General features: G+C 47.5%; 55 protein-coding genes, 1 tRNA gene, 1 riboswitch and 1 other annotated feature (1 of these 58 running past the window's edge). Of the genes, 5 read left to right on the top strand and 51 right to left on the bottom strand.

Going from position 1 to position 57,671, the window contains the following annotated elements:
• From BLR06_RS00275 to BLR06_RS00160, 24 genes are all read right to left on the bottom strand, one after another.
• On the bottom strand, nucleotides 1-140 hold the 5' portion of the coding sequence (locus tag BLR06_RS00275; protein ID WP_092067139.1) for a hypothetical protein. Its footprint begins 1,258 nt before the window's first position; 140 of the gene's 1,398 nt are visible here — the first part of the coding sequence; the start codon lies at nucleotides 138-140; the stop codon falls past the left edge of the window.
• 7 nt (nucleotides 141-147) lie between these two features.
• Nucleotides 148-765: a hypothetical protein gene (locus tag BLR06_RS00270; protein WP_092067137.1), complete on the bottom strand. Its 618-nt coding sequence runs from the start codon at nucleotides 763-765 to the stop codon at nucleotides 148-150.
• Nucleotides 766-783: 18 nt separating this feature from the next.
• Nucleotides 784-1,560, bottom strand: a complete 777-nt coding sequence (locus BLR06_RS00265) for a hypothetical protein (RefSeq protein WP_092067135.1) — start codon at nucleotides 1,558-1,560, stop codon at nucleotides 784-786.
• Nucleotides 1,561-1,591: 31 nt separating this feature from the next.
• A complete protein-coding gene (locus tag BLR06_RS19875; RefSeq protein ID WP_092067133.1) occupies nucleotides 1,592-2,302 on the bottom strand; it encodes a hypothetical protein in 711 nt (236 codons plus the stop codon).
• Nucleotides 2,303-2,313: 11 nt separating this feature from the next.
• A complete protein-coding gene (locus BLR06_RS00255; protein ID WP_092067131.1) occupies nucleotides 2,314-3,603 on the bottom strand; it encodes a hypothetical protein in 1,290 nt (429 codons plus the stop codon).
• A 3-nt stretch (nucleotides 3,604-3,606) separates the two neighbouring features.
• A complete protein-coding gene (locus BLR06_RS00250) occupies nucleotides 3,607-4,737 on the bottom strand; it encodes a tetratricopeptide repeat protein (protein ID WP_092067129.1) in 1,131 nt (376 codons plus the stop codon).
• A gap of 27 nt (nucleotides 4,738-4,764) precedes the next feature.
• A complete protein-coding gene (locus BLR06_RS00245) occupies nucleotides 4,765-7,404 on the bottom strand; it encodes an acetate and sugar kinases/Hsc70/actin family protein (RefSeq protein WP_092067127.1) in 2,640 nt (879 codons plus the stop codon).
• Nucleotides 7,405-7,451: 47 nt separating this feature from the next.
• Nucleotides 7,452-9,458 carry a PP2C family protein-serine/threonine phosphatase gene (locus BLR06_RS00240; RefSeq protein ID WP_245697969.1) on the bottom strand — a complete coding sequence of 669 codons (2,007 nt, stop codon included), beginning with the start codon at nucleotides 9,456-9,458 and terminating at the stop codon, nucleotides 7,452-7,454.
• 9 nt (nucleotides 9,459-9,467) lie between these two features.
• Nucleotides 9,468-10,286, bottom strand: coding sequence for a PP2C family protein-serine/threonine phosphatase (locus BLR06_RS00235; RefSeq protein WP_218039620.1), 819 nt, complete (start codon nucleotides 10,284-10,286; stop codon nucleotides 9,468-9,470).
• Nucleotides 10,283-10,822, bottom strand: a complete 540-nt coding sequence (locus BLR06_RS00230) for an FHA domain-containing protein (RefSeq protein ID WP_092067123.1) — start codon at nucleotides 10,820-10,822, stop codon at nucleotides 10,283-10,285. The genes BLR06_RS00235 and BLR06_RS00230 overlap by 4 nt, the downstream gene beginning before the upstream one ends.
• Nucleotides 10,823-10,860: 38 nt before the next feature.
• Complete coding sequence (locus BLR06_RS00225) at nucleotides 10,861-11,409, bottom strand: FHA domain-containing protein (RefSeq protein ID WP_092067121.1); 549 nt, start codon at nucleotides 11,407-11,409, stop codon at nucleotides 10,861-10,863.
• 12 nt (nucleotides 11,410-11,421) lie between these two features.
• Nucleotides 11,422-11,865: a J domain-containing protein gene (locus tag BLR06_RS20150; RefSeq protein WP_092067119.1), complete on the bottom strand. Its 444-nt coding sequence runs from the start codon at nucleotides 11,863-11,865 to the stop codon at nucleotides 11,422-11,424.
• A 71-nt stretch (nucleotides 11,866-11,936) separates the two neighbouring features.
• Nucleotides 11,937-12,362 (bottom strand): membrane-associated protease 1, encoded by a 426-nt coding sequence (locus tag BLR06_RS00215; RefSeq protein WP_092067117.1) that lies wholly within the window; start codon nucleotides 12,360-12,362, stop codon nucleotides 11,937-11,939.
• Between the two features lie 250 nt (nucleotides 12,363-12,612).
• Nucleotides 12,613-13,044, bottom strand: a complete 432-nt coding sequence (locus BLR06_RS00210) for a hypothetical protein (RefSeq protein ID WP_092067115.1) — start codon at nucleotides 13,042-13,044, stop codon at nucleotides 12,613-12,615.
• A gap of 67 nt (nucleotides 13,045-13,111) precedes the next feature.
• Nucleotides 13,112-13,714: a L,D-transpeptidase family protein gene (locus BLR06_RS00205; RefSeq protein WP_092067113.1), complete on the bottom strand. Its 603-nt coding sequence runs from the start codon at nucleotides 13,712-13,714 to the stop codon at nucleotides 13,112-13,114.
• Between the two features lie 317 nt (nucleotides 13,715-14,031).
• Nucleotides 14,032-14,457, bottom strand: coding sequence for a hypothetical protein (locus BLR06_RS00200; protein ID WP_092067111.1), 426 nt, complete (start codon nucleotides 14,455-14,457; stop codon nucleotides 14,032-14,034).
• 101 nt (nucleotides 14,458-14,558) lie between these two features.
• Complete coding sequence (locus BLR06_RS00195) at nucleotides 14,559-16,757, bottom strand: transcriptional regulator (RefSeq protein WP_245697968.1); 2,199 nt, start codon at nucleotides 16,755-16,757, stop codon at nucleotides 14,559-14,561.
• A 9-nt stretch (nucleotides 16,758-16,766) separates the two neighbouring features.
• Nucleotides 16,767-18,500, bottom strand: a complete 1,734-nt coding sequence (locus tag BLR06_RS00190) for a vWA domain-containing protein (RefSeq protein ID WP_245697967.1) — start codon at nucleotides 18,498-18,500, stop codon at nucleotides 16,767-16,769.
• A gap of 495 nt (nucleotides 18,501-18,995) precedes the next feature.
• Nucleotides 18,996-21,425 (bottom strand): phenylalanine--tRNA ligase subunit beta, encoded by a 2,430-nt coding sequence (gene pheT / locus BLR06_RS00185; protein WP_092067105.1) that lies wholly within the window; start codon nucleotides 21,423-21,425, stop codon nucleotides 18,996-18,998.
• 25 nt (nucleotides 21,426-21,450) lie between these two features.
• On the bottom strand, nucleotides 21,451-22,473 hold the full coding sequence (pheS, locus tag BLR06_RS00180; protein WP_092067103.1) for a phenylalanine--tRNA ligase subunit alpha: 1,023 nt from the start codon (nucleotides 22,471-22,473) through the stop codon (nucleotides 21,451-21,453).
• A 255-nt stretch (nucleotides 22,474-22,728) separates the two neighbouring features.
• Nucleotides 22,729-22,818 (bottom strand): YqzL family protein, encoded by a 90-nt coding sequence (locus BLR06_RS20305; RefSeq protein ID WP_092067101.1) that lies wholly within the window; start codon nucleotides 22,816-22,818, stop codon nucleotides 22,729-22,731.
• 89 nt (nucleotides 22,819-22,907) lie between these two features.
• Nucleotides 22,908-23,699, bottom strand: a complete 792-nt coding sequence (locus BLR06_RS00170; RefSeq protein ID WP_218039622.1) for a TrmH family RNA methyltransferase — start codon at nucleotides 23,697-23,699, stop codon at nucleotides 22,908-22,910.
• A gap of 5 nt (nucleotides 23,700-23,704) precedes the next feature.
• The gene (locus BLR06_RS00165) at nucleotides 23,705-24,361 is read right to left on the bottom strand and encodes a potassium channel family protein (RefSeq protein WP_092069691.1); all 657 of its coding nucleotides are present in this window, start codon (nucleotides 24,359-24,361) and stop codon (nucleotides 23,705-23,707) included.
• Between the two features lie 47 nt (nucleotides 24,362-24,408).
• The gene (locus BLR06_RS00160) at nucleotides 24,409-25,770 is read right to left on the bottom strand and encodes a TrkH family potassium uptake protein (protein ID WP_422699896.1); all 1,362 of its coding nucleotides are present in this window, start codon (nucleotides 25,768-25,770) and stop codon (nucleotides 24,409-24,411) included.
• 280 nt (nucleotides 25,771-26,050) lie between these two features.
• Between BLR06_RS00160 and BLR06_RS00155 the strand changes: the two genes are divergently transcribed.
• Nucleotides 26,051-26,542 (top strand): hypothetical protein, encoded by a 492-nt coding sequence (locus BLR06_RS00155; protein ID WP_092067095.1) that lies wholly within the window; start codon nucleotides 26,051-26,053, stop codon nucleotides 26,540-26,542.
• A gap of 248 nt (nucleotides 26,543-26,790) precedes the next feature.
• On the opposite strand, the gene BLR06_RS00150 is transcribed toward BLR06_RS00155, so the two are convergent.
• From BLR06_RS00150 to BLR06_RS00090, 13 genes are all read right to left on the bottom strand, one after another.
• The gene (locus tag BLR06_RS00150) at nucleotides 26,791-27,645 is read right to left on the bottom strand and encodes a class II fructose-bisphosphate aldolase (protein ID WP_092067092.1); all 855 of its coding nucleotides are present in this window, start codon (nucleotides 27,643-27,645) and stop codon (nucleotides 26,791-26,793) included.
• Nucleotides 27,646-27,835: 190 nt separating this feature from the next.
• Nucleotides 27,836-28,192 carry a 50S ribosomal protein L20 gene (gene rplT, locus BLR06_RS00145; protein WP_092067090.1) on the bottom strand — a complete coding sequence of 119 codons (357 nt, stop codon included), beginning with the start codon at nucleotides 28,190-28,192 and terminating at the stop codon, nucleotides 27,836-27,838.
• A gap of 33 nt (nucleotides 28,193-28,225) precedes the next feature.
• Complete coding sequence (gene rpmI / locus BLR06_RS00140; RefSeq protein ID WP_092067088.1) at nucleotides 28,226-28,423, bottom strand: 50S ribosomal protein L35; 198 nt, start codon at nucleotides 28,421-28,423, stop codon at nucleotides 28,226-28,228.
• Nucleotides 28,424-28,437: 14 nt separating this feature from the next.
• Nucleotides 28,438-28,956: a translation initiation factor IF-3 gene (gene infC, locus BLR06_RS00135; RefSeq protein ID WP_092067086.1), complete on the bottom strand. Its 519-nt coding sequence runs from the start codon at nucleotides 28,954-28,956 to the stop codon at nucleotides 28,438-28,440.
• 28 nt (nucleotides 28,957-28,984) lie between these two features.
• Nucleotides 28,985-29,111 (bottom strand) — a sequence feature (ribosomal protein L20 leader region).
• Between the two features lie 51 nt (nucleotides 29,112-29,162).
• The gene (gene thrS / locus BLR06_RS00130) at nucleotides 29,163-31,073 is read right to left on the bottom strand and encodes a threonine--tRNA ligase (RefSeq protein WP_092067084.1); all 1,911 of its coding nucleotides are present in this window, start codon (nucleotides 31,071-31,073) and stop codon (nucleotides 29,163-29,165) included.
• A 332-nt stretch (nucleotides 31,074-31,405) separates the two neighbouring features.
• Complete coding sequence (ytxC, locus tag BLR06_RS00125; protein ID WP_092067082.1) at nucleotides 31,406-32,314, bottom strand: putative sporulation protein YtxC; 909 nt, start codon at nucleotides 32,312-32,314, stop codon at nucleotides 31,406-31,408.
• A gap of 137 nt (nucleotides 32,315-32,451) precedes the next feature.
• Nucleotides 32,452-33,267 carry an ethanolamine utilization protein EutJ gene (gene eutJ / locus BLR06_RS00120; protein WP_092067080.1) on the bottom strand — a complete coding sequence of 272 codons (816 nt, stop codon included), beginning with the start codon at nucleotides 33,265-33,267 and terminating at the stop codon, nucleotides 32,452-32,454.
• Between the two features lie 249 nt (nucleotides 33,268-33,516).
• Nucleotides 33,517-34,611 carry a nicotinate-nucleotide--dimethylbenzimidazole phosphoribosyltransferase gene (gene cobT, locus BLR06_RS00115; protein WP_092067078.1) on the bottom strand — a complete coding sequence of 365 codons (1,095 nt, stop codon included), beginning with the start codon at nucleotides 34,609-34,611 and terminating at the stop codon, nucleotides 33,517-33,519.
• Nucleotides 34,601-35,689, bottom strand: a complete 1,089-nt coding sequence (gene cobT / locus BLR06_RS00110) for a nicotinate-nucleotide--dimethylbenzimidazole phosphoribosyltransferase (RefSeq protein ID WP_092067076.1) — start codon at nucleotides 35,687-35,689, stop codon at nucleotides 34,601-34,603. Before cobT (BLR06_RS00110) ends, cobT (BLR06_RS00115) begins: the two co-directional genes overlap by 11 nt.
• A 508-nt stretch (nucleotides 35,690-36,197) precedes the next feature.
• A complete protein-coding gene (locus BLR06_RS00105) occupies nucleotides 36,198-36,764 on the bottom strand; it encodes a GDSL-type esterase/lipase family protein (protein WP_092067074.1) in 567 nt (188 codons plus the stop codon).
• Nucleotides 36,765-36,775: 11 nt separating this feature from the next.
• A complete protein-coding gene (gene nrdG, locus BLR06_RS00100; protein WP_092067072.1) occupies nucleotides 36,776-37,279 on the bottom strand; it encodes an anaerobic ribonucleoside-triphosphate reductase activating protein in 504 nt (167 codons plus the stop codon).
• Nucleotides 37,272-39,677 (bottom strand): anaerobic ribonucleoside triphosphate reductase, encoded by a 2,406-nt coding sequence (locus tag BLR06_RS00095; protein ID WP_092067070.1) that lies wholly within the window; start codon nucleotides 39,675-39,677, stop codon nucleotides 37,272-37,274. The genes nrdG and BLR06_RS00095 overlap by 8 nt, the downstream gene beginning before the upstream one ends.
• Before the next feature lie 661 nt (nucleotides 39,678-40,338).
• Entirely contained in the window at nucleotides 40,339-40,575 is a 237-nt protein-coding gene (locus BLR06_RS00090; protein WP_092067068.1) for a hypothetical protein, read from the bottom strand.
• 164 nt (nucleotides 40,576-40,739) lie between these two features.
• Between BLR06_RS00090 and BLR06_RS00085 the strand changes: the two genes are divergently transcribed.
• Nucleotides 40,740-40,964, top strand: coding sequence for a hypothetical protein (locus tag BLR06_RS00085; protein ID WP_092067066.1), 225 nt, complete (start codon nucleotides 40,740-40,742; stop codon nucleotides 40,962-40,964).
• 664 nt (nucleotides 40,965-41,628) lie between these two features.
• Nucleotides 41,629-41,705: transfer RNA gene (locus tag BLR06_RS00080), tRNA-Val, on the top strand.
• Nucleotides 41,706-42,394: 689 nt separating this feature from the next.
• On the opposite strand, the gene BLR06_RS00075 is transcribed toward BLR06_RS00080, so the two are convergent.
• Nucleotides 42,395-43,405, bottom strand: coding sequence for a Bug family tripartite tricarboxylate transporter substrate binding protein (locus tag BLR06_RS00075; protein ID WP_245698032.1), 1,011 nt, complete (start codon nucleotides 43,403-43,405; stop codon nucleotides 42,395-42,397).
• Between the two features lie 711 nt (nucleotides 43,406-44,116).
• On the opposite strand from BLR06_RS00075, the gene BLR06_RS00070 reads away from it, so the two are divergent.
• Complete coding sequence (locus BLR06_RS00070) at nucleotides 44,117-44,428, top strand: hypothetical protein (RefSeq protein ID WP_092067064.1); 312 nt, start codon at nucleotides 44,117-44,119, stop codon at nucleotides 44,426-44,428.
• Between the two features lie 374 nt (nucleotides 44,429-44,802).
• On the opposite strand, the gene BLR06_RS00065 is transcribed toward BLR06_RS00070, so the two are convergent.
• From BLR06_RS00065 to BLR06_RS19860, 11 genes are all read right to left on the bottom strand, one after another.
• Nucleotides 44,803-45,261 (bottom strand): 8-oxo-dGTP diphosphatase, encoded by a 459-nt coding sequence (locus BLR06_RS00065; RefSeq protein WP_092067062.1) that lies wholly within the window; start codon nucleotides 45,259-45,261, stop codon nucleotides 44,803-44,805.
• Nucleotides 45,262-45,648: 387 nt separating this feature from the next.
• Nucleotides 45,649-46,590 (bottom strand): alpha/beta fold hydrolase, encoded by a 942-nt coding sequence (locus tag BLR06_RS00060; RefSeq protein WP_173813035.1) that lies wholly within the window; start codon nucleotides 46,588-46,590, stop codon nucleotides 45,649-45,651.
• A gap of 404 nt (nucleotides 46,591-46,994) precedes the next feature.
• Nucleotides 46,995-47,411 carry a DMT family transporter gene (locus BLR06_RS00055; RefSeq protein WP_281242266.1) on the bottom strand — a complete coding sequence of 139 codons (417 nt, stop codon included), beginning with the start codon at nucleotides 47,409-47,411 and terminating at the stop codon, nucleotides 46,995-46,997.
• 167 nt (nucleotides 47,412-47,578) lie between these two features.
• A complete protein-coding gene (locus BLR06_RS00050) occupies nucleotides 47,579-48,304 on the bottom strand; it encodes an alpha/beta hydrolase (RefSeq protein ID WP_092067058.1) in 726 nt (241 codons plus the stop codon).
• A gap of 72 nt (nucleotides 48,305-48,376) precedes the next feature.
• Nucleotides 48,377-48,949 carry a peptidoglycan-binding protein gene (locus BLR06_RS00045; RefSeq protein ID WP_092069680.1) on the bottom strand — a complete coding sequence of 191 codons (573 nt, stop codon included), beginning with the start codon at nucleotides 48,947-48,949 and terminating at the stop codon, nucleotides 48,377-48,379.
• A gap of 15 nt (nucleotides 48,950-48,964) precedes the next feature.
• Nucleotides 48,965-49,106, bottom strand: a riboswitch (cyclic di-AMP (ydaO/yuaA leader).
• 78 nt (nucleotides 49,107-49,184) lie between these two features.
• Nucleotides 49,185-49,901 (bottom strand): L,D-transpeptidase family protein, encoded by a 717-nt coding sequence (locus BLR06_RS00040; RefSeq protein ID WP_422699897.1) that lies wholly within the window; start codon nucleotides 49,899-49,901, stop codon nucleotides 49,185-49,187.
• Nucleotides 49,902-50,114: 213 nt separating this feature from the next.
• Nucleotides 50,115-50,849, bottom strand: coding sequence for a 3D domain-containing protein (locus BLR06_RS00035; RefSeq protein WP_092067056.1), 735 nt, complete (start codon nucleotides 50,847-50,849; stop codon nucleotides 50,115-50,117).
• Nucleotides 50,850-51,060: 211 nt separating this feature from the next.
• On the bottom strand, nucleotides 51,061-52,284 hold the full coding sequence (locus BLR06_RS00030) for a Zn-dependent hydrolase (protein ID WP_092067054.1): 1,224 nt from the start codon (nucleotides 52,282-52,284) through the stop codon (nucleotides 51,061-51,063).
• 426 nt (nucleotides 52,285-52,710) lie between these two features.
• Complete coding sequence (locus BLR06_RS00025; RefSeq protein ID WP_139164416.1) at nucleotides 52,711-52,977, bottom strand: glutathione S-transferase N-terminal domain-containing protein; 267 nt, start codon at nucleotides 52,975-52,977, stop codon at nucleotides 52,711-52,713.
• A 37-nt stretch (nucleotides 52,978-53,014) separates the two neighbouring features.
• Nucleotides 53,015-53,170: a ferritin family protein gene (locus BLR06_RS19865; RefSeq protein ID WP_245697966.1), complete on the bottom strand. Its 156-nt coding sequence runs from the start codon at nucleotides 53,168-53,170 to the stop codon at nucleotides 53,015-53,017.
• Nucleotides 53,171-53,322: 152 nt separating this feature from the next.
• The gene (locus tag BLR06_RS19860) at nucleotides 53,323-53,511 is read right to left on the bottom strand and encodes a ferritin family protein (protein ID WP_245697965.1); all 189 of its coding nucleotides are present in this window, start codon (nucleotides 53,509-53,511) and stop codon (nucleotides 53,323-53,325) included.
• A 266-nt stretch (nucleotides 53,512-53,777) separates the two neighbouring features.
• Here BLR06_RS19860 and tpx point away from each other — a divergent pair, with 266 nt between their 5' ends.
• The gene (gene tpx / locus BLR06_RS00015; RefSeq protein ID WP_092067052.1) at nucleotides 53,778-54,290 is read left to right on the top strand and encodes a thiol peroxidase; all 513 of its coding nucleotides are present in this window, start codon (nucleotides 53,778-53,780) and stop codon (nucleotides 54,288-54,290) included.
• An 82-nt stretch (nucleotides 54,291-54,372) separates the two neighbouring features.
• Here the strand turns inward: tpx and BLR06_RS00010 are convergent, their stop codons facing one another.
• Together BLR06_RS00010 and BLR06_RS00005 are read right to left on the bottom strand one after the other, a co-directional pair.
• A complete protein-coding gene (locus tag BLR06_RS00010; protein WP_092067050.1) occupies nucleotides 54,373-56,268 on the bottom strand; it encodes a type I glutamate--ammonia ligase in 1,896 nt (631 codons plus the stop codon).
• Nucleotides 56,269-56,696: 428 nt separating this feature from the next.
• Nucleotides 56,697-57,434, bottom strand: a complete 738-nt coding sequence (locus BLR06_RS00005) for a hypothetical protein (protein ID WP_092067048.1) — start codon at nucleotides 57,432-57,434, stop codon at nucleotides 56,697-56,699.
• Nucleotides 57,435-57,671 lie beyond the last annotated feature (237 nt).

Genomic DNA, 57,671 nt, shown 5'->3' with positions numbered 1-57,671 from the left:
CAGTCTTTGGCGTCTTCCGGCGTAATTTCGCCGACAATCGTGATTAGACCATGCTCGTTAGGATGGTGCGAAATGTACAGTTCTTTGATCCGGGTAAAGGGAAAGCCTTCGACCTGAATGGTGCTGTGGATGATGCTCACGCTGCGTTCACTCCCTATTCACCAAAATTCGGTAGGATGCAATGATCTCCTCGGCAAGCGGCTCCAGCCGCTTGCTGTCCTGGTAGCGAAAATTGACAAAGCCGATCAGCAGCCGGGCGTCGACGTTGGCATAGAACATGATGTTGTACAGCGCGCCCTCCAGCGTCTGACTGATAAAATGCATTTTTGCCACCTGCCGGCCGCCGCAATGAATGGTTTCGGTTTTGACCACTTTTACCTGCGGGCCGCCTTTTTCCAGCAGGCCGCGGGCCAGCTTGGGAAATTCCTTGATTTGCTCTTCGGGCACAGGATGCCGGGTGTGGTTAAAACCCAGCATAAAATACAGCGGTTCATTGCCCATGACCAATTGCGGCCGGTTGCCTAACGGAAACAGCGCCTGTACGACATCCGCATCCAGGGCAATAAAGTCGGTGGGAATCCGTATTGAGATTTTGCCGTCCAGCAGTTCCCTGTCGGCAAATGCGGTCAGGTGTCCGAAGATATCGACAGCTTCATCATAAATACTTTGCTGCAGCTCGCGGTCGACAGTCTCATCGGCGTGGGCCCGGGCCGCGGCTGCTTTCGCGTTGTTTTTCAGTTCCAATATGCTTTCATCCTTTTCCATTCGTTCCCGCCTCCTTTATCAGTCCACAATGACCTGGCGTCTTTGGCGCGCCGCGCGGGAAAGCTCACGTTCGCCATTGCTCTTAATCCGGTTCAGGATGGTGAGCAGTGCTTCAAAAATCGCCGGATTGCCGCATTCGGCAATTTCTTTTTGCAGCCGGGTTGCCGTATAGAACAGGAGGGCCTCCCGACTCAGCGCCTCCCTGGCGTTCAGGGCCTGCAGGCAAAACGCCGTATCGACAGGGTCCATCGCGTACGCAGCCGCTTCCCTGGCAAAGGCGCGGGTGATGCCCGGCGACAGTGAGCTTGTCCCGCAGGCGGCAAAGGGCGCGTAAATGGTATTGACTGTGTCGAATTCCGTATTGCGGTCCGCAAAATCCACATAGTTCATCCGGAGCCTGGCGCCGCGCTGCAGTTTAAAACGGCATAGCTCTATTTGGGCCTGACTGCGTTCCAGCCGGTCTGTCAGCATGGTTTCCACCTCGCGGTAAATATAGCCGTCTCTTCTGGCTTCGTCTTTAAATTGCAGCATAAAGACCGTCCATTCGTCTGTGGGATAGTACGCAAGCGACAGCGGTTCCGTGATCAGATAAAGGTTGCCTGCATAGCGGATGACACCCCGGTTTAAGATAATCGTATCCGCCGTTGTCGTTATGCGGCAGCCGCTGACAATACCGTCGCTATAGTCTTCGTGGATGAGCCGCCCGTACTCGTAAGCATAATCGCGCAGTGCCGTCAGCATGGCTGTTCTCAGCACATGCGCGTGTTCAAAGAGGGGGAAAATCTGTCCATTCATTAGCCATTTGCCTCCTTTTTCAAAAGCTACCCTAAAACAGTGCGATGGCGTCAGTCTGCATAACGGCGTCTACGCCGATGATACCAAAATGAACTTCCCAGAAAAGCCGCGCCGAAAAGCCCAAGGGCAGAAACAGGTCGAGCAGGAACTGTATAATTTGCGCCTTTTCTTTTGTTTCTTTTTCGCCAAGATACAGCAAAAGTTCTTTGCCGTTATAATTGCTTTGATAGATCAGGCTGCCGGTAAACGCCGTCCGGACGGCCCGGCGGAAAACCCTGAGGCTGGTTCCTATTTGAATTTGAGTTAAAAGTTCATTGGCCAGGCAGAACTGCAGGTTCCGATCCATTATCGCTACCGCCGCGGCCGCTTTCCGGCCGTAAATGCCGTTCAAAAGCTCCGCCCTGAGTTGACGGACAAAATATTCCCGCTTGGTGAGGCCGTGCTTTAAGTCGATTTCACTTAAGAGATGCACGACGACGTCGAAAAAGCTGGCGACGCACTGGATAAGGTTCCGGTTTTCCGGCCGGGCCAGCAGTTCCGGATGCAACAGCTCCTGAAAAATATGGCTGAACCGGTAGAGCGCGTTGATTTCGACGGCGGTACCGTCGAGCCGGTCCTGATTGATGCAGGCAAACGCCTGCTCGCAATACGGACTGAATTCTTCCGCCTGCTGAAACAGTAGATCGGCTTTGTCCATGCCCTGCTCCCCGGCCTGTAAAACGATGTCCCAGATAAAATTCACGCCGCTCCCTCCTATACCAGCCGGCCGCAGCATTCGTATTCGGGAAAATGACGCTGCACTACGCTCACTAAAAAACTCATGATATCCCGGTTGAGGTAAAAATCGTAGTCGGCAGGCTGAAAGTCAAGCCGCATGGCCGTCTCCCAGGCGCCTGTCCTGAGTTCGTCCCGGATAAAGTCGTCGACGATATACGTTTCTTTGTCAGGGAAACTGGCTACCAGTTCCACGCCGGCAAATGCCAGATCTGTTTCGTAGCCGCAGGCCTGAATCAGCCGGCTCAGCTCCAGCTTGGTCTTGACCGGCTGCCGGAACACGCCCGTGAGCGTATCGGCGAAAGACGCCTGTTTGGCATTGCCCATCAGCCGGTTGGGATAGGCGTGCTTGACCTGGGAATTGCACTGGTACATTTCCCAGGTAACGGGATCGGCCAGCGGGCAGGTAATCAGAAGATCGCCCTGGGTCCAGCGGATGTTGGCCACACGCACATCTGGATTGGTCACCAGGTAACGCGCGCCTTCCCTAAATTTATGCCGGAAAATCCGGTGTTCGTAATTGATTTTGTCTACACACGGTTCCGGATAGGTGCTTGTACGTATGGAAATCGTTTCCAGATTCCACAGCGGCACCTGGTGGTAACGGATCGCCGGGGCATATTCCTCGAAATCGATTACGGCTTCTTCAATCATTTCCCGGGCATTCCCATTTTCGATATCATCGATATATACGTCGAACAATTTGTACAAATATGGCGCGCAGACGCTGCGCCAGGGCAGGTAGTTCAGCTCGAATATCCGGTACAAATCTTCAATCTGCCGCCTGTACGCCAGGTTGCGGCGAACATGAAACTGCCCGGTATATTCGCTGTGCCGCGTCTTGATAACGCCGCGGAACTTCCGCTCGGGCCGGTCGAATTTGCAGGCTTCCAGATGATCAGCCTGCAAAAAAACCGTATAGAGAAAAAATGGCGCCTTTTCATTGAGACTGCTAAGAAGCGCCTCTGTGTCCACTTGATGCGACTGCAGGTCTTCCGGCCGCATCGGCAGCAAAAAGTCATCCGTGACGTCATAGAGCCTGCGGTCAATTATATTTGTTATGATTGCGGGGCCCTCCACCGGCATCGGCACTTCTGCAAATACACGCCGCTCCAGGCCTTTGTACTCTGCCTCGATTTCGTCCCAGAGTTCGAGAAACAATCCTTCGACAACGGATTTGAAAACGCGGCGGCTTTCCAGATGATCGATTTCCAACAACCGTTTTTGTACATAACTTCGCATGTCAAATTCTTCGTCAAATATGCGCATATCCTATCCCCTCTCCAGCCAGTCCGCCTGCCGCTTGGCATCCGCGATGCCGGCCTCGCCCGCCGCGCGGAAAAGCTTGAGCGCCAGTTCCTTGTTTCTCTGCACCACATTGCCGGCCAAATAGGCTTTGCCCAGCATATACTGGGCCAGCGGCTCGTTTTTGGCCGCCGCCGTTTTAAACAGCTCCACCGCTTTTGTTTCGTCCTGCTCCACACCGCGCCCCGTGTAATAGGCCGTTCCTAACAGCGCCTGCGCCGCCGCATTATCCGCTTGGGCGGCCAGTTCCCACCAACCGGCGGCGGCCGTATAGTCCTGCCCAGCGATATTCCCCTGGAACGCATTCGTACCCGCCTGCGTATAAAGATCCGTCAAGGACGTCTTTCCTGATTCTTTTTTCCAGTCGAGGTTTTTGCCAAAGTCCTGTCTGGCATCCGTCCCTCTGCGCTCAATCATTTGAAGAAAGCCTTTCGCCTGCGTATTGCCCTGCTTTGCCGCCGTACGGAAGCGCTCTATAGCCGCAGCTTTGTCCGCCGGCGTATTTTTTCTGTAGCCGTCAATGCCTAAAAGCACGTTGGCTAATGCTGAGCCGTCCTGTTCGGCCCGCAGGTAGCGCCGTTCGGCTTCCGTCCCGTTTTGGGGCATGCCGCCGAAGCCCTCGGCATAGGCCAGTCCCAGATAGGCGGCGGCGTCCGGGTGGCCGCCGATGGCGGCCCTGCGCCACCATTCAACCGCCGCTCTTTCGTCCGGTTCTGCCTGCCGGCCGGTATAATAGGCGATCCCCAGAATATACTGCGCCTGGATGTCGCCGGCTTCGGCCATGGCCGCAACTTGCTCAAACGCCTCCTCGGCTGCCTGGCTGACGGCTTCGGCTTTTTCCTTAGCCGCTTTTTGGGCTGCTTTTTTGTTTGCCGGTTTTTCCTGCGCTGCGCCCGGAATGTCTACCTTGGGCGCTTGGGGCGCCGCCGGCGGCTTGGCTTTGGGTTTCATTTTTCCTGCCGCCTCCGCCGCTGCGCCGGCGACGGCAATTGGCTTTACGTCGTCCCGGCTGATTTTCTCCGCCTGTGCTTTGCCCGGCGCGGCCAGAATGACAGGCATCACCAGGAGCGCCGCAATCCATTGGGTTGTTTTTTTCATCGCCACCGCCTCCTTGCAGATTGGTCGTCACTTCGTCCCGTCGAAAAAGTTCTCCACCCAGGCGTCGCTTTCAAAGCTGAAAAACTGCGAGCGGCCCAGCATCAGGATTTCGCCGTCGCGATAGACCGGCAAAACGAGAAAGCCCCAGCGGCGCGATTCTGTCCAGACAAAGAACTTCACTTCGCGGTCGACAATGCTGTCGACGTCGTCCTGCGGAATATGGACGCCGTACACTTCGCGGATTTTTTCGTAGGCCATCGCGCTGAATTCCCCCAGCGTGCAGGCGTAGGTGAAATTGTAGCGCACTTTTTCGTTCATGTCCTTAAGATAGAGCTTCAGGGTCAGATCGTCCATATTGCGCGAGATATGGCCGCAGTTTTTGCCTTTCTGCAGTCCGTGGATCAGAACAATTTCGCTGCCCGTATGCGTGTAGGCGGTGATGAGATACGGCAGCGCCGGTGTACGGCTCGTGATTCTGACGTCGGCAAAGCCGTATTTTTTATCCTTGAGGTACTTTAATGCACCGTCGATGCACGTCATTTTCAGCTCAAAATCATCGGTAAGATCGCCGGATTTACGTTTGAATTTGATGGTCTTGCCTGGTACAAATTCTTTTAACGCGTCGCGGAAAATATCGATTTTGCAGGACTGGCCGGTGAGCTTGATCAGCGTATACTCATCAAGCTCGTGACTGGCGTACATTCCGTCCATAAACTTGTGAACAACGCCGTAAATATCGGCCCGCAGGATGAGCATGATATCAAAGATGCTGAAATACACTTCGGGGAATTCCTTGACGGTTACGAGTCCTTTTTCCTGCATTGCCGTCAGTTTCCATTGGTCGACAAAGAGCATGGTAGCCGACGGCTCATTTTTTTCATGGCAGGACAGACCGACGCGCAGAGTGCCGACCTTGTTGTAGAATTCTTTTTTGATGCGCTCGGCGGTAGAAAAAAGAAAATAGAAATTATTTTTCACCTTGTAGTAGTCGGTACGGCTGAGTTTTTCCCAGTCGCGGAATTTCGTCGGCAAAAACGCTTCGGCAGCGTCGTAGGCGTTGTCAAATTGTTCGTAAATCTTATGCGGGCCGTATTCGTCTACATACCGGAACACATCGAGATCAAAAGTGTTCAGCAAATCGTTGATGTCCGGAATCTGTCCCTGCCGGTTTTGCGGCGCCAGCGCTTTGAACAGCCTTATTTTCAACAGCTGCATGATGCGGAAGGTCAGGTTGTTGCCGCCAAAGTCGGTATCGCCGTTCTCATAGGCGGTCTCGATATCGATTTTATAGGAAACGCGCTGCGTGCTGACGCGGAAGCTGCAGGAGGATAGATCGGTCGTGCCGCCGCCGCAGTCGATGATGAGCGCTTTGTAGATCGTATTTTCCCTGGCGCTTTTTTGCGCGATCATTTCAGAGATGGTATTATAAAGCACCGCGATGCCCTCATCGAGCATATCTTCCTTTTCCACGGTGTATTCAGGCAGTATTTCGGCGAACAGCGCCTGAAACAGGTATTTCTGCTTGACCGGACTGGAGATGTGCACGGCCCGGATATCGCATTTAAAACGGTTCTTCATTGCCTGGACAATATGGCCAAAATACGCTTTCAAGATGTCCTTGCGTTTGACAAAAGCGCGCCTTCCCTGCTTGTCGATGATTTCCTCGCTTTTTTCGTAATCGCCGATCCAGCGCTTGATGTCGTAGAAAACGCAAAATCCTTCGTCGATATAGCTGGAATTGGCCAGTTTTACGGCATCATAGCCAAACAGGTATTCCGGCTCCGTCCCGCCCTCAATGGTAAGGACGCCGACCACGCTCGGCAGGAGCGTCGTCTCATGATAGCCCTGGGTGGTATCGTAAAAAACGGCGTAATTAACGTCGTTTTCCTGCAGGCCGAGCTGACCCGGCGTTATATCGGCACGCTCGAAATAGAGGCTGTCCAGATAGACGCCGGCCGTAGTGCTCGTGGTGCCAAAATCAATTGCAACCGGCATGGTAAGCGCCACCGGTTTTTTCACCATAAAGTCTAAGAGGGGCACGCGGTAGACGATCAGATGCTGCGGCATGTAGGCGTAGTCACCGCTGTAAATGCGGTGCAGCATCTCAGAATTCGCCTTGTTCATGCACAGTAGGCTGTAGTTCTTGATTTGGGCTTCGCTGCAGGGCAGGCCGGCCGCTTTGGTCAGGTACAGGAAGTCTTTGCCGCCGCCCTTGGCCTCAATGTTCAGGATGCCGCACAGGCAAAAATCGGCGCTGACGATCAGCGCGTTTGTTCCGGCCAGCTTCCCGTGATATTTGATGGTCAGCCTGTCGTAGTAATCAAGGGCCAGTCCTTCGTAGACAACAATTTTAGCGCTGCAGTCCGGCCGGATATCGGTTTCGTAGTGAATCCGGACCCTGGCAATCACGGTTTGCAGAGCTGCATACCCTTCTTCGTCATACGTTTTGATCAAAAGGTTGTCGTCCGCACCGCGATAGCGGAGAATTACGCGAATCAGATCATCCTTGTCCAGCGGGCTTACCACCCCCTGGATAATTTTTTCCCGCCGGCAGATTTCCCGGAGCTGGTGCCCCGTCATCAGTTCCAGATCGCGTTTATAATAACGGTTCTGCGTTTTCTTCGCCGCATTGCCGGCAACCTGCAAGGTATAGCCGTATTTATCCATCAAGTATATCCTCCCTGTGATGGCAGATCGTAAGCTAAGCTATAAAGTTACTGCGGCAGCGCCGCCATAATCGCGGCATCGGCGTCGATCCGGTCAAGGATCGTCCCGATTTCGTCCGCTTTGGCCTGATTGCCCAGCGCCAGATAGAGCTGCCGGGCTTTCAGATAGGTTTGCTTGGCAGCCGTGTATTCTTTCTGTGCGTAGAACTCGCCGGCCCGGGCCGTCACCGCGGCAGCGTTCGCACTTTGCCGGTCAAGCTCCTGCTGCCTGACGGCCACATTTTGCAGTTTTGCGCTGAGGATGGCGCTCTGCGCCGCATCACTCAGCGCGGTGTACCGGGCCAGCGCCGCGTTGTAGCCGGCCGCCGCCCCGGTATAGTCGGCATTGGCGAACGCGGCGTCGCCCTGACCGGCAAGCGCGGCCGCCGCCGTGTAATCAGCCGCGTATTGTTCCGCTTCTTTCTGCGCGGCTGCCGCCGCTTGGCCTCTGGCCTGATCGAGCTTGTCAAGCGCCGCCAGCGCTTCTTTTTTGCCGTCGGCATCATAGTGCGCCGCCGCCAGTGAGCGCGCGGCCAGATATTTTTGTTCGGCCAGTTCAAAATCGCCGAATTGGGAAAGCGTGTCGCCCTGGGTGATCAGATCGCTGATATCGCCGGACAATCTTTGCTGGTCCTTCTTTTCCTGTTCGTTTTTTTGTTTTTCCTTGGCTTCGTACAGTTTGTCGAGCGCGGCCTGTGCCTGAACTTTGCTGCTGGCGGCGTGAATTTGGGCGGCAAAAGCTTTGGCCCGCAGATAGTAGACTTCCGCTTGAGCAAGCTCGCCTTGCTCCATGGCCTTATCGCCCATTTGAATAAAGTCGGCTACGGTCAGATGATCTTCAGTGCCGCCAAGCCGGCGGCTGATGTACGCCTCACCAAGTTTATCGGCGTAACGGGACCGCTCCAGCGCCGTTTGGTAGCCTTGATAGGCATCATCGAAATTCTGATTCTGGTAAGCGTCGTCGGCGGCAATCACGCTTTCGATCAGCCGCAGATAGGCGTTAAGCTGCCGGACTTTTTCCTTGTCCTTGAGGCTTTCCGCCTGCTTCAGAGCCTTTGTCGCCTCTTCCCGGGCGCGGATGTAGTTGTTGTCCTGGATGCAGGCAATCGTGCTGTCTGTCCTTAAATTCATTTCAGCCGCTTTGTCTTGGTGCCGGCTGTACAGAATATAGACGATAATACCAATAATCAGGAGCACAATAAGGACAATAACCGCAATCTTGATCCTTCGTTTACGGCGGCGTTCACGGTTCGGGTCGGTGAAAATCTTGTTGATAAAGATGGCCGCGATCGTGTAGTTGTCCAGGTCCGGCGGCTGCTTCGACAGCAGCATGTCTTCCATGTTGTCAAGCGGCTCCCGGGGATCGTCGGACGTCTCGGCAAAGATATCGTCCAGATCGGCCTCATCGAGGTTTTCCCAGATGCCGCGCGTGTACAACACGGCGATGTCGCCATTGATCAGCTTCAGCTTGCCGGATATATACGGGCGGAATTCTTGTTCCTGGCCGAGATAGCTATAGAGGTTATGCCGCTCTTCGTGCCTTGACAGCACGTTGGGCGTGATTTCGTCTTGTTCAACAAGCTCCTGGCTCAGGGACATATCCTGTGATTTGGTATTGAGCCTGCCGTCGCGATACAGGCGAAAGCGCGTATTGCCGGCGCTGGCAAAGCGCATGGCTTCATAGTCGGTGACAATCATGGTTATAGAGGCCTTGAGCATTTCGCGGCCGCTGATCTCTACTAGATCGCGGTTGGCGTTCTGCAGGCAGGCGCTAAGCGTCCGCCGGGTCAGTGACGGCTGCTGCTGAAAGTGCAGGATGATGCTCTCAACCGCTTTTTGGGCGCTTTCGGACTGCGCCAGATCGGTAATACCGTCGGCGATGACATAGCAGGCATAGTTGTCGAGTTCGACAAAAGCAAAATAATCGTTGTTGGTGAGCGCCGCCCCGGCTTCCGATATAAACGCCGTTTTAAATTCACTGTTCAGCTTTTTCATGAAATCCTCCCGTTTGGACATTGGACGCTGCTAACATCTATAAATGACGATGCTGGCGTTGTCTTTGTTGGGCAGTTTGCTGCGGTTGACGCGTTCGATGATCCGGAGCGCCTGCTGCTGCGCGTCCCGGCCCTGTGCCAATTCCTGCTCGATCTCGCGCCAGCGCAGCGTCTCAAAGACGCCATCGCTGCAAAGAACAACGGCATCCCCGGTGCGCAGCGGCAGAGGCTGACTGAAAAATTCAATGTCTTTAAAGCCTTCGTGGCCGACGAAGTTATACAGGCGCCGCCGGTCCAAAAGCGCGATCGCGCTTTCCTTCGCCAGGCTCCCCTGCAGGTATTTCTGCCGCGCCAGCACGTCCACGGTATGGCCTTCACTGACCGGCACGAGGTCGCCGCCGTGATAGACGGCGATTTTGATATTGCCGGCCAGCGCATAATAGAGGGTATGGTCTGCAATGAGCGCCGCGGCGACACTGGCCGAGCCGCGGCCGTCCTCCACCTTGTTCAAGATGGCGCGATTGGCCGCATGAAAAGCTTTGCGGAAATAATACTGCGGCTTTTCAAACGCCTTGTATTCTTTAAATAAGTCCAAAAACGTCTCTATGGCAATGCGCCCGGCGATCCTGCCGCCGTATTTCCTGCCCATGCCGTCGGCCAGCACCAGCAGGGTTCCCGCATCATTTTCCAGAACGCCGTAATTGTCTTCCTGTACTTCGCGGTCGCCAATGGTCATGCACCGGCCAACCCGGATATCGCGGCCAGGCGTAAGTGTCATCCGCCTGGCGACCAGGACAGCCGCAGCAACGGACAGTACGAGAATCAGGGCGGCCGGTACAGGAGGAATCATGCTTTTGCTCCCGCGGCGGCGCTTTGTGGATCTTTCTTTACATCTTCCCAGTTAAATTGCTCGCCGCAGAACGGAATAAAGAGAAATTTGCTGTCGCCCAGCTCAATGATGTCATAAGTATTTAATACTTTCGGCATATAGACGGCATCGCCCTGATGATAGACAATGCCGTTTGATTCGCCCGGCAGAAGCACCATTTCTTTTTTCTTGGGATCGAAAACAATAATGCCGTGATTGCGGCGCGAAATTTTGTTGTCGCCAAGAATCTGAATGTCCATATCGTCGGCGCGGCCGATAAAGTTTTTGCCTGTTTTGATCTTGTAGTCCTTGCCCTGGCGCGGCCCTGAAATACAAACGATCCAGCCGCAGACAGGCTGCACGTCCTCTAAAAACAGCAGTTCTTCCACATCTACATCGGTTTGGCCGGTTTCTTTTTTTTCTTTGGTCGCCGTCTCGATATTGCAGTACGGGCAGACCGTTCCGTAGCGCCGGGAACTAAACATATGCCCGTTTTGGCAGCGGATTAAATTGCTCATACGATTCCTTCTTTCTCTGATGTTTTATCATGATTGCTTTATCTTGCCAGCAGTTTGGTCAGGCCGACGATGATGACATCCCCCTGCTCCAGCTTGCACGGCTGATCGGCGGCGAGCTTGTATTTCCGTCCGTCGGCTTTTTTTTGCAGCACGATCCCGTTTTTTGAGCCCAGATCTTCGATATACCAGTGGCTGCCGGCGTAGTTTACAACCGCGTGCTCAATGTCGATCATCGAAGCGTAGACGCTTTCATTCAGGTTGATATCCACATGGTTTTCCCTGATGTCCTTGCCGATGACCAGAGCCGTCTTATCGAATATATCCCAGGCAGCAATGGGTTTCTCTTCTTCATTGAGGAGTACCAGCTCTGTGATGGCGCCGCCTCCTGTCAGCGGTGTATTTTCCCGGACGGGTCGCTCTTGGGCGGCGGCCTTCAGGTATAAGGCCAGAAAGGCGATAAAGATGCTGCCGGCGAAAATGGAAATATACAAACCGCCGGGCGTGTCCTCCGTCCCGCCCAGGGCAATTAGGGCGATCAGACCGCTCAGGACCGCGATGGCCAGATCGATGTTTTTTTTCTTATCCATTGCCACACCTCCTCACTTTTTAAAATCGGAAAAAAAGCTTTCGAACACGGCTGTCGTGTCAAGCGGATTTTTCTTTTTTGGGACGTTGAGCTTTTCCTCGCGCGTCACTTTGCCTGTCCGCGGATCGAAACCGAAGTAACGTTCAAAATTACTTTGCATTCCCTGTGCCATATTGGCAATGTCAAAGGCACTGCCGGCCGGCTCTCCGGCAGACTGCCGCCGGGTCCTTTGGGCAGCCGCCGTTTGCTGTGCGGCTGCATCGCAGGACCGGCGCGCCTGTTTATCGCTTAGTATCCGGTAGGCCTCGCCGGCTTCTTTGAATTTTTGCTCCGCCGCCGGATTGTTCCGGTTGACGTCCGGATGGTATTTTTTGGCAAGCTTCCGGTACGCCTTCTTGATTTCCTCTTCACCGGCGTCCTTTGACACTCCCAGTATTGCATAAGGATTCAAATCCATTCTGTCACTTCGCTTTCGTCAGTCGGTTTTAGAAAAGGCGTGTCCGGCCGGGACACGCCTTTTCACTTGTACTAGGCAGGGTATCCGCCTTCTACGGTAGCATTGGCGAATTTGTCCTTCTTCTGCCGGAGCGCCAGCGTAAAGGTGCCTGTGCCGTCCACATCGCCGTATTTTTCCTGATAATCGACAACAAACGCGTTGGGAAAGTGGTATTTCCGCTCAATTACGCCTGCCGCGGTCAATTCAATGGTGACCTTGCGGTAGCAGTCGGCCTTCTCCGCCGGTACGACCGACCACAAGGCCATTTTGCGTGTGCTGTCATCCGGATCGCCGTCGGTGGCGGCAAGAATCTTGCCGGTGATGACCAGGCCGGTGCCTACGTCCTTGGTGCGCGCATTGGAGTCGAGCGGAATTTCCGTCGTGAATCTTACGCTTTTGGTGCATTCCGGCGGAATGTCGAACGGTTCCTGTCCCTCGATTTTAATTCTAAACGCCATAATAGTTCAGCCTCCTTAAACTTAACTCTCAGTTATTTACAGTAATTTTGGGTTCCTGCTTCCTTCAGGAATCAAAGCCTAATTTTCCCCATATAATCTCATGAAAGGCTTTGGGATCTTGGTCATTCCGTTCCGCCATATGATAGTCATGAACCATGTTGAGATGAAAATAGTTTGAGGGCGGCCAGATACGCCCCGCGGCGCGTCGTTGACGACGGCAAAGCTTTGGGTTATCCTCCGCCGCTTTCGCTTATTCCGCCCCAAAGCCTCCGTCGAGCTTGACTGCGGCATTCTGGTCTTTTTTCTGCTTCAGGTGAAGATAGAAGGTGCCGACGCCGGTTTCATCGTCAAGATCTTCCGTGTACTCCATCACGAAGGCGTCCGGCAGCGTGTACTGCCGCACCATCTGGCTGGCGGCGACAATATCCAGTTGAGCGCTTCTGTAGCAGTCCGCCTTTTCGCTTGGTACCTGCGACCATTTCGCCGCATTCAGCGTGGCGTCATTTTCTTTCCCCCCGAGAGAGTAGAGCATTTTACCCCACACCTTGATGCTGAGCGCCACATCGGTCGCTCTAGCATTGGAGTCGTTTGGCGAGTCGGAGAAAAACTCCGCCCTGAGGATCGCTCTTTCGTCAAATGCAATCTCCTCCGGTCCGCCAGTTACCTTTAACCTGAAACCCATACGAATTCCTCCATTTCATTTTTATATAAAAACTCTGCCAGGCAATCTGGCTCAAGTTTTTTCGCAACTAAGGAAATATTTCCACAGGCGTTCCAATTTTTAAATACTCTTTAAGCGTGAGTATATCGGCATCACTAACGGCAATACATCCCTGTGTCCAGTCCCACCAAGTTCCACCGCCGTGAATCCCCACTTCACCACCTAACGGTGTCTTCCATAAAGGGATGTTGCCTGATTTAGCAGCCATCGCAATCTGTTTATATTCTTCTTGCGAAATCAACTCTTGTTTTAGCCCACGTTCAGCATCTTCGGCATTAGGATAATTAAGACCATAAAAATATACATACGGCGTTTGCTTATTAATATAACAGATAACAAATTTACCCTCCGGAGTTTTTCCATCGCCCTCACTCTCTTTATCATTAACTGGAGCAAAACCCAAAGCGATTTTAAAAATACCGATAACTTCTCCATTCGCATACAAAAACAGCTTACGTTCAGATTTATATATTTTTACAGCAATGTCTTGTGATTGTACTGCCGCTTCATGCAGTAAACCAGGAAACTTATCGGTATGTAACTGAAACGGCGGAAAGCCTCGCCATATTGCAAATGCCACTATAAAAAAAACGATTAAGCTTCCAATTATCACCATTGTATTTTTTCTCACAACTAATTTTCCTCATTAAAAATTTCAGCTTTGTATCCACCTAAAAAATTTTTTACACCGCCAAATTTATGTATGTACTTATCTTTAGAACCGACTTTGCCAGTAGTTGCTTTATATTTTTAATACTTGTTTTCCACCTTCATCATAGCAAGTCAACATTCCCTGATTTAAATACATAAATCTCTGTGCCATTTTTATAATTATCCTTTCATACAGCACGGTCAAACGAGGTATAGTAGACTTTAACAGCAATTTGAAGCTCTTATATTGCCCGAAATAATTATTGTAATTAGCAAGCGCGATTGTGAGATTGAATACTATAGGCTCAGATCGCTTTCCACTGTTACAGCGTCAATAACATCTACTTTTTGGCGTATCACAACAGTAAAAATCCCCACACCCGCCTGACTGTTATATATTTCGTTATAATCTATTACAAATGCTTTATCTAGTATAATGGTACGAAACTTTGTATTTGACACACCCTCGATTTGTACGGTTACCTTGCGATATGCTTCTTTTTTCTCAGCCGGAACTTGAGCCCATTTAAACAACTCGACTGTTGGACTGTTCGCACCACCACGGTCAGCATGAAGTTTTCCTGAAATAACAAGCGTCATAGCAGCATCGGTAGATTTTGCCCGGGAATCTCTGGGTGTTGATAGTGATGCCTGCACACCATCAATGATTTTGCCATCATAGTTCAATGTCTCCTGCCCTTCTATCGTTAGACTAAAACCCATAGTAAACTCCTCCACTTTTGTGTAATATTATGGATTAAATTACCGGCGCAAATCTATATACCAAATGCGTATGTAACACTCGCGCCGGCATAATGGGGTGTTTACGCGCTTCGGCCCGCCGACGTCAGGCGGTTGATCTCGATTTCGAGGTTCTTGACATTGCCGTTGAAAGTGATATCCAGCGTGCAGATGCCGTTGGCCTCGTCAATAACATAGCTGATGTCGTCTCCCTCGCTGATGATGGAGTTGACCTGATCGCGTTTGCCGGCCCACAGGCTTTTCTGGCTCTGCGGATTGTTGGAGAAGAACTTGATGATGTTGTCCTGCTTGAAGTCGCCGGTCGCGTGACGCAGCACGCGTTCGATATAGGTCGTGACCTGCGTCTTGTAGATGGGCTCATACACGCCAAGCTCGGTGTCATAAAGAAGGTTGCGCGCCTTATAGACCATGATGTCCGTAATGTTCAGCCCGTTAAAGGCGGCGTTTTCCGAAGAGAAGACAAAGCCGAAATTTTTGCGGTTAATGTCATCCTTAATGCTATTGGTAAAGCCGGTGATTTCTTTGGCCAGCGAAGTCCGCACCCGCAGCGGGTGATCGCCTGCCTCCAGGTCGAAGCGCACGCCGGGCAGTTCGGTATCAACGTTGCGCTTAAAGATTTTTTTCAGGTATTCCGGGCATTGCGTGGCCGCGCACAGACCGGCCGCAACGAACGCCGCGCCAATATAGACGCCGTCGATCCACAGCTTCATAATGTCTTCCTTGGCGTTGGACAGCTCCGCCATGTTGGCGTCGTTTAAAACCATTTTTTTGTCGAGGATAACCCCGGATTTGTCCTTTGGCACAATAGTGAAGTTTGGAATGCAGGGAATGCCAAATTCGCTGTAGGGTTTGCCGGTCAGGCTGGCGCAACGCTCAACGAATTTTTCAATCCCTTCCGTGGCCATGTAATTAAAGGTTGTCTTATCGCCGGTCTCGTAGCTGAAGAAGCATTGCACCCGGTAGTCTTTCATCACATCAAGAATGCGGGCCAGCGATTCGACGCTGTTGACATTGGGGTTTTCAACAATTTTATTGCCTTTGAACCGTTCGCGTGACAGCTTCATCTTGGAGTTTTGATCAAGCGAAACGGACGGAAAGATCGCGTACCAGACCGTATTGTTGAAATCGTTCTTGGCATTGACCGTGTTGAGGAAGGTGATCAGGCGCGGGATATTAGAGGATTTAACCAGCATCTCGTTGCCGGCGTTGGTGATGAGCAGCGACGGTCGCATGCCTTTGAGCTTAGCCGGATATTGTTCGAAAAACAGCCGGACGCCCAGCACCTTTTCAATCAACGGTTTGACGGTTTTGATAAAATCGTCTTTGGCTGTTTTATAAAATTCCAGATAGGAGTTGTAATTGACAATTTCTTTTTCGGTATCGACGGTCGATACCATCGTGGACGGCAGCGGGCAGAACGTCCGGGCAACAAGCGCTTTGACGTAGACGCTGGGACTATCGGCATTCAGCGCTTCGTAATCCTCCTCAATCGCTGTGATCAGACCACGGTTGATCTGGTCGTCCAGCGTGGCCAGAGCCTTGGTTTCCGGCTTGGGCGCTTCGAGAATTTTCAATTCCCCCTCTTCGCCCATCGACAGAACGCCCAGGGTAAGCGGCGTGTCGTTCTTGCCGTCACCGCCCGCCCCCAGCAGCAGCCGCGTCTTGATGTCTTCGATTGCCAGCGGCAGCATGGCCATGACGTTATTGTAGTTCATGCTGGCTTCTTCAAACATAACGTTCAGCTTATCGCCCACATCAAGTTTTTTCGGGTCGCCTTCCTCCAAAAGCGCGTACTCGGAATAAAGGTAGCGCATTTCCTTTCTGAGCTGACGGATGTCTTCCATGACCTTGGCCGGTGAAATCAAATTGGTGAGCTTTTCAAATTTAAAATCGACATTTAAGAGCCCCTGGGAACGCTTGGTTTCCACCAGCGTCAGCAGCATCTTGAGAAAATCGTTGTGCATGTTGAGATGGATTTCCGTCAACAGTTCGTCCGGGATGTTTTCCGGTTTTTTCAGCGTGTACATGACGCGCTGATTGCTGGCGTTGTAGAAGGAATAAACGACAGGATCAAATTTTTCCAGAAATTCGTCAAAGCTTCTGACCTGAAGATGCTCGTTGATCTCTTTGATCTTCTCATCGTTAAGGCTGTCCATTCCTTTTACGTCACCCACCATGGTAAGCAGGTCAAGCTTCTCGGGATTGATCTCTTCTAACAGCAGAGTCCGGTTTGTTTGCGTAATAATGGCCAATTCTGTCACTCCTTTGCATTAGTGCCGTTCAGACGGCTTGACATTTTTGTATTCTAAAATCAGCTCGCTGCGCTCGTCCTCAAAGGTAATATGAATTCTTTCGTGTAAATAGACGAGACAGCTGTGATCCTTCACCAACAGATCCCGGTTTTTCAAAACCGTACAGTCCGACTTGTTCGTAAGCACCAGCGCTTTGTTTGCGCCTGGACTGAAAAGGATTTTATATGCGCCGGCCAGGAAAAAGGGGAGGCCGCAGTTTTCCAGAATCGCCCCCAGACTGATTTCTTCCTTCCGGAAGTGACGGTATAAATTGTATTCCATTGGGGCGACATCGCTGTCGTCCGGCGTCTTAGTGACATAGATTTTAAGTTTGCCGGCATATTCGTAGCAGCTTGCGGGCGGCGGCGGAGCTGCCGGTTCCGGGGTTCGCCTTCTCCACCAGACCAACGCGGCGATTGCCATGACAAGGGCCGCAATGACCGCAAGCATCTTCCCATATCCTGCCGGCTGTGTGATCTCAACATAGGTCTTATCCGGCGCGATAAGGTTGATGCCAAGATCTTCGTAGCGTACTTTCACCGCCACGCTGCGGGCGCTGTCGGCCGGCAGTAAAAAACGGACCGCTCCTTTTTCCACCATTGCCGCAATCTCCTGGCCGTCCGCCGTCACCTGAACCGGTTTGCCTTCAAAATAAGGGTCCTGCAAAAGCTGCAGTCCGGGATTGGCAGTGCTGACGGGAATCAACCGCACCTCGGCCAGCTTTTTTCCCGGCTGTCCAGGGCCTGTATACTTCACTTCCGCCTGAACCGACGCCGTCATCATATCCAAAATCAGGTTGGCCTGTATATAACGGTCTCCCACGGCTCCAAAACGGATTTCAACCGCCTCGCTTTGCGGCCGCCGCAGCAGGACGGCGGCAAAGCGTTTGCCGTTTAAGACCTCACCGCTGTGGGCGGTGTAGCCGGCGCCGATATTGCCTAACGGCCCGGTTGAAGTGAGGAGAATTTTCGCTTCATTGATGGAGTCGCTGTGCGCAAGCGGCAAGCGCACATTCAGCGTATCGGTTTGCAGATCGCCGCTGCTGACGGCTATTTTGGCAATGCCGAATACCTCATATAGAATCTTTTTGGCGACGCCACTTAACTGCGCGGCGTCGTCAACCTGAAACACCATGCCCTGCCGGTTGGCAACAGTGTAAATATTGGCCTGCGGCACATTGCCCGGATCGCCGATCACAACAGGCAAAACGCGGATGCCGCGCTGAGCCGCCGCCTGCATCGCCCGGTTGAACTGCTCCCCGGAGACTTGCGTCGCGGCCGGATTATCCAGCATGATTTCGCCGTCGGACAGCAATATCACCGTTTTATCCGCCGTACTATCCTGAAATAGGCCCAATGCCCTTTCCAGTCCCGCCCCGGCGTTCGTATAGCCGCTATAGTTCACCTGACGCAATGCAGCACTCACTTGCTCACGCCCGGCATCCACCGGTTTTACTGCCTGCACATCGCTGCCATAGGTAACAAGACCTACCATATAATTTGACGGCAGCGTATATAGAATTTCTTCCAGACAATCCGGCGCAAGTTTTTCCGCGTCCGTCGTATTCATGGAATAGCTGACATCGAGAAGAAAAACAATTTCGTGCTTTTTTACCGCCTCCGCCGCCGTAACACTGTGGAAGGCACTCCAAAAAGAAATGAACAGTGCGAACAACCAAAAGAAGAAAAACGCCGGATTCTTTTTAAAGCCCATTCGTATCAATCCCGCTTTTCCACCACCTTCTTTAAAAAAAGTTTTCGAAGTTCCAATTGCTACGTAAAGACCGCCGGTTTTTATCGAATGATCGCCTATTGTTCTTCCCCGGCATTGTAAGAGAGTTTCGGATTGCTTACAACCAGTTCCTTGTAAGGTATATATTGAATATCGTTTCTTTTCTCACCAAAAATCATAGAACTTTTCTCCTGTTTTTACCAGTCTTAAGTCCCGCATTTTTACAATTTTTATAAATTTACCCTTTTCACTCTCAATTTCATCATAATTCGACAATTTACAAATAAGTCAACCGAAATGCGAGAAGTGCAAAATAGCAAGAGATAAAAAAAGACTGCACTTTTCCGCCCGGAAAAACACAGTCTTTTATATACAGGATCTTACTCTTTCTCACTATGACAAGATAGCGTCGATCATTCGATGCTATTGTTGGGCCCACAGGAAGTTTGTAGATGCGCTGCCCAGGACTTGGGGTGGTTAACTGCGCAGTTTAGCCTGCAGTGTTTTTTCCAGATGGGCCACGATATTTTGATAATGCGCATCAACTTCCGCATCAGTCAGCGTACGCTCCTGGGACTGGAAGGTTAACGAAAATGCCAAACTCTTCATCCCGGCCGGAACTTGCTCTCCGGTATAAACGTCAAACAGGCGGACATTGGTCAACAAAGCCCCGGCGCTGCTTTTAATGGCTGTATCTACCTGCTTTGCCGTGATGTCTTCCGCTAAAACAAGGGCTAAATCACGGGCCATTGCGGGATATTTGGGCAAAACCTCATATTGGTTGAGCAATACGGCATGTTTAGCCAGCAGCCCGGCATTAAATTCAAACAGAAATACCTTACGTTTTAAATTAAACGCGGCCGCAACCGCCGGGTGTACTTCACCAATACTGCCTAATACATCATCCTGAATGCTGAAAACAGCAGTTTTGCCGGGATGCAGAGCATAATGCTCGCCTGCGGCAACCTGCGCCGCTTTGATTCCCAGTCCCTGGAGCAGTGTCTCGGCCACGCCTTTGACATCATAAAAATCGACGTTATCCCGGCCGTTATTCCAGGCCAATTCATTACGCCTGCCAGACAAAGCGCCGCATAACATCTGCGGTTCATCCGGCAGTTCGGTCAGCGGCAGCTTACGCGGCAGATAAACCGGTCCAAGCTCATAAATTTTGATATCCTCGTTTTTTCGGGCTAGATTGCGGGCAACCGTTTCTAAAACGCCCCCGGTTAAGGTTGTCCGCAGCAGGGGAAAATCGTCGGTAATCGGATTTAAGATTGGCACAGCCGTACGCAGACTGCTGTCTGCAGGCAGATTAAGCTGATCAAAAACAGCCGGATGAGTAAAGCTAAACGAAATAATCTCATCAAGTCCGGCGCCGGCCAAAATGGTTTTTATTTTATCGCCGATGGTCTGTTCGTAGCTTTGCCCGCCGCTCATCATATTGCCGCCGGGCGTAGTGGACGGAATATGGTTAAACCCGTAAATACGGGCTACTTCTTCGGCAATATCGGCCGGGCAGCTCACATCAGCACGCCAGGTAGGTACAGTCGCCGTAAATTTCTCCTTAGTCGTTTCCACTTCAAACTCCAGCCGGCGCAAAATGTCAGCCATAGTCGCAGCCGGCACGTTCGTGCCTAAATGCCGGTTAATTTGGGCAGGAGTGAAGGTAACCTGACGCGGCAGACAAAAATCAGGATATACATCCACAATGCCCTGGCATACCTGGCAGGCCCCCATTTCTTCCAATAAGCCGGCTGCCCGGTCAAGCGCCCGGATAACATTGGCCGTATCCACCCCCCGCTCAAAACGGCCGGAGGCTTCCGACCGCAGGCCCAGCGCCTTTGCGGTTCGCCTGATGCTGACATTATTAAAGGCCGCCGCTTCTAACAGAACCGTCTGCGTATTGGCGGTAACCTCAGTGGCCAGCCCGCCCATTACACCGGCAATGCCAACAGCCTGCACAGCATCGGCAATGACTAGCATATCGGGCGACAATTCCCGCTTCACTCCGTCTAAAGTAGTCATTCGTTCACCCGGCTGCGCTTTGCGCACAACGATGGTGTGACGGGCCAATAAATGATAATCATAGGCATGCATAGGCTGTCCTAATTCCAGCATGACAAAGTTGGTTACATCCACAACATTGTTAATTGAACGCATTCCCGCCGCCTGAATTCGCTGTTTAAGCCATTCCGGCGACGGACCTACCTTGACATTTCTCAGTACCCTGCCGGCAAAACGCGAACATAAATCAGGATCTTTGATTTCCACCCGCACAAGTCCGGCCGTTTTTTCATCGCCCGTTTCCTTAAGACTAAGCATCGGTTTTTTCAACTGGCCGCCGGTTAACACTGCAATTTCCCGGGCCAGTCCCAGTACACTGAAACAGTCGGCGCGATTGGCCGTCAGTTCAAATTCCAATACAACATCATCCAGGCCCAGCACTTGTTTAATATCCCGGCCCACGGCAGTCGCATGATCCAGGATGAGAATTCCGGATTTTTCTTCAGCCGACAACATCTTGGGATCAAGGTTTAATTCAGTCGCCGAGCATAACATCCCACTGGACATAACGCCGCGCAATTTACTCTCCTTAATCTTCAGACCGCTGGGCAGCTGCGCGCCTGCCAGCGCCACCGGCACAATCTGGCCCTCTGCAACATTGGAAGCCCCGGTAACAATGGTTAAAACCTCAGCGCCCACATCCACCTTACAGATCTGTAATTTATCCGCATTAGGATGTTTCTCTATTTTAACAAGCTTGCCTGTAACAACCATGTCAATGTCCTTACCTAAATAGGCAATACCTTCTACCGGCACGCCGGCCATTGTCAGCATTTCCCCAAGCTCTTCAGGCTGCTGGGTGAAATCAACATAATCTTTAAGCCATTTTACAGATGCCCGCATAGTCATCCCCCCTGATCATTTCAATTTAAAACTGACGCAAAAACCGCAAATCATTGTCATAAAACAGCCGTAGATCATCAATGCCATAAATCAGCATGGCAATCCGCTCCACGCCCATCCCAAACGCAAAACCGCTCACCTGTTCAGGATCGTACTTACTCATTTCCAGCACCCGGGGATGAACCATCCCGGAGCCGAGTATTTCCAGCCAGCCTGTACCCTTGCAAACCCGGCAGCCTTTACTGCTGCACATTACGCAGGAAATATCGACTTCCGCACTGGGTTCAGTAAACGGAAAAAAGCTTGGCCTGAAGCGGACTCCGACCTTGCTGCCGAACATTTCATGAATGAATAATTCCAGCGTCCCTTTAAGATCAGCCAAGCTAATTCCCTTATCGACAACCAGGCCTTCCACCTGATGAAACATTGGCGAATGCGTGGCATCATAATCCCGGCGGTAAACCTTGCCCGGGGCGATCACTCTAATTGGCTGGTTAGGCTCACTACGCTGCATTGTCCTCACCTGCACCGGCGAAGTATGGGTACGCAGCACCAGTTCCTCGGTAATAAAAAACGAATCCTGCATATCACGGGCCGGATGGTCTTTGGGCAAATTCAGCGCTTCGAAATTATAATAATCGGTTTCGATTTCCGGTCCGTCCGCGATGGCAAAGCCCAGACGCATAAAAATGGATTTAATTTGCTCAAGCGTGGCAGTCAAAGGATGCTTATGCCCGCCGCCGCCTTTTCGTCCGGGCAGCGTTACGTCAATCTTCTCTGAGGCCAGCCGCAAAGCAAGCTGAGCTTGCTTCAATTCATTGCTTTTGGCTTCAACCAGCAGCTCCAGCTCAGTTCTGACTTCGTTGACAATTTGTCCAACCCGCGGCCGTTCCTCCGGAGCCAGTGCGCCTAATCCCCGCAATACGGCCGTCAAACTTCCTTTTTTTCCTAAATATTTAACCCTTAATTCATTCAGTTTATCAACATTTTGCGCTGCCGCCAGCTCTGTTGCCGCCTGTCGTCTCAGGTCATGTAATTGCTGTTCCATACATACCTCCTAATGAATTGGATATAAAAAAACTTTCACCCCGAAAGGGGCGAAAGCATGCTTTCGCGGTACCACCCTGATTGATACTCACTGTTCCTTAACGCGGAATAACGTCCGGCCTACGCAAGTCAACTCTTCAGCAGAAAACTCAGGAGTGAACTTCTGTCAGCTGTTTTCAGAATCGCTCTCAATCTAGACGACATCTTCCCTGTGAAAACAAATCGTAACATACTCTCTCCGTCATCGCAAATAACACTATTGTAACATTAACCTTTTATACAATAAGTATGCAGCAATAGAACCAGTGGCTTCAAATACTCTCCAAAAGAATTCGGCGGTCACCATATGACCACATCCCTCCAGCTTATTCTTGGAAATTTAGGGATCATTGCTAGAGCAATTATAACACATTCAGTTGGAAAGCACAAGGAAAGCTAACACCGCTGCCGGACGGCTTCATACAGAATAACTGCAGCCGCAGCCGCAACATTTAATGATTCCGCCCGGCCTAGAATCGGTATGTAAATACGCTCCTCAGCCTTATCTAATAGTACCGGATTTACCCCCTGGCCCTCATTGCCGAACACAATAGCCACCGGCTGTTTGTAATCGGCTGCTAAATAATTCCGGGCAGAAGCTAAGGAAGTTGCCAGCAGAGCGATGTCCTGTTCTTGCAGTAAGTGGATTAAGTCTTCATAAATCACACCTTCCACGAGCGGGATATGAAACAGCGAGCCCATAGTGGACCGCACCGCCTTGCCGGCGTAAAGGTCAGTACACCCTTTCGTAAGGATGACGGCAGTCGCTCCGGCCGCATCCGCAGTTCGAATAACTGCGCCAAGATTGCCGGGATCCTGCAGACCATCCAAAATTACCAGCAGCGCCTGATCAGTGTCCAGCACCGACGACAAAGCTTGGCTGTTCCTGCGGATTAATGTCATGATCCCCTGCGGCTGCTCGGTATCGGAAATTTTGGCATAAACCGCCCCGGATACCGCAAGCAAGCGGCAGTCTCTGGCCGACAGGGTATTGATGATGGCCTGCACCCGCTGATTGGCCAAAGCCTGCTCCGTATATAAACAAGACTCAATCCGCCAGTTCGAGCCAATGGCTTCTTCTACCAGCCGCACTCCTTCGGCCATAAATAAGCCTGTTGCCTCGCGATGCTTGCGTTGTTTCAATGAAGCGGCCAATTTAACCGTACTATTTTGTAAGCTGGTTATCATCCCTGTCACTCCAGTTCCTCCAACCGCTGAACCCCCTCGTTGCCGCCAACGACCACGAGGATATCATTTTCATGTATTTTTTCGTCAGGCAGCGGCGTCACAATAACTGACTCGCCCCGTTTGATTGCCACTACGTTAATACCATATGTTCCGCGAAGATCAGCTTCAATTAAGCTCTGATTAATTAGCCTTTTGGGTGCATTGATTTCCGCAATACTAAATTGCGGTGAAAGCTCAATATAATCCAATACGTTGGTTGACACTAGGTTATGGGCCACCCGCTGGGCCATATCGCGTTCCGGATATACCACCCGGTCTGCACCTAATTTATGCAGCATTTTACCGTGCAGCGGATTGCGGGCTTTCGCGACAATATGCCGGACTCCCAGTTCCTTAAGCTGCAAAGTAGTTAAAACATTGGCCTGAATGTCCTCGCCAATGGATACTACCACCACATCAAAATTTCTGATGCCTAAAGCCAGCAACGCATCCTCATCAGTGGTGTCGGCTTGTACCACATGAGTGACGCTGTCGCTCACTTCCTGCACCCGTTGCTCATCCTTATCAATTGCCAGCACATCATAACCCATTTTATGCAGAGTATCTGCCATGCTGATGCCAAAGCGGCCCAGGCCAATCACCGCAAACTGCTTCTTTTTCAAAAGTTCCCCCTCCTGCTGTTCACCTATCTCAACTTCCTTATTTTCCACTAGCCTATTGTTATCTTGCCCTCCGGATACTGAACAGGCGACTTTTTCGTTCGCAGCGCCAATGCCAGCGCCAGGGTGACCGGCCCCACCCTGCCGGCAAACATGGTGATTGCGATCAACACCTTGCCCCAGTCACTTAATGAAGCGGTAATGCCCATACTTAAACCAACCGTGCCAAAAGCCGATACCACTTCAAACAGAATAGCCAGAAAAGGCAGATCTTCACTGACGCTGAGCATCATCGTGACAAAAATAACCAGGGCGGCGGCAATAAACACTACGGCAAAGGACTTATAGATAATATTTTGGGAAATCCGGCGTTGAAACAGCTCAGCATCATTCTTCCCTCTGATCAAGGCCCAAATAGCTGCGCTTAGCACGGCAAACGTAGTCGTCTTAACGCCGCCGCCCGTCGAAGCCGGTGAAGCGCCTATAAACATCAAAATAATCAAAAAAAACTGCGTCGCTCTCTGCAAATCGGCAATATTCAAAGTATGATAGCCCGCACTGCGCGGCGTAACAGCCTGAAAATAACTGCCAAGCAGCTTGCCTTTGAGCGATAACGCTCCCAGGGTATTAGGATTATCGTATTCCAGCAAAAATACAACGATTGCTCCAAAAGCAATCAAAAATCCGGAGGTCGCCAATACTACTTTGGTATGCAGTGAACACGCAGCAAACTTTTTATTCTCCCATAAATCGGCCAGCACTGCAAAACCAATCCCGCCCAGAATAACCATTACACTGACAGACAGATTGACGGTAACATCCTCAACATGACCGGTCAGCCCCTGATATCCGCCGAACAAGTCAAAGCCGGCGTTACAGAAAGAGGAAATGGCATGCCAGTAACCAAAATAAATGCCCTCTAAACCATACTCCGGATACCATCGGACCGCCAGAATGGTACCGCCGGTAAATTCAATCGCCAGCGTAACCTGTATCACATACTTGGTCAGCCTGACGATCCCGGCAAAAGTCAGTTGATTGAGCGCCTCCTGCATAACCAGGCGTTCCCGCAATTGAATTTTTTTACGCATTAATAAAGCCATCAGGGTCGCCATGGTCATAATGCCCAGTCCGCCGGCCTGAATTAACAAAATCAACACAATTTGACCAAAGCGTGAGAAATAAGCACCCGTATCAACAATTGACAGACCGGTCACGCACACCGCTGAAGTTGATGTAAATAAAGCATCGACAAAACTCAGGCTTTGACCGGTAGCCGAGGCCAGCGGCATCATGAGCAGAAATGCGCCTGCCAGGATTAAGCCGGCAAAGCTCAGGCTAAGAACTTGATATGGCGTCAGTTTCCAGCGGGTAACATCCAGTAAATTAGCCGCTTCAGACTTTTGTTCCAAAATTTCCACTCCAGTAAAATAAAGTACATGCATTATTATAAAGGCAGATGCTCCCTCTGTCTAATATTATTCAGGTTAATTGAGTGATACTGTCTCAGCCCTGCGCAAGCGGTTAATGGTATCCAGCGCCTGGCCCGGTATTCTGCGATCGACACCGAAATCATTACTAAAATAATGACGCCACACAATTTTACATATTTAGCTTATGGTAAAAATCACATCATAATAGTATAATTCACTAAAAAGGGAACATTTGTAATTCATATAACGGAGGCGTAAAATGACGATAAAAAATTTTTACTTAGTAGTTTTGCTGGTAGCTTTATTTTGTTTAACAATTATCCCCAGTACATCGTCAGCCGCCAGTGCATCGATCATCGCGGTAAGAACAGATGGAATGGATACTCATGAATTTGATACGGCTATGCCTGATTTGTCAGGCGCAAGAGTACCACGAAACACAACAGTTGAATATTATCCGGCCTATCCGGCGAGTACTTCTTATCTACAGCTTAAAATACAATCAACCGGCCTTAACTATCCATATTTGATCGTCGAAGGTGAAAATAAAAAATTACCCTATACCATTGAGTCAACCACTTACAGCGGTTTATATAGAATTGATCTTGTCCAAATTGCACTTAGTGATCTAAACGTTAACTCAACCACAAACGATTTCTTTACAAATCAAATCGGTCTTACATACTATGGCCCCGGAACATCAGGGTGGGTAACCGGCAATACCGTGATCATCAGATGGTTGAAAGAATAATAATTATACCTGATGCAACAAACACAAGCCCAGCATTTAGCCGTAAGGTAAAAGCCGGGCTTGTTTACGTTCTATACAGCATCAAGTACGTCTGTTCCTAAAAGCAAGGGCAACTTAGCAGTCTTTTCCCTCCTGCTTCGTTGCCCGCACCTTACAGATCCGCTTGGCACGGCTCCTTCGTCTCGCAGGCAGGAAAAATCCTTGCAAATTTATTCCTGTTCTAAATATCTGTTAGCGTAACCAAATGGTTACATTGCCGCAGCCTTTAAAATGCAGTCAAAATTCAGCATATAACTGCGCGCCGAATCTTTGACGCCTTTCTTAACAACGGACATGAGATGTATATAATTTGAGGTAGCCTTTTTGCTTAGCTCGGATTTTAATTTTTCAGCCGCCGTCAAGGACATGTCTGTGGCAATATTGACCTTGGAAATGCCCGAACTGATCGAATTGCGGTAGTCAGCCGCAGCCAGTTTAGCGCCGCCGTGCATAACCAGCGGGATGTCAATGGTACTGCTTAGTTCGTTCAACCGTGAAAAATTCAGCATGGTCCTCCCGCGGTAAGCGCCGTGATGATTGCCGATAGCGACTGCCAGCGCATCAACCTCGGTTCTGTCAACAAATTCAGCAGCCGCATCGGCCGTCACCAGATGTTCGTCACTGATCGCTTCAATATTGCTGCAACTACCAATATAGCCCAATTCTCCTTCGACTGATACGCCAAGAGAATGGGCTATTCGACAAATTTCTTTTGTTCGGTTTAGATTGTCCGCAAATGACAGGCTGGACCCGTCAAACATCACAGAGGTAAAGCCCCAGTGTATGGCTTTCATAATTCCGTCCCGGGTATAGCCATGATCTAAGTGGAGAGCGATTGGAACATGAGCTCTTTTTGCTACCCGGACCATTGCAGCACTTAAGGTATCAACGTCAACAAACTTAAACAAACGCTCAGGAATTCCAACAACCAGGGGAGTTTTCAGTTCTTCCGCAACTTCGACAACAGCGCCTAGAGTCTCAAAGTTAAATACATTAAAACCGCCAACTGCATATTTCCGCTTGCGGGCATCCTGAAGTACTTCTCGCAGGGTTACCAAGGCCAAGAGAAACTCCTCCTTCGGGTTAAGTTTTTATTCTTCATAGTTTAATCCGTTTGTTATATAATATTCTAAAACTGTAAAAAAAACCCTGCAAATATTGACCAAATTTTCACATTATTTCCCCGCTGGTCTGAATAAACTACAAAAGGATTCCGGCTATCAGCCGAAATCCTTAATCAGTACCTTAAGTAATTTATTGCAGTTGCTCTTTTGCGGTGGCGACCAATTGGCCGAAAGCCGCACTGTCGTTGACAGCAAGATCAGCCAGCATCTTCCGGTTAACTTCTACGCCGGCTTTCTTCAGGCCATTAATCAATTGACTGTAAGAAATACCGTTAATACGGGCTGCGGCATTAATCCGGGCAATCCATAATTTTCGAAAATCGCCTTTTTTGGCGCGCCGGTCACTGCGGGCATAGTACAGAGCCTTCATCACAGTTTCATTGGCTTTTTTAAACTGCTTGCTCCTTGCACCCCGATACCCTTTGGCTAGTTTTAAAATCTTTTTATGACGTCTATGTGCAGTCACGCCTTTTTTAACTCTTGGCATGTTCGTTACCTCCTCATTAATATGTGTGGTTTCTTAGGCGTAAGGAAGCATTCTTGCTACACGCTCATGATCAGACTTGCTGACAAGAGCGGCCTTACGCAGGTTGCGTTTGCGGGCAGGTGATTTTTTTTCAAGAATATGCTTTTTAAACGCTTTGGCCCGTTTGAATTCGCCGGTACCGGTTGCTTTAAAACGTTTTGCAGCACTTTTACGGGTTTTCATTTTCGGCATTGTTTGTTCCTCCTTTAGTTATGCGGCTTTGGTGATAGGATCATTATCATATTTTTACCTTCAAGCTTTGGCTCACGCTCAACTGTTACCAGATTTTTGAGTTCATTGGCCATTTTAACTAATATCTGTCTACCTAATTCAGGATGGGATAACTCCCTGCCCCGAAACATGATGGTGACTTTAACCTTGTCGCCATCTTCGATAAACCTAAGAGCATTCTTCAGCTTGACGTTAAAATCGTGATCTTCAATATTAGGACGAAGTTTTACTTCTTTGACAGTTACCACTTTTTGCTTTTTCTTCGCCTCTTTATCGCGCTTTTGCTGTTCGAATTTAAATTTCCCGTAATCCATAATCCGGCAAACCGGGGGCTTCCCCATTGGCGCCACTTCTACCAGGTCCAATTGTTGCTCGGCCGCCAGACGCAGGGCTTCCCTGGTCGGCATAATTCCTAGCTGTTCACCGGTGGAACTTGTTACACGAACCTCTCTTGCACGAATTTCCTCATTGATTTTTAAACTTTCTTTACTAATTGAGACTCACCTCCTGAAAATTTGGGGCTATAAATAATAAAAGCGGGTGACAAAAGCCACCCGCACCAATAGTAAAATCAGACTATGGTCACTATCAACCTTACGAGCTGCACAGGCGCTGAAAGGTGAGAAGCGGATGGCTTCTACTTAATATTAAGACTTACCATGTAATACTAGCACCATATTCCAATAAAGTCAAGCAAGGATTAAGACTTTTCGACAATTTGGGTCAAAACTTCAGTAATAAACGCAGCTACCGGTTTAGCCCCAAGATCTCCTTCACCGCGTTTCCTTACCGCCACATTGCCCGACTCGGCTTCCTTGTCGCCGACGACCAGAATATACGGAACTTTTTCCAGTTGTCCTTCGCGAATCTTATAGCCAATCTTTTCATTGCGCTCATCAACTTCAACCCGGATATCCCGGTCAAACATCTGACCGGCTATTTTTTGGGCATAGTCAATATGGCGGTCAGTAATCGGCAGTATTTTTACCTGCACCGGCGCCAGCCAAACCGGGAATGCCCCGGCATAATGCTCAATCAGGATTCCGATAAAGCGTTCAAGGCTGCCGTAAGCAACCCGGTGTATCATGACCGGGCGGTGTTTCTGACCGTCTTCGCCCACATAGGTCAGATCAAACTTCTCCGGCAGCATCATATCCAGCTGAATGGTCCCGCACTGCCAGGTACGGCCGATAGAATCCCTGAGATGAAAATCTATTTTAGGCCCGTAGAAAGCGCCGTCGCCTTCGTTGATTTTATAGACCATGCCGCGCTCCTCCAACGCTTCCTGCAGGGCGTTTGTCGCAGTTTCCCATATTTCATCAGACCCCATGGCCTTTTCGGGTTTAGTGCTTAACTCGGCATGATAGCTTAAGCCGAAGGTACTGTACACCGTATCAAACAAATCAATCACCCGGTTAATTTCCGACTTGATCTGTGAAGACAGCATAAAGATATGAGCGTCATCCTGCGTAAAACTCCTCACCCGCATTAGGCCGTGCAGCGCCCCGGACAGCTCATGACGGTGCACCAAGCCTAGCTCGGCCGTCCGCAGCGGAAAATCGCGGTAACTGTGGTGCTGCGTACGGTAAACCAGTATACCGCCCGGACAGTTCATTGGTTTAACGGCATAGCCTTCATCATCAATGGTAGTAAAGTACATATTTTCGCGGTAATGATCCCAGTGACCGGATTGCTGCCATAATTTCTGCGTAAGAATAATCGGGGTCTTGATCTCCTGATAGCCATATTTCACATGCAGCCTGCGCCAGAAGTTTTCCAGTTCATTGCGGATTATCATACCTTTGGCATGAAAAAAAGGAAACCCTGGCCCTTCCTCCTGAAGGCTGAACAAATCCAGTTCCCGGCCTAATTTGCGATGATCGCGTTTGGCCGCTTCCTCCAGCATCGTTAAATAGGCGTCAAGTTCAGCTTTTTTTTCAAAAGCGGTGCCGTAAATCCGCTGCAGCATTTTCCGTTTTTCATCGCCGCGCCAATAAGCGCCGGCCAGACTTTGCAGTTTGACCGCTTTAACCCGCCCGGTTGAAACCACATGGGGTCCGGCGCACAAATCACTAAATTCTCCTTGCTGATACAAAGAAATGGTAACGTCAGCCGGTAAATCCCGGATTAACTCAACTTTATAGGCCTCGCCTAAGGCTTCAAATTTTTCAATTGCAGCGTCCCGGGTAAGCTCCAGCCGTTCAATCGGAAGATTCTCCTGAATGATTTTCTCCATTTCGGCTTGAATCTTAGCTAAATCCTCACTGCTGAAAGGCTTAGGAGTATCAAAATCATAATAAAAGCCATTGACAATTGCCGGTCCAATCGCCAGCTTTACATCACGATACAGCCGTTTAACCGCCTGGGCCAAAACGTGCGAAGCACTATGCCGCAAAACATCCTTGCCTTCAGCATCCTCAAAGGTAACAAACTCCACCGCCGCATCCGCAGCCAGCGGCAGACGCAAATCCACCAGTTTTCCGTCCACCTTAGCCGCCAAAGCGCTTTTTGCCAAACTGCGGCTTAGGGATTTGACAAACTCCTGAAGAGTAGTATTCTTCTCAACTTCACGGCTGCTGCCGTCTTTCAGAGTAACGATAATCTTTTCCATATTTATCCCTCCTGCAAATTGCCATTCACTAGCCAAGCTGTCAACGATACCACTGTCAGCGGAAAATAAAAAAACTCCAGTCCCTGACTAAGGGACGAGAGTTCTAACCCGCGGTTCCACCCTGATTGGCCAATGGCCCATCTTCATTTGGCTAACGGGGGAATAACCCCGGCCTGGCTTACTAAGTTCAACCAGACAGTTTAGAGGCGGTAACAAATAGTCCGCTACATTTAAAATGCTTGCAGCCTGTGGCATTTTTTCTCTGGATGCGCAAAACTGTTGTCATGTCCTCATCATTACTTTTCTTATATGATTTTTTATCTATTATATAGTTATCTGTCGACACTGTCAATATGGATACCTGCTAAACATAATTCACACCCGGAGCATACAATCACCCGGCCTTCAAATACGCTTTTGATGGTTTCCACAATATCGCTCCGCCGGGCAGCGCCGGTATTGTGCAGAATAATATTATAAGGAGCGATGGTAATTAACGCCGTAATCAGCAAGTCCTCATAGTTAATCTGACCGCTGCTTTGTGCGGCAAAGTTCTCCAGGTATTGACTGTTCACGGCCTTGCCGTGCGAGTCCAGCACCCGGTAAGTTCCGCCCTTGTCAACAACCACATGCACTTCTTCCACTCTGGTTTCCTGCACATCGACGAAATAACGGAGCACACTGATAAACTCCTGATGCTCAACCTCCATCATAAAATCATCAACCGCTTTATCCACCAGATCAGTTAATTTATCCCGGTACTCTTTCAGCCGGAAATTGATAAATCCCTCAACAACCAACTCGTGATGAGTATCCAAATAGTCCGCTAATTTCCCTAAGATAGAATCACGCCTGGCCGTGTAATTAAAGGCCGGCTCCAGCAGGCTGCTGCCTTCCAATAACTTCAGGGCGTTATGATAAATGATACTGCGCTCGTTTTCGCTAAAATAATGATAATTATGCTCGACAATCCGTCTGATTATCTTTTTTTCTTCATGGGCTACAATGATTTCGGCTAAAATAGCCGCAACATAACTTTTTAACAGGTTCTTAATCCGCTCATAGTTGCGAAATGATAATTCGCCCTCAATCACATTACAGCCAAGAAAGGTATAATGCCCTTTATTTATTTCATCAATGGCGACCCGAAAGCCTTCCTGTGTTAATTTTATGCAATCAAGCTGCAATTTTGCCCGGACTTCATCCGTTGTATCAGTTAATCCAACCGAAAGTAATTTCATCTAACTCACTCCTTTCTGGTTTATTATATGTTTAGCAGCTTGATTGCATACAAAGCAATCAACAATAAAAAAGCAACCCGCCGGATTGCTTTTTTATTGACTTTCCTATTTTACCACTCTTTTAACAATTGCCGCCATCAGCCAAATAGGGCAATACCCAGGGGGGTAACCAGCAGCGGATGTGGCGGTACATGAACCTGACGTCCGAAGGCTTTACTGAACTCCGCCCCAAAACCAGTCAAATAAGCAGTGCCCCCCACCACGTAAACCGGATACTCATGATACTCATTGCGGCCGGCCAGCATATCTTTTACAACAGTGGCCATCTTTTCAATGACTGGCAGGATGACCGGCATAATTTTGCAATGACTCTGACAATCCTTCTTTAATGCCTCGGCTTCGGCAAAAGATATCCGGTAAGCACCGGCCAGCACCAAGGATATATGGGTGCCGCCGGTTGGCTCGTCAGCAGTAAATACCAGTTCCCCGTTCTTTAAGACAGCGATGCCGGTAGTACCGCCGCCAATATCCACGACAATACCATGGCTGATTTTCAAAGCCTTGGCGGCGGCAACCGGCTCGTCCACCTGGCAAACAGGCTCCAGACCGGCTCCTGCAATGACATGGCTGCAGGCCAAAGCGTTGCGTCCCACGGTACCGGGCGGTATGGCTGTCGCGCCCTGCTCCAGGGTTACGCCCATTCTTTCCTCCACCTCTTTTTTTAATTCCTCAACAATCTCGGTGGCTCCGCGAAAATCAACTACCAGGCCGTCCCTGACCACTTCCGCCCAGCGCAGGCTGCCGGCAACCGGATTTCCATCACTGTCGGTTACCACCAGAACCACATCAGCTGTACCAAGATCAACGCCGACTTTATACGGTCCCGGTAAATCGGCTACCGTCCCCTGCTCAATCAAGTCATACAATTGATTGATTTTTTCGTATGCATCCATATGGTTTCCTCCATCCGGCTCTTATCCAGCTTTGCTCACTTTATGCCAAAATATAATCATTTATTGGTTTCCGGATAAAAAAAATAAATCCTGTCGCCGCAACCCTAAATTCATAGCTTATTATTTTAAATTATTGCTCCAATTTATCCCCTTAATAGTCATGCCCAGTTGCAGGCTTATTTACAACTGGGCGACTTCCAATACCATTATGATGATGACGGGAGGGTACAGCCAGCTGGTAAACGGCCGTTACTCATCCCGGACATCTTTACTTTGCTTTAGCGCCCCCGGCCCATCCTGCGCCACCGCCACTTCGGCTTCACCGAACGTTTTCATATCATTCATGACATGCAGAGCGGCGTTGATCAGCGACATCCCCATAGCGGCTCCAGTTCCTTCGCCTAACCGCATATCAAGATACAAATAGGCCGGGACATCAATTATGGTTAAAGCTGCTTTGTGCGCCGGCTCAACCGAATAATGAGAACCAATCAGATAATCTTTCACTTGCGGCGCCAGCTTAACGGCAATTAAGGCGGCCGCAGTCGTGACCAGGCCATCCAGCACAATTACCGCCCTGCCGGCGGCGGCGCCCAGGATTACGCCAGCCAGTCCTGCAATTTCAAAGCCGCCGACTTTACTTAGTACATCCAACGGATCATTTGCCTCCGGCTGATTTACCGCCAGGGCAGCTTTAATCACCTGAACTTTTTTATTCAGGATCGTATCGGCAACACCCGTTCCGTAGCCTGTTAATTCCGCTACACTTTGCTCCGCATAACAGGCCACAATTGCCGTAGCCGCAGTTGTGCCGGCAATCCCCATTTCGCCCAGTCCCAGCACGCCTATCCCCTTTTCCGTTTCAGCAAGCGCTATTTTAATCCCGGCGTTAATCGCCTGCAGGGCTTGACCACGGGTCATGGCCGGCTGCTCCGCCAAATTTTTTGTTCCATAGGCGACTTTTTTATCATGCAGGCAGACACTATGCGGCAGTTCGGCAGCTACGCCAATGTCCACCAGCACTAAATCAGCCTCCACATGCTGCGCGAACACATTGATGGCCGCGCCGCCCCGGCAAAAAGTTTCCATCATTTGAGCTGTTACTTCCTGCGGGCAATCACTAACTCCTTCCGCGCTCACGCCATGATCGCCGCCCATTAAGACGATACTCTTCTTTAAGGACCGCGGCCGCGCGTTACCGGTAACGCCGGCGATTTTCCTGATTAAGTATTCAAACGATTGCAGGCTGGCCAGCGGTTTGGTTAAATTATCAATTCTTAACTGGCATTTTTCCATAGCTGCCTGATCTAAAGGTTTAATCTGTGAAATGGTCTCATCCAGCATTACAACGTCCTCCTCCCGGGATAGCGGCTTTTACTAGCCCGGACTGGTCAAACGAGGTCATATGTTGCAGCAGCTTAATGGAAACACTCAGCATATCAACCACCATTGATGCCCCAATCGCTTCACCCAGCCGCACGCCCATATCCAGGCAAGCCTGCAAGTTCAGATAATTCAGGGCAATGATATGGGCAGGTTCACCGGACAAATGGGAGGCAAACATGTATTTCTTACTCAACGGATTAATTGCAGCGGCAATTAAAGCCGCTGCAGTTGTATTTAGTCCGTCAATAACAACGGCGCACCGGTTTGCGGCCGCGCCCAGAATCACCCCGGTCAAAGCGCCGATCTCAAAGCCGCCCACTTTGGCCAGTACATCAATTCCGTCTGCTTTATCCGGATGGTTTACCGTTAACGCCTGGCGAACAACTTCAATCTTCACCTTCATCCGGCTATCGGAAATGCCCGTACCCCGGCCGGTAACCGTCTCCGGCGACAGGCCGGTAAAAGCGGCGACAATAGCCGCACTGGCGGTTGTATTGCCAATCCCCATTTCGCCAAGGCTAAAGCAGCGATAACCTTCCTGCGCCTTGCAATTGACAATGTCAATACCGGTTTCTATCGCCTGCACTGCTTGTTCATAGCTCATTGCCGGACCTTGGGTAAAGTCGTTCGTACCATAAGCAATCTTTCGCTGCCACAACCCCGGCACATCAGATAAATCACCGGCTATCCCCATATCAACAACCACCATATCGGCGCCGCAAAAATTGGCGAAGGCATTGGCGCTCGCACCTTTGGAGACCAGGTAATTGGCAGTCATATGCATCGTAGTCTCAACAGGATAGGCGCTAATGCCATGCTTCGCTACCCCATGGTCGGCTGAAGTCACCACCATACAGCTACGCGGCGCCTTAGGCTCAGTCTCGCCGGTAATTCCGGCATATTGCTTGACCATATCCTCCAGCCGGCCCAAACTGCCTCGCGGTTTGCTCAGGCGGTCAAGGCGCTCCTGCACCCCTTCCATTACCTCAAGGTTAAGCGGAGTAATTTTAGCTAATGTGTCATGTAATAAATTCATTTCGCCCTCCATTGTTCTTGACTGGCATAATTAAAAGAAAGACCTTTTCACAACACCCAAAAATCCCCCAAAACAGTCTTATGTATTCCCAACGGGAAGGCTGTATCAGTTCAGCCTTCCCGCCCTATACACTACATTTAACCATCTATATCAAACGATGTCATTATAACAAATTTCTGCTATTTCCGTCAACGACGATATCCGGCCTGCGCCATTCATTGGCCCCACTGAAAACTACAGTAATTTGCATCGTCGCCGGTAAGCCACCCCTGGCGCACCTAAAGCAAGGATAAAAAAACAGCCCGCCGGTTGGGCAGGCCTTAAAATCTTCAAATATCATACGGCGGCATAGCTAGTGCTTGACAAAGTTAAATCTCAGCTTAGACAGCGTAGCCTTTTTCGTACGCGTTGTCATCGCCTTACATCTTGCCGATCTGTGCGGCTCCTTCGCCTTGCCGGACGTAAAAGCTCACGCAATTCAGCCCCCGGCTTTAGACTTGGCCGGCCACTAATCAACTTCCGGGGTTAACCTCCCAAAAAATCCGCTTGCAGTCTCCCCCATTAGCCGGTATCCTGTTTGACTGGGGTGTAACTCATCGACATATAAGTTTTGCCAGGCATTACGGGCGGCATAGGCCTGGAAAGCGGCATAAAAGTCAACATAACAGATTCCTGCTGTACGGGCATATTCATACATTCTGAGACGATACGTATGCAAAATTTCCTCTTCAACCGGACTGAGAGAGGGAACTGGGATACCAATGACCGGTTTAATACCCTCGTTAACAGCCAGCTCAGTCATTTTAACAATATTGTTTTCAACCAGACTGGCTGCAGCTTTGCTACAGGCGTCATTGGTTCCGCCAAGAATAAACGTATAGTGCGGTTTGACGGCAAGCACATCGGCTGCAAACCGCTTCAACATTCCGCTGGTTGTATCGCCGCATACGCCCCGGTTGGCCACCGCCCGGCGCCCGTGGTTGCCAATAGAGTTTAACCAGGAAAAAGCCGGGCCAAAAGGGTAGCCGTAAGTAATCGAATCACCGATAGCCGCTATTTTAATTTTAGCACCCATGTACTCATCTCCTAAAGGGAATGTCTCAGCAAAACAGCTTGTTTTCTCCTTAAACTTTCAGGAACAGCGATCAGACGCTGATTGGCGGAACCCCGAAACGGCAAATTATAGCTTTTCATTTCCGGAACAAATTTGCCATCCACCAGCACATCAATATGATTGAGAAATTGCACACACTCCGGCTGCTCCAGCAATTCCTCGAAAGTGAAGCCCGTATAACACCAAATATTCCGGCCTTGTTCTTTTAATGCCCGGGCAACTGCCGCACAGCTTTTCGCCTGCAGCATCGGCTCCCCGCCGGAAAATGTTACGCCTGACTGCATTGGAACTGCCAGTATTTCCCGAATAATTGCCGAAACCGTTTTTTCAAATCCGCCGGTTGGGCAGTGAGTCGCAGGATTATGGCATTCCGGGCATTGATGAACACAGCCCTGACACCACACAACGGTGCGCAGCCCGGGTCCATCCACCACAGAATCAATGGTAATGTCAGCGGCCAGACGCAGGTTAAGCATGAGTTTTCCGGCCATCCAGATGCTTAACCCGGTCTTTTTCTTCAGCTCGTTTACCGTTATTCCATTTCTCCATCGTTCCTACCAGATAGCCGGTAATACGACGAATCCGTTCGAAGGGCATGCTGCCCGGCCCTTGTTCTTTGCGGCCGCATTTGGGACAAATATCGCCAATGACACCGGTAAAGCCACAAGCCGGGTCACGGTCCACCGGATGATTAATTGAACCATAGCCAATATTCGATTCTTTCATTTTACGCACAACCAGCTCAAAAGCATCAGGATTTTTGGTCATATCGCCATCTAATTCGATATAAGTAATATGTCCGGCATTGGTAAAAGCATGATAGGGGGCTTCCAGCTCGATTTTGCGGCTGGCGCTGATTGGGAAATACACCGGAATATGAAAACCGTTCGTATAGTATTCCCGGTCGGTTACTCCCGGAATACCGCCGAATTTCGTATGATCAATTTTTACAAACCGCCCGGACAAACCTTCCGCCGGTGTGGCAATCAGCGAAAAGTTAAGCTGATAAGCATTGGCGGCCTCATCCATTCTGCGGCGCAGATGGCCGATAATCTCCAGGCCTAAATTCTGAGCCTCTGCCGTTTCGCCGTGATGGCTGCCGGTTAACGCCTTTAACGTTTCCGCCAGGCCAATGAAACCGGCAGTCAGTGTGCCGTGTTTAATGACCTCTTCGAGGCGGTCCTCCCAGTTCAGCTGCTCGGCTCCATACCAGATATTTTGACCCATCAGAAAAGGAAAATTTTTTACCTTTTTATTCTTCTGGATTTCATACCGCTCTAGCAACTGAGCAATAACCAAATCGATAACCTCATCCAAATCCCGGTAAAACCCGGTCAGATCAGGCTGCTCACGCTCACCGCGGGCTATCCCGTATTTAATTCCCAGCCGCGGCAGATTGATACTGGTAAACGATAGATTGCCGCGCCCAAACACAATTCCGTCCGACTCCGGAAACACTGAGCCAACCACGCGGGTACGGCACCCCATAGTCGCTACTTCCGTTTCAGGCCGCCCCGGTTGATAATACTGCAAATTGAATGGAGCATCCAAAAAAACAAAATTGGGGAACAGCCGTTTAGCGGATACGCGGCAGGACAGCTTAAACAAATCATAATTGGGGTCCTGCGGATTGTAATTTATCCCTTCCTTCACCTTGAAGATGCTGATCGGAAATATTGCCGTTTCACCATTGCCCAGCCCCCGCTCGACCGATAACAAAAACTGTTCCGCCACCAGTTTGCCTTCAGGTGACACATCTGTGCCGAAATTCACGCTGCTAAACGGCACCTGCGCTCCGGCCCGTGAATGCATCGTGTTAAGATTATGCAGAAAGCCTTCCATTGCCTGGTATGTCTTTTTCATTGTTTCATTTCTGGCAAACCGGTAAACCGTGGTTTGCAGTCTGACGGTCCGCATCTCGTCCAGCTCGACGCCGGCCTCCTGCAAAGCTGCTCTCAGTCTAACCGTCTCAGACTCCCGGTACAACGCATAGTGTGTCTCGCCGATCCGCGGGAATTCTGCGTTTTCCTGGTACGGGTCCACGACTTTCTCTACAATCGCCTCAACCGCGGCCTCCGGCAAAGAGTCAAACTGAAGCATCACCGCTTTGGTCAGATTGTCCTTGTAAAGTCTTACAAAAGTCTTGGCAACACCTGGCGCCAGCCCGTAATCAAAATTAGGAATAGACTGTCCGCCATGTTGATCATTCTGATTGCTTTGAATGGCAATGGCCGCTAAAGCGGCATAACTCATAATGTCCTGAGGTTCCCGCAAATGCCCGTGTCCGGTAGAAAAACCATTCTTAAACAGCTTATGAATATCAATCTGGCAGCAAGTCAACGTGCCAATCGCCTCAAAATCCATATCATGAATATGAATGACACCCTCTTGATGCGCCAAAGCGTGAGCGTTTTTTAAAATATGGTGGATAACAAATTGTTTAGAACCGGTAGCACCATACTGCAGCATTGTCCCCATTGCGGTATTGCCGTCCACATTGGCATTCTCCCGTTTGCTATCCACCTGCTCCGCATCCTTAAAGGTAATATCTTTATATTCCAGCATCAGGCGCATATTGGCTTCACGGATCTGTGTGCGCTGCGCCCGGTAGCCAATATATTTTTTGGCTACTGCCACTTCCCGGGATCGAATTAGCACATCTTCGACAATATCCTGAATCTCTTCAACTGAAATACTTTGTTTTCCCGACTCGGTAATCAAAGAAACGACCTTCTCGGTTAATGCTTTGACCTTCTTGGTATCGACAATACCATCAAAATTCTCCGTATAGGCTTTTTGAATCGCATCATAGACCTTCACCGTATGAAATTCACTTTTACGGCCATCGCGCTTGATTACCAGTAAATTATTCATGATTGCCAACTCCATCTCCTACTTCCATTATCCAATAGCACAACTCATCAAATGTCTGAATATATTCTATCACATTAACCAATTCGTACCAAAGAACAAAATACTAAATATGGTGTTATTTTAAGCTGTTTGCGACTATATATTGTATATTTATCTCCGTATATTACAAGCTCCGGCTTTTTTATGCGCCAGCCTTAGGCCGGTTCCGGCACAATCATGGATACTAAAGCAAAGACTGACTTGCCTGGCCATACCAGTCAAACTTCGCTTTGCGGCGAAAACTTTCAAACTTATTTTTAAGGTGGAAGCTATCCTTCCGGTAAAAAAAGAAGCCTCAGCAGATTACTGAGGCCACAAAAATCATTATTCATATATGGGAGGAGTCGTCTCTAATCATAACCACCAATTTTTAGAACTTTTTTAGAAAATGCTGGTCGTTAAAAAAGTGACTAAACGGACAATGATTTTTTTACACCGCTGCGTTTACCGGATAAAAAAATCCGCCCACCCGTAGGGCAGACGGAAATAGAGGGTAGGTTTATTTGAACAGAAAGCGGTTGAGCACTCTGTTGTTTTGCATGATTCTATCATAATCGCCAACTTTTAGAATTTTTTTAGAAAGGCTGCCCGCATTCAGCGCCTGCTTTTTCAGGCAGTTATCCTATTGCCTGCGCTCCTGCACTGCAGTAGTTTTTTCATGTTTCGTGTTTATTTTAATTGTATGTCGGTCGGCATTTGCCTTCACATTGACTTGATAGGACGTTTCCGAATCTTTAATGATGGTTACTTCAATTTCACCGCCAAATTTATAATTCTCAAAAGCATACATTACATTATTAATAAAATTGCCGGTTACTTCAAGCTTTTTAATATCCTCAATAACTTTATCCAATATCATCCACGTACACCTCTTTTTTATCTGGCCGGTAATGATATCATTGGCTTAAGTCTGAAAAAATATTATGGATACTATAATAAGTGCAAATAATTAAATCCTACCATTAGACAAAACAATAAATTCAGAATATAATGAAAATAGAAGTAAATAAAAGGAGGTTGGGTATGATGTTTAAAGATTATCCTGCTACTCAATTATTTCTTCTATCTTTGCTAGGTTTAACTGTACTGATTTTAATAACTCCCTTTATCAAAGAATGGCACTATTGCGCCGCGCTGTTAGACAGCCTCAAATTCATTGTAAAGGTAATCTGTGGATTTTTCTTCTACTTTACGATTATTGATGTTATTAATGGCTTATTCTCCCGCAGACGAAAGCAGCTTCACTAATGAACCGAAGGCGTCGGCCGCAATAAATCTTCCGCCTGCGTTCCGTTTGGACTGGTATAGTCAATTCAGGCAGTGAATCGGTTCAAACCGAGTGCATAAGAACTAATTTCGTTTACTGTAAAAAGCCGGGAACCGTTTTTTTCGTGTTCGTTACGACAAAGGCAAATGAAACAATTCCTTATATTCAGATAAAATGCTTAATTCATAGAAATACATGAGTAAATATAAAAGTATGAAGATCCAGAATACCATATCGGTCATTTTAACAGACATACAGATCCCCCCCATATCAGCATAGCACTTGAATATAATGCAATAATTAATTTAATGTAAATTTTTAATTAATTATTGTAAAAAAACACCGGCTATAAGCCGCTGCTGTTCTCATTGCCCTTCATCCATATTTTGAATAGTAAGGTTTACAAAACGTGCTTTCCAGCCTTGCGGCCTGGCAGCACGTTTTTTTCGGCACTCTGTACCCGCGTTTAACGCGGGATTATACAAAAACCATCCGCCTTAAACGCGGAAAGAAAGTAAGTGTAACTCTACTAACCAGAAGAAGCAGTTAGTCATTATAACTGCCTTCATAATGGTGTAATGGATTTTCGAAAATTATTCCTTGCAGAATTATATGTTATGTTATATAATATAAAAGTATCGTTAAGGGGTTATAGCTCAGTTGGTTAGAGCGCTTCGTTGACATCGAAGAGGTCAGGGATTCGAGTTCCTTTAACCCCACCAGTAAATACGCGGGTTTGCAGCTAAACTGCAAACCCGTTTTTTGCTTCTATACTGCAACCGTACTGCACCTGCTTTTGATTATTTTTACGGTGCTTCACGCTATCTCTTAGCAAGTAATTCATATTCCGCTTGGCTGACATTCATAGTTATAATTACATGCTCTTTAATAAAGTAATTTCATTTTTTCTTGATCGCCGGTTAATATGTTGTCTGTCTTTTCTATTATTATAATTAACCTCTTTTCACTAGTATAAACGCAAATTCCTATTGCAAAAACTTGCAAAAACAAATCGCATAATGTAGTCAATTCATATGTAGGTTTTTCGACTTTTCTATCATATTTTGTCGATTATCCTATGAACTTACAAACCAGTCCGGTCAGGGACTGGCTTTTCTTTTCTCTAAGAAGTATTGATTTTTTAGACATTCAATATTATCCTTTCTAAACACGGAAACCTATAATTAATCGGTAAGTCAGAATATTATTTTATTATACACTCAGAACATACGTTCCGTAAATGTGGTAATAAATAATTTACATTTATTAAACTTTAGTATAAATACCTTAAGCGATCTTCTATATAGAATTTTGGTAACACCCCAACATGTTGCCAAAAATTACTATATTATATTCAATAAAAAGTCCGGCCAGTGAGTGATGGTCACGACCGGACTTTTTATTGAATATATTACTTTTTCTGTTCAGCAATTTTTTCAGCAATACCAGATTCTTTGACTACTTTTGTAAGTCTTCTTGTTTCTTTAAGCCATTTTTGAAAAAATTCTTCATGCCCTAAGTAATTAACTTCCATGCCTAGCTTTCTCATGTTTTCTATGTACTCAGGATCATTCACTGTTTTTTCAAGTCCAGCTAACAATTTATCTTTTATTTCCGGCGGCATGCCTTTGTGGATGCCGATGCCATACCAGAATGTAAATACTACGTCTAACCCTTGCTCTTGAAGAGTGGGAATGTCACTCAGTAATGGATTATTCACCCTCTTTATATCAGCAATTCCTAAAACTTTTGTCTTGCCGCTTTTTACATGTTCACTTATCGGAATTGGAGAAGTGATAATAAATTGTACATGTCCCCCCAGCAAAGCTGCAAGAGCCTCAGCCTCTCCTTTAAAAGGTACTTGGGTCAATGAAATATTGCCTTTGTTAGCTATCATTTCGCCAACAACATGAGTTGCCGCACCTAACCCACCATGCCCGAATTTAATATCACCAGGATGCTGTTTAGCGTAATCAATTAAATCATTAATGTTGCTCCATGCTGAATCAGAACGTACAAGCACAACTGCCGGCAGTTCCACAATCTGCACTAAGGGATCTATGGCGGAGGGATAGTGATATCCGGTTGTCCCATAGAGCGGCTGCAGTAATACAGTTGTAGTTATTGTTCCCAACGTATACCCATCATCCTGGGATTCAACTAGTTCATTCCAGCCCAAAACACCTCCAGCACCAGGCAGGTTTTTTATGATAATATTCTGCCCAAGGTGGTTGTGAGCTACTTTCCCTAGCGCTCTAGACATCACATCATTACTGCCGCCAGGCGCAAACGGCACAATCAGCGTAATCGCCTTATCCGGATACTTCCCGGCAGCAGTTGCCGGCGTATCTTTCGTTCCGCAGCCAGCAACCAGCCCCATCGAACATAACAGCATTAAGGATAGCGCAATTGGTTTTCTCATTTTCACAGCATTTCCTCCCTTAATTCGTTTTAATTCGATTTTATACCCGATTACATAAAAAACATTGTCATATTTTGTCAAGGGGGGGAAATAAAACCGGTCAGCAAGAATGCCAACTGGAACAATTCACTCTATATTCTGACTGGATTTGTCAATAAAAAAAGCCCCACACCACCATCAGGCAGCACAAGGTTTTGAAGCAATCACGGCAGCTTATAATACCGGTAAGCCAAAGAACCTAAAGTAATAGCTCCAACGGCGATCATGCCGTATACAATTTCTAAAGACATATTCAGCCCTCCAAAATGAAAGAATAATTCAGTATATGAAGAAAGCTTAATTTTGATTCATAAAAAATAAACCCTGCACTACCGTAGGCAGCGCAGGGCCGTAATCAGGAGATGCCTAAACCACTCCAATGCTAGGGCGATTACGATAGTAAAACAGCAACAATTCCAAGCCAATCAAAACCGCGTATTACTCCAGAAAATATATTGGTAGCCAATATTACACCCAGTAGCCATTTAGTCATACTTTCAAATGGACGACATTTATGCTAAACTGGAGGTGGGTAGGGGGAGGAAACTCCCCCTACCCACCGGCTCTGTTACCGTCTACGCTTGCGGGTTCCGGGGCCTTTCGGCCTCTCTTTAGTCTCCGGCGAGGGCCAAACCGCTTTAATTATGATTACAGGAGGATGAAAGAAAGATTATGGATACTTTTATTCAAATCATTAAGCTGATCGCCTTTATCGCGGTTGCCCTATTCATTTTTAGCCTATACACTCAAATGCTAAGTAAAATAACTCAAAAAAGCCTTAGAAGCAGAATTGCCAACGGTAAAATCAGCGATCAACAGCTGATCATGCTTTATAATGCTGCCGCCAAGGGCCGGAAACACCAATGGCTGACCATTTTATTTTACGGAATTTTTTATAAGTCTCTTGTACAAATGCAAAAGGAAACCTATCAATTGTATCGAGGCGAAATGGAAAAAAGAGGCCTACTGGATCAAGTAAACTAACTAATATTTATCGTGTCAAAAAATACCCTACAATTCACAGCAGCCGCTCACGCTTGTGAGCGGCATTTTCTCTGTCAAAAAAAGAAGCCCCGGCAAACAAGTTCCGTTGCCAGGTTAGTCTAGTCATCTGTGACTTGACCTCTTTGGCGTACTTCTGTAAGGATTCGTTGGCAATTTGCAATAATCTCTGCGCTGCTTTTAACTCGCTCCTGGCTTTGCTCGATTCGATCCTGAGCTGAGTTAACTGCTCCTGCAGCTTTGCTAACTGTTCCTGAGATTCGTTCAGCTTGTTTTTGGCTGTCGTTAAGTCCGTTTTCGATGAGGCTCAACGATGAAGCTGGCGGGGAATATTGGGTATAGAGTATGTTAAATAATTAATATAATTTAATTAACCAATCATCATTTGATTTGTTGCGCTCATACATAAATTCACTATAATAATCTGAATCAAAAACATTTAATAACTCCATAAAATCATTTACTAACGTATAATCATTTAATGAATCTCTATCAATCCATCTCATTTCTCCTTCATCAGAAGAAATTAAAGTACCGTCAAATTTATCTGTCTTAAACAATAATACAATATATCGTTCATCTTTATCTGTTTGAAATTGTTTTACGCCACATAATTTAGGCTCTTTTATAGTCAATCCTGTTTCTTCATATATTTCACGAATAATTGCTTGAACAAATGATTCTTCTTTTTCAACATGTCCTCCTGGAAACGTGAATCCACGCCAATCTTTTCTTACTCTGTCTTGGAGTAATATTTTATTACCATCATGAACCATACACAAAACTGTTACTATCGCTTTTTCCCACCTACTCATTTGTTATCTCCTTACTAAATCAAATAAATTTTATAAAGTAATATTCTATAATTGTCTATTATTTAATTATATATCAAGTTAATGAAATGTAGCCTATGAAATAAATATTAAATTTCATCCGTATTCTTTGCCAGAGCCAATTCTTAACAGCCGCTTAATCAAAACTCTCATTCCCGCAACTTTGCATAATTTCACCGTGTTGGGCTTTTCCTTCATCTACTTTAGGACAAACAGGGATTCCACGGCGGTCACCAACAATAATTCAGGCTACCCTGCGGCAAGCCTGAATTATTGTCTATTGGCACTGCCTCGCCCCATAGAATCGGTTTGAAGGCTTGGAAGCAGGTTGCGGCAAAGGCGTTGGAATAAAACTGGCGCGATATAGGTTTAGTTGATTATAAACTCATTTACCAGTTGCTGGAATTTAGCATTTTCCTCTGCAAACAGAAAATGTCCGCTGTGCGCCAGTTGTACTAGCCGCGCATTGGGCAGCATCGATTCAAGCTTCTGTGCGACATCTATTCCGGTAATCGGATGCTCTTTTTCACCGCCGACCAGCAGCAAGACCGGCATAGCGATGTTCTTAATCTTAGGCGTCAAATCAAGCTTTGGCGTACCCACCTGTATCATGACGGCAAAGGAGGCCATTGTTTTGCCAAGTATGGTTTTGGCTGAACTGTTCTGAAAATAGGGACCTAAAAATACATCGATATTCTGGGCGTACCACTCATTTGCCGCCAATTGGTTTCTGGGCGGTAAGCCGGCCTTAAAGTAGGCGGTGGTCATGGCGGGTTTGTAAGCCGCATTTACACTGGATATGAGTATAAGTTTTTCCACCCTCTCCGCATAATTCATCGTATAGTCCATAGCGATGAGGCCGCCAAAGGAATGGGCCACAACAATAATCTCCCGGTCCGGGAAAAAGTGCTTTCTTAATGCTTCAATCCCGTCAGAAAATATCCGTACGCTGTAATTCTCAAGATCAGGCTTAATTTGTGAACGGCCGCAGCCTTTACTGTCAAAAAACAAGACCGGGTGCGTGTCCGCCAAAAATCTCAGGGATTCCTCCATATAGTCTGAAGAAAGGGCGCCGCCGCCGGCAACCACAATGATGGGCGTTTCGCTGGATTCTGCATTATACAGAGTATACCAAATATCAAACCCGTCAATGTTTACGGTATTGCCGCCTCCTGCAGTTATGGCCTCGCGCTGGACTGCCTCGGAGGGGATAAACAATGAAACGGCATAATACAGGATAAGACAAACCCCAAGAACGATAGCGCCGGTGACAATCAGCCACCGCGGCATTTTTTTAATTCTTTCATTCATAACATGGGCTCCTTTCATGTTGACCCACAGCCGTAAAAATGCACTTGCGTACTGTATTGGTTTCGCGGCTGTTAAGCCGGACCATCATGCGCCCGGCTTTCATCATTGCTGATTACTACTAGTTTATGACAGGTATCCACGGCATGTGTCAAAACAGTTGACGCTCCTTGTCATACAACTTTTTTACCATTTCAAGTATCATCAGCATATTGAAAACCGTCAGCAGTTTTAATGATTGGCTCACTGTCCCGGCAAAATAAAATAGAGCCTTACGGCTCTTTAGGGTCAACTAATATATACAATTTTTTTCTGCAAACTTCATTGCCCGTCAGAGGGAACAACTCTATATCACCAATCTGTCTATATCGGCCCATTCTCTTAAATGTTTGAATTTAACGCAATGACTAAATTCCCCGCAGCAGCAATTTAGCGCCAATTGCCAAAAACGCCACTCCGGCTACTTGGCTCCAGCCCCAGGAAATAGTTGCTAAGCCAAAGGCTCCGGAGGCATCAATAATAATAGCCGTTAAAACCTGGCCGATGATAATGGCCGTAGTGGCATTTGCTACCCCTACCTCAGGTATGCTGGCGGCTACCAGATAAATAATAAACACACTAATAACCCCGCCCAGATAAGAATACCAGGGAGCCTGCGTTAATGCGGCCATATTGCCTTTGCCTAATTTAAAACCAAACAATAGTATTCCCAAAACCACAGTGCCGATGATATGAACAAAAAAAGTGGTCTCCAGCAATCCAATTACTTTGCTCAAAGCAGCATTAAGCGAACCTTGTACCGCCATAAAAATCCCCGAAACCAACGCTAATATTAATGAAATCCAACCAGCCGAAAGATTGCTTAGATTCAATATCCCACATCCTTATCCTTGATGAATTGTTATCAATAGGTGTGTTTTTCTTGAATCTAGTATTCACCTGACAGGCATTTCTATTCACCAAGCCTTAAGATCAGCCCGCCCCCTTCTCATCAGATAAAATTTCGTTTTAGCCAGTCTTTAACCACCAGCACCGCCTCCTGCGAGTGGTTGGCGAATTGATGGTCCCCTCCGGCAATGATTTTAAACTCCTTGGGTTCAGGCAATAATTGATAAACAGTTTCCGCCTGGCTAAGTTCCACAATATTATCCTGCGATCCATGTAAAACCAACACCGGTATTTTATCAAGATTACGCAGATGCTCAAGTAAGTCAAACTGTTTAAAATCATCAATAAACTCCCGCTCTAACCGCAAATTGCCAAACGCATCACTTCTCGCCAGTGTTTGGCCCTGTTCCAGCACCTCATAGCCGCTTCCCAGCGCTGCTTGAAAAGTTGCGGTTAAATTCCAGGGGGTAGCCCACAGACATAATCCGGTAACATTTTTCTCCTTACTGGCATAAACGACAGCCGCACTGCCGCCCATACTACGGCCCAGCAAGATAATTCTCCTGCTTATCCTGTCCTGGCAATACTGTACGACAGCGCCGATTTCAGCCACTTGTCTGGATAGCTTCTGCAATGGCGTGAAATTAAACCTAACAACGGCGAAGCCCAGCCCGGCGATTTCGTCAGCCAGTAAAACCGCCCGGCCTCCCCCGTCTTTTGAGCCGCGAAAACCATGGCACATGATGCATACAGCTTTCAAATCCGGTTGTCCCGGCAGATGCACTGCCGCCTCAAGCTGATGTCCGTCATAGTCAATCTTAAAATTCATACCACCCCTCCTTCACCCTAATTTCTCCACCCATCTTCTTCAGACTTTGAAAAAAATAACAGGCAATGCCTGTTATTCAACCAAATAAACCGTAATTATTTGCCTGCCGAACTGCAAGGCCTCATCACGACTGTCAAAAGCCAAATCGATTTTGTTGCCTTTAATTGAACTGCCGACATCATCGGCAATTGCATAGCCGTAACCGGGAATATACAGGCGGGTGCCTAATGGAATGACTGCAGGATCAACTGCCGCCAAGCCTTTACGCAGCAAACTGCCGCGGTAAGTGTAATGAGAATTACCCGAATCATAGGCAGTATAGGCTGATGCACTCATCGTAAGGGATCTTTCATATCTGCTGGCCGGAGCTTCGGCACGGCTTAAATAGCTAAACGTTTCCGAACCGACAATTCCGTCCGGGATGAGGCCACTGCTGCGCTGAAAGCTTTTTATGGCTTGCAAAGTTTTGCCGCCAAACACACCATCAACTGCTTCAGTATAAAACCCCGCATCTGCCAGCATCTTCTGAACGATTTGCACGTTTTCGCCGCGCATGCCGTATTTTACCGGCAGGTTAGGCGATCCGGACACAACAACGCTGGAAATTAACATTGTCAACACCAAAACGATTGTTAATCGAAACATTTTCGTCAAACAGCTCACCTCTCTTGTAGGAGCCTCCGGGGTTAGCTGTCGGGATAGGAAAAGAGAAGAATGAGAATTACCCTTCCATGTCAATGGATTATCCCCGTAAATGTCAAATGGGTCCCCCGTACCAAATAGGATTCAGCTTAATAATTATTTTACAATAAATTGCATAAATAGTCAAAGTATGGGGCACAGCAACACGCAGTCATAATATAACCCCTAACGCCTGCAGCTAAATGGCCAGCTTATCAATTACCGCCTTGTCGACAACACCCGTTGCTTCCATCCCATTGGCATTTTGAAAAGCCTTCACTGCTTCTGTCGTTACCTGTCCAAAAATTCCGTCCGCCCTTGCATTTAGATAACCCAGTTCTTTCAATTTCATCTGCACAAGCACTACGTCAGCACCACTCATTTGATACTTTAACATACGCTTTACTTTGAGCTTGCGCCCTTCTATCCTGACCGGCGCACCGATTGGTACCCACTCAAATAATTCTTCGACATCCTTATTGCGCATGCGGATACAACCGTGACTGGCAAATTGTCCGATTGACCAGGGTTTATTGGTTCCGTGAATTCCATAAATGCCCCAAGGAACATTCAACCCCATCCAGCGAGTGCCAAAGCCAGTGCCCCAGTTATAATCCTTCCAAATTACATTCCACTCGCCAATAGGTGTAGGCGTCTCACTTTTTCCCACCGCAATCCGGTAGGTTTTATAAGGCTGGTTGTCGTTATAGACTTGCAGAGTGCGTTTGGTTACATTAATAACGATATTTATTTCCCCGGCAGGTCTGGCCGTTGGCTGGTTTGCCATGCTTGCCAGTTCACGCTCGTCCATAAAATCAAAACCGACAATGCCAAGAACCAGGCCCATAATAGAAAAAACCGCAACACTAAACAGCAACCGACCCCGCTTCAACCTTAAGGCCAATAAATTAATCACCTTAATCTCCTCTCCCTCCGTTCACCAAAGTATATGAACAGAACAGAAAAGGTAGAGCTATTTTATTTTTATGCCCGCACAATTTCGCAGCAAGCTGCTTTGCGGGCATTCCAGCCGTAATCGCAAGTCACAATCCGTATAGCCGGCCGCTTACCTAAATAAAAAAGGCTGTATCTAACCTCGGGGGAGGCCTAGATACAGCCTTATAACCTGTTAATCCAGGAGATAGACTTTGACATCCTGAATGCCGTAATCTAATGCTTCCTGGCGATCATCGAAAGCCAAATCAATACGGGTTCCTTTGATCGCACTGCCTTGATCCTCGGCAATTGCCTGCCCATAACCTTCAATCCACACCGTTGAGCCCATCGGTATCACCTCAGGATCGACAGCTACGACCCCTTTGCGGACCGTACCGCCCATGTAGGTCAGGTTGTCCCATTTTCCATTGTCAAGCACTCCGGGGGCATAAGCTGTCGCAGTCATATTGAATACCTTGCTATAACTTTGCGGCGCATCGGCCGTTATTGCGTTCTTATCGCCGGTTAGCTGGGACAACAAAGGATTATTTCCGTCAAGCAGCAAGGAAAGCACCGACAATTCTTTTTGATAGGCGCTCAGCTTGCCCGTAATATTCTTATCAACCTGCTGCTGCAGAAAACCCTGCGCGACATCACTAAAGCCGCCGTTTGCAATCATATTAACAATATTATCGGCAGGAATCCTTTCTAAAGCGACTTTGGTCAACGATCCTAAAATAACGTTGCGGTCTGCTTGTTCTAATTCTTGCTTGATTTTGAGCAACTCCTGAACTTGCGTAATACCGCTGCTCTGACCAATGACAGCTGCCAATTGATCGTCCAAAGCTGCAGCGTACGCTTGCGGAGTGAGAGGTGAAAACAGATTGATAACCATGGCAGTCATCAGAATGGCTGCAAACTTTTTCATATATATCGCTCCTTCCACAAAGCTCATAACATATTGTATCATAAAATTAACATAATATATTGCGGTAATTATTTGTAATTAGAACAGCCTGCTACATGGGCTTTAATACCAATAGGCTAACCAATGCGCTTACGCCTCCGAATGGCCGTAAAAAAACCAACCAAATGGTTGGATTAAGAGTTCCTATGCTTACCGACCTTGCTCTTTAGCGTTATTTTGCCAATTGATACAAAGTCTCCGTCAGCACATCAATCCCTTTCTGAATATCTTCCGGACTGGCATACTCGTCAGGATTATGGCTAACGCCCGCCTTGCAGGGAATGAGGATCAGTCCGGCCTTTGTTATTCTCGCCATATTCATTGCGTCGTGACCGGCTCCACTATTCATATGCTGATATTGAATACCCTGCTGGCGGCAAATCCCGGCTATCAGCTCAACCAGTTCACCATCCAGGCTGGCCGGGCGCTCTGACGACAGGATTTCTATCGCAACACCTGTATTTTGCCGTTCGGCAATCTCACTGACTGCATCTTTAATCTCCTGCAGGCATTTAATAATACTGGAGTGGTTCATCCCGCGTATGTCTAATAGCATTTCTACCAGCCCCGGTACAACATTCATTGCTCCAGGGTAGACTTTAAGCGCCCCGACAGTGCCGACAACCCCTCTGTCGGCCTGCTCTAACGCGATCTCATTAACGGCCAGGATAATCATTGCGGCGCTAACCAGCGCATCCTGGCGCTCATCCATTGGCGTAGTGCCGGAATGAGCCGCTACTCCTTCAACAATAATTTTACACCTGGCGGGAGCAGCGACAGACTCAATAATACCAATGGTCTTATTTGCTTTTTCCAAAGCTGTGCCTTGCTCAATGTGCAACTCTACAAATGCCTTTATTTCTTCCGGCCGCCGGACTGCTTGATCCAGATGATTGATATCCAGTCCCTGCTCTGCCAGCAATTGTGTAAATGTAACGCCATCCTGATCTTTCAATTTGCCTAAAGTCTTGGCACTTGTCCAGCCAGTCATTACACGGCTGCCAATTGCCGACACTCCAAATCGGTTGGATTCCTCACCGGAAAATACAATCAATTCCAGCGGATGAGTCAATGGCCCGCGCATTTTTAATGTTCTCAATGCCGCTATGCCCCCAAGGATTCCCACAATACCATCAAACTTACCGCCCTCGGGAACGGTATCCAGATGGGAGCCGGTAACTACTGCCGCAGCCTTAGCATCAGTTCCTTCAATTCGCCCGATAATATTGCCAATCTGGTCAGTGCGGATTGCTAATCCGCTTTCCCGCATCAGCTTTTCTACATATTCACGCGCAGCACGATCCGCCGGGCTAAAAGCCAGGCGGGTCACACCCCGTTTGTCTTTTCCGAATTGGGCAATTTGTTCAATCTCATTTATAATCCAACTGTTTTCCATGGCGAACGCCCCTTTCTTCCTGTTAAAACAGTCCCTACACTTAGCACTCTATATTTTTCAGTATAAACTATATTACCTGAGAATTCCAGATATATGCAAAAGTTTTCATACAAAACGAGAACGTACGATTCTACGTTCCCGTTTCATCTGCCAAACATGTTCCAGCTGTTTACTAAATAGTTCTAAACCAGCCGCTCCTTTCTGAAAACAAAGTGTCTTTTACAAGCAGCACACTCCAGAGTTTCACCATTTACCGCTTTATGCATTGGTATTTCAAAGATTTTTTCACAGAAAGGACAGATAACTTTGATGTGTTTTTGAATCTGGCACTGTGAGCGCACGTCGCCTTTTGCCAACACGCATCACCCTCTCCACATAATTCTTTTTAATATAGTATGCAGGTAATGAACAATTGAGCGAATAAAGTCAATATTTCATTGGCCGAACAGCCTCTTTTCCATAATGACCTACTATATAGTCCAGAATATTATCGCTGGAGGTCAAAATCTTTTCACCATCCACCAAAACAGGAACCAGATACTGACTGGTCAGCTTAAAAACATTGTCCCGCTTATGTTTAATCGGATCAACATTAATACAATAATATGATATTTGCAACTCGGCTAATTTCTCTCTAACCACACGGCATTCCATACAAAACTCGTTATTATAGAATGTTAATCTTGGTTCCAAATAAACCACCGCCTTCGACCAATTCGCCGGTGCTAAGTCAGGCCCACCCCTCCAGCATTTCACGCAACTTTACTACATGGGTTTGTTCTTCTGATTTTAAGACAGCAAAAATTTTTCTGGCATCTTCAAATTTTGCCTTAGCGGCCAATTCATCATAGAAAAGGATTGAGTCTTTTTCAGCCTGTATGGCCATTCGTAAGATCCCATCAATTGTGGTAAGTTCATTAAGCTTTGCCGCAATGTCTTCAGTCCTGGGGAAAATATGTTCTTGCGCCAATACGGTGAGATAGCGCGAAGTCTTCGGATCAAATAAACATTCTGCGGCTCCGGCATCTTTATTTTGTTTTAGTTTATTAAAGATCTGGGTAAACTTCTCCTGATGATGAATTTCCTCATTTTTAAAAGGATAAACGTGTCTTTGTGCTCGGCCTTCTGGGCCTTCTCGTATGCCTGCTGATAGAATTCACAGCCCCGGGCTTCTATTTCTATCGCAATTCTCAGCCCTTCCAGATCACTAAAAGTTTCGTTCGACATGGCTTAACTCCTCCTAATAATGATTTTGCCAATTCAAAGTTTCGCCATTGTCTTTTTAAATCCTTTTTTGCCAAAAATTTGGGTAATAGGCAGCCTGCACAGTATATGCTATGTCGCCAGCCTAAAAATAGTTATCTGTTTTCGAACTAAATACTTAAGATTATTATGATAAATTACGATAATATCAATGGAATATAGTTTATCTATCAGGCAGCTTTTGACTGGCCTGCCTTTAACTGTTGTATAATTTTTCGAGGAGGTTATATATGCAAAAACGTAATGGTGTGGTGAAATTAAACGGTAAGCCCCTAACCCTGCTTGGCAAGGAAATCATCATTGGCGACAATGCCATTGATTTTACTGTGCTGCAAGCTGATTCAACGCCGTTATCCTTAAGCGATACCAAAGGCAAGGTTCGCGTCATTAGTGTTGTACCGTCGATCGACACGCCTGTGTGTGATATGCAAACCGGTCGTTTTAATCATGAGGCTGCCCAATATGATGATATCGTAATATTATCAATAAGTGTTGATTTGCCTTTTGCTCTCCAGAAATATTGCGCCGCAAAAGACATTAACAATGTAAAAACCCTATCAGATCACCGAGATTTAGACTTCGGCTTGAAATATGGCTTTGTTATTGAAGAGCTGCGACTCTTATCCCGGGGCGCTGTTGTCATCGACCGCGAGAATATTGTCCGCTATGTCGAATACACGCCAAATATCGAAGAGCAGCCAAATTATGATAAAATACTAGAGGTAGCCAAGCAGTATATTTAAAATCAGCCGGAATGACTGGCTGCCGGAAATGAATAAATAAAAACGCTCTTTCCCTGCGGGAAAGAGCGTTTTTATTTTAATTTTAAATAATATTTTTCTTATATTGGGTATATAAAGCTTTCAGTTCTTCCACTTTATCATACATTTCTACCTGAAGGCCTGATGCGAGATCGTAATCACCCGATTCAACAGCATTGGCAATTAATGTAAAGACAGATTTCTGTTCAACCGAATCTTTAGCCAGGTAATTGCGCAGGGTGCTGACTTTATCCCAAATATAGAAATCATGGTCTGTCGCATGGTTGTCATGCAAACGTTTGCAGGCGCGGACAATGGTCAGATTTTCCGGAATAATCCGATGCAGAAGTTCAGTTTTCCAGCGAATTAACGCACCGGCGACAAAAGCGTCAATAAGCTCGTTTCTGAAAATGTTGCCAGCAGTAAGAACTTCTTTTTTGCCAGGGTAATTAGTAAGCCCCTGGAGATTTTCCCAAACCGTTGCCGGAGGTCTGCCAAATAAACGATTACGTTCGTCTTCCGTATAATCTTCAAAAACATCATGTTCGCTACGATATGCGCGGTCTTTTTCCAGATAGAAGCTTTCGGTTCCTGATTCCTTGGATAACTCGGCCAGCAATTCCTTCGTCGTTTTGCCGGATTCAACAGCAGCCTTAATTCCATCCAGTACAGTCAGATAAATAGCAGATAGGGCTACATAAGTATTGGTATATGGATTGCAGGCCCGAACCTCAAAACGGGTAGCATACGGATTTTCAACATCGCGTACCAAACCTGCTAAAATAGTACGGTTTCGGGATGGTATCTCAGGAGTATGACCTAATGAAGTCACAATACAAACCGGTGCTTCAAAGCCTGGTTTTAAACGATTTAACGAATCATTCGTTGAGGATATGAACGGATTGACAACTTCATAGTTCTTGAGCAGTCCCATAATAGCGCCATAACCTACTGCGCTCATAAAATCCGCTTTTAAGTCAGTTGGCGAAAACAGATTTACAGTTTTTCCTGATTTTAGTTTTGCCGCCATACCAATATGCGTATGCTCGCCATTGCCAGCAACGCCGATGATCGGTTTAGCCTTGAAAGTGACCTCCAGTCCATTTGCCCTAAATACCTCTTTCACAATAATGCGGGCCAGCAGTTCATTATCGGCAGCCTGTACGGCATCGGCAAAACGCCAGTCAATTTCAAGCTGTTCGCAAACATGAGTCAAATTACCGGCCTCGTCGATATGGGACTTAATGCCGCCAACTTCTTTGTGACCCATTTCCGCTTGTAAACCATAACGGTCAAGCACGATAATGGCCTGTTCCAAAGCTGTACGAACCGTGCCGCGAGTACGTTGCCAGTACTGCTCCTGCATAACCTGCGAAGCTGTTAATTCACCGACTTCAGCCTGCTCCAGCGGGGTTTTAACCCAAAACTCCAGCTCTGTGCCGGCAGTAAAGACAACATCCTCAATATCAGTTCCGTCAATATGCTCCAGGCCTGAAACTTTAGGATGCTTTTTAAATAAAGTCTTGATTTCATCTTTAACATATTGCAAGCTTTGCGCCAATAACGCCCGGGAATCAACCTTCAAACCATCATGGATTAAATAGGATGGTATACGCAGGGTACCAATCGGCTTGCCGGTTTCTTCGTCAAAATGCTCAAAATTGTAATCAATATACCAGTTAACGGTGGGATCCGCAGGCATATCAACTTTAGCATTATTCAGTGTTGCAATACCAGTCAAAACTACAGATGATCCATCAGTCTGAACGGCGGAACCAGTATAAAAATCATCTACATCTTTCAAAAATACGCGCATTGGAATTTTTTCATCAGTATCATTACCAGCTAAATCAACACCTACCAATGAAACAAACTTGATTTCCGGATGGCTCTTAAGTAATTCTACTACCTCATCTTTAGATGTACCTGCTGGAATGACATACAATAAATCATTAATCATCAGTTCTATCACCTCAGTGTATATTTTTTGAAATACATAAGTTAATGTATTCCATCTTTAATAATTTTATCCTTCCCGCCGGCAGTCTTTATCACAGTACTATGGCAGAAAAGATAATTATTTATAATAATACTAAATAAACGAATAAATATGTATATATTATCCATGTATTTACCACAAATAAATAAAAAACAAAACGCCGATTAACACAAAGACTCAATTAGTCCTTATGTCAAGCTGGCGTCTTTGCCAATTTGTATTTATTTATGTACATTATTATACTCATATTCATACAGTTTGTCTATAGTCATTTCAAATTCTACATAAAAATACACGTACAATGCAGGAGGTTAAAGCAGCATGATTCTTAAAAACCTGCGAGCAGGCTTTAGAAGTTCCCTGGCTGACTGCCTAAAATGCTGCGCAGATTAGAATACTTTCTCTAGGTTTTTGGTCGCTCTATCAATGATTCGTTTTATCATATCAATTGGTTCCTTGTTTCGGGCCTGTCTAATATCCAGTAGCATCCAGACAGCTTCATTCGTCTTACTGTCTATTAAGGTATACTCCATGCCGGCGTTAGCATATGTAATGTAGTGCGCTGGAACATCCACAAGCTTTTCAACAGGTTCCTTGATTATCTTCTTGCCTGTAACCCATTTACCATTCGAATCTTTAAACTTGGTTTCTACCTCCGTTTCTTTTTGTGTTTTATATGTGTAACTATAAGCATCCACAAACTTCCGGCTATAGCCAAAAGATATAACTTGTACATCCAATACCGCATCCGTACAAATCGGAATATACTCTTTTATAAGTGTTTTGAATCTGACAGGGTCATCGATTGCCAATTGCTGCATATCCAGTCCGGTATAGGCGCCTACCTTCTCTTGCAACTGGCTTAATGTTATAAAGATAATGGCATGATTAGTCCATTTCTTTTGGGTTTTGTAGAATACATCGTTATAAAAGGTTTCCAGCTTGCGGCTTTCATATTTATCAATTTGCAGGTCTGGAACTTCAGAGGTAGCAAGTAGAATTGTTTTTAGTTTTGTAAAATCATAATTAGGATCTTTCCACTCATCCTTTCGCTCTTGTGCAGTGGCAAGTGTGGTAAACAGCATCGAACAGAGTACAAGCAGCATTACAAATTTAACGTATTTCACTTTAGCCCTCCCTAATTGTCCAACTCTCTTTTCTGACCTCTTTCTGAATATTGCGCATTAACCCCTTATGAATAATATACCAAAAAAACAGCGAAACTCATACTGCATCCTGAAAAATTTTCATTAAAATATCCGTTGGTATCAAGATACGCGGATAGAGCGGTACTAGGCCCTTTCTGGGCCGTCGCACTGTATGCCCATAATGGCATCAGCACTAGGCCCTTTCTGGGCCGTCGC

This window comes from Dendrosporobacter quercicolus, from assembly GCF_900104455.1.
GTDB classification, from domain to species: domain Bacteria; phylum Bacillota; class Negativicutes; order DSM-1736; family Dendrosporobacteraceae; genus Dendrosporobacter; species Dendrosporobacter quercicolus.
This window is presented reverse-complemented; position numbering and strand designations above follow the sequence as displayed.

What these genes read in the sequence shown, in the direction of transcription:
- BLR06_RS00270 (WP_092067137.1), bottom strand. Translation starts at nt 765, where the DNA reads ATGGAAAAGGATGAAAGCATATTGGAACTGAAAAACAACGCGAAAGCA.
- BLR06_RS00265 (WP_092067135.1), bottom strand. Translation starts at nt 1,560, where the DNA reads ATGAATGGACAGATTTTCCCCCTCTTTGAACACGCGCATGTGCTGAGA.
- BLR06_RS00255 (WP_092067131.1), bottom strand. Translation starts at nt 3,603, where the DNA reads ATGCGCATATTTGACGAAGAATTTGACATGCGAAGTTATGTACAAAAA.
- BLR06_RS00250 (WP_092067129.1), bottom strand. Translation starts at nt 4,737, where the DNA reads ATGAAAAAAACAACCCAATGGATTGCGGCGCTCCTGGTGATGCCTGTC.
- BLR06_RS00245 (WP_092067127.1), bottom strand. Translation starts at nt 7,404, where the DNA reads ATGGATAAATACGGCTATACCTTGCAGGTTGCCGGCAATGCGGCGAAG.
- BLR06_RS00240 (WP_245697969.1), bottom strand. Translation starts at nt 9,458, where the DNA reads ATGTCCAAACGGGAGGATTTCATGAAAAAGCTGAACAGTGAATTTAAA.
- BLR06_RS00235 (WP_218039620.1), bottom strand. Translation starts at nt 10,286, where the DNA reads ATGATTCCTCCTGTACCGGCCGCCCTGATTCTCGTACTGTCCGTTGCT.
- BLR06_RS00230 (WP_092067123.1), bottom strand. Translation starts at nt 10,822, where the DNA reads ATGAGCAATTTAATCCGCTGCCAAAACGGGCATATGTTTAGTTCCCGG.
- BLR06_RS00225 (WP_092067121.1), bottom strand. Translation starts at nt 11,409, where the DNA reads ATGGATAAGAAAAAAAACATCGATCTGGCCATCGCGGTCCTGAGCGGT.
- BLR06_RS20150 (WP_092067119.1), bottom strand. Translation starts at nt 11,865, where the DNA reads ATGGATTTGAATCCTTATGCAATACTGGGAGTGTCAAAGGACGCCGGT.
- BLR06_RS00215 (WP_092067117.1), bottom strand. Translation starts at nt 12,362, where the DNA reads ATGGCGTTTAGAATTAAAATCGAGGGACAGGAACCGTTCGACATTCCG.
- BLR06_RS00210 (WP_092067115.1), bottom strand. Translation starts at nt 13,044, where the DNA reads ATGGGTTTCAGGTTAAAGGTAACTGGCGGACCGGAGGAGATTGCATTT.
- BLR06_RS00200 (WP_092067111.1), bottom strand. Translation starts at nt 14,457, where the DNA reads ATGGGTTTTAGTCTAACGATAGAAGGGCAGGAGACATTGAACTATGAT.
- BLR06_RS00190 (WP_245697967.1), bottom strand. Translation starts at nt 18,500, where the DNA reads ATGGGCTTTAAAAAGAATCCGGCGTTTTTCTTCTTTTGGTTGTTCGCA.
- pheT (WP_092067105.1), bottom strand. Translation starts at nt 21,425, where the DNA reads ATGCGGGCATCTGTAAAATGGCTTAAAGATTATGTTGATTTCACCCAG.
- pheS (WP_092067103.1), bottom strand. Translation starts at nt 22,473, where the DNA reads ATGGAACAGCAATTACATGACCTGAGACGACAGGCGGCAACAGAGCTG.
- BLR06_RS20305 (WP_092067101.1), bottom strand. Translation starts at nt 22,818, where the DNA reads ATGGTGACCGCCGAATTCTTTTGGAGAGTATTTGAAGCCACTGGTTCT.
- BLR06_RS00170 (WP_218039622.1), bottom strand. Translation starts at nt 23,699, where the DNA reads ATGATAACCAGCTTACAAAATAGTACGGTTAAATTGGCCGCTTCATTG.
- BLR06_RS00155 (WP_092067095.1), top strand. Translation starts at nt 26,051, where the DNA reads ATGACGATAAAAAATTTTTACTTAGTAGTTTTGCTGGTAGCTTTATTT.
- rplT (WP_092067090.1), bottom strand. Translation starts at nt 28,192, where the DNA reads ATGCCAAGAGTTAAAAAAGGCGTGACTGCACATAGACGTCATAAAAAG.
- rpmI (WP_092067088.1), bottom strand. Translation starts at nt 28,423, where the DNA reads ATGCCGAAAATGAAAACCCGTAAAAGTGCTGCAAAACGTTTTAAAGCA.
- thrS (WP_092067084.1), bottom strand. Translation starts at nt 31,073, where the DNA reads ATGGAAAAGATTATCGTTACTCTGAAAGACGGCAGCAGCCGTGAAGTT.
- ytxC (WP_092067082.1), bottom strand. Translation starts at nt 32,314, where the DNA reads ATGAAATTACTTTCGGTTGGATTAACTGATACAACGGATGAAGTCCGG.
- eutJ (WP_092067080.1), bottom strand. Translation starts at nt 33,267, where the DNA reads ATGGATGCATACGAAAAAATCAATCAATTGTATGACTTGATTGAGCAG.
- cobT (WP_092067078.1), bottom strand. Translation starts at nt 34,611, where the DNA reads ATGCTGGATGAGACCATTTCACAGATTAAACCTTTAGATCAGGCAGCT.
- cobT (WP_092067076.1), bottom strand. Translation starts at nt 35,689, where the DNA reads ATGAATTTATTACATGACACATTAGCTAAAATTACTCCGCTTAACCTT.
- BLR06_RS00105 (WP_092067074.1), bottom strand. Translation starts at nt 36,764, where the DNA reads ATGGGTGCTAAAATTAAAATAGCGGCTATCGGTGATTCGATTACTTAC.
- nrdG (WP_092067072.1), bottom strand. Translation starts at nt 37,279, where the DNA reads ATGCTTAACCTGCGTCTGGCCGCTGACATTACCATTGATTCTGTGGTG.
- BLR06_RS00095 (WP_092067070.1), bottom strand. Translation starts at nt 39,677, where the DNA reads ATGAATAATTTACTGGTAATCAAGCGCGATGGCCGTAAAAGTGAATTT.
- BLR06_RS00090 (WP_092067068.1), bottom strand. Translation starts at nt 40,575, where the DNA reads ATGATATTGGATAAAGTTATTGAGGATATTAAAAAGCTTGAAGTAACC.
- BLR06_RS00085 (WP_092067066.1), top strand. Translation starts at nt 40,740, where the DNA reads ATGATGTTTAAAGATTATCCTGCTACTCAATTATTTCTTCTATCTTTG.
- BLR06_RS00075 (WP_245698032.1), bottom strand. Translation starts at nt 43,405, where the DNA reads ATGAGAAAACCAATTGCGCTATCCTTAATGCTGTTATGTTCGATGGGG.
- BLR06_RS00070 (WP_092067064.1), top strand. Translation starts at nt 44,117, where the DNA reads ATGGATACTTTTATTCAAATCATTAAGCTGATCGCCTTTATCGCGGTT.
- BLR06_RS00065 (WP_092067062.1), bottom strand. Translation starts at nt 45,261, where the DNA reads ATGAGTAGGTGGGAAAAAGCGATAGTAACAGTTTTGTGTATGGTTCAT.
- BLR06_RS00060 (WP_173813035.1), bottom strand. Translation starts at nt 46,590, where the DNA reads ATGAATGAAAGAATTAAAAAAATGCCGCGGTGGCTGATTGTCACCGGC.
- BLR06_RS00050 (WP_092067058.1), bottom strand. Translation starts at nt 48,304, where the DNA reads ATGAATTTTAAGATTGACTATGACGGACATCAGCTTGAGGCGGCAGTG.
- BLR06_RS00045 (WP_092069680.1), bottom strand. Translation starts at nt 48,949, where the DNA reads ATGTTTCGATTAACAATCGTTTTGGTGTTGACAATGTTAATTTCCAGC.
- BLR06_RS00035 (WP_092067056.1), bottom strand. Translation starts at nt 50,849, where the DNA reads ATGAAAAAGTTTGCAGCCATTCTGATGACTGCCATGGTTATCAATCTG.
- BLR06_RS00030 (WP_092067054.1), bottom strand. Translation starts at nt 52,284, where the DNA reads ATGGAAAACAGTTGGATTATAAATGAGATTGAACAAATTGCCCAATTC.
- BLR06_RS19865 (WP_245697966.1), bottom strand. Translation starts at nt 53,170, where the DNA reads ATGGCCATACAGGCTGAAAAAGACTCAATCCTTTTCTATGATGAATTG.
- BLR06_RS19860 (WP_245697965.1), bottom strand. Translation starts at nt 53,511, where the DNA reads ATGTCGAACGAAACTTTTAGTGATCTGGAAGGGCTGAGAATTGCGATA.
- tpx (WP_092067052.1), top strand. Translation starts at nt 53,778, where the DNA reads ATGCAAAAACGTAATGGTGTGGTGAAATTAAACGGTAAGCCCCTAACC.
- BLR06_RS00010 (WP_092067050.1), bottom strand. Translation starts at nt 56,268, where the DNA reads ATGATTAATGATTTATTGTATGTCATTCCAGCAGGTACATCTAAAGAT.